Raw genomic sequence first — 56,406 nt, forward strand, 5'->3', positions numbered from 1 at the left:
CCGGTGGCGCTGACCTGGAACGCGCCCAGCACGCAGATGTCGAGGTGCCCTCCGCGCATCATCGCGAAGCTGTCGGCATGGTGAAAATACGCGCCGCCGGGCAGCAGCGTCACCGGCTGCTTGCCGGCGTTGATGAGGTCGTAGTCCTCCAGCCCCGCCGCGGGCGCCGGGCCCATGCCCAGGATGCCGTTCTCGCTTTGCAGGATGACCTCGCGGCCCGCGGGGATGTGGTTGGCCACCAGGGTCGGTTGGCCGATACCCAGGTTGACGTAGGCACCGTCGTGGATGTCTTGCGCCACGCGTTGTGCCAACTCGTCCTTACTACGTTTTTGATAGCTGCTCACGCTGATTCCTTCTGCGCCGGGGGCCATTTTTATGCCGATTTCTTGAAACCACCGGCTTGCGTGGCAGTGCGCTCGATCTTGACCACGTGGGTCACGTAGATGCCGGGCGTGACGACGGCCTCGGGGTCCAGCGCCCCCAGCTCCACCACCTCGTGCACGGTGGCAATGGTGGTCTTGGCGGCAGTGGCCATCACCGGGCCGAAGTTGCGGGCCGACATGCGGTAGGTGAGGTTGCCCCACCGGTCGCCCTGCTCGGCCTTGATCAGCGCCACGTCGCCGTGGATGGGAAATTCGAGCACGTAGTGTTTGCCGTTGATCTCGCGCGTCTCTTTGCTGGCCGCCAGTTCAGTGCCGTAAGCGGTAGGGCAGAAAAAGGCGCCAATGCCCGCACCCGCAGCGCGCAGGCGTTCGGCCAGGTTGCCCTGGGGCACGAGTTCTAGTTCGAGCTTGCCGCTGCGGTACAGGTCGTCGAACACGTAGCTGTCGACCTGGCGCGGAAAGCTGCAGATGATTTTGCGCACCTGGCCCGCCTTGAGCAGCGCGGCCAGGCCCTGGTCGGCATTGCCGGCGTTGTTGTTGACCACCGTGAGGTCGCGCGCGCCCTGGGCGATCAGGCCGTCGATCAGCTCGCCGGGAATGCCGGCCGTGCCAAACCCGCCTATCAACACCGTGGCACCATCCTTCACCCCTTGAAGGGCCTGGGCCACCGACTCCGCCAGCTTGTTGATCATCGAACCGCTTTCATGATGTGCTTGACTCAAGATAGAATATGTTCGCTTATAGAACAACTGTTCGCATAAAGAATTATAGTTGGCATACGTATGAATTCCCAAACCCCTGAAGCCAAAGGCCCCAAACCGAGCGACAGCTATGTGCAGTCGTTTGCCCGCGGGCTAGAGGTGATCCGCTCGTTCAGCGCCGCCCGCCCGCAGCAGACGCTGAGCGAAGTGGCCGCGCAGACCGGCCTCACCCGCGCCGGCGCACGCCGCATCCTGCTCACGCTGCAGACGCTGGGCTATGTGGAGACAGACGGCAAGCTGTTTCGGCTGAGCCCGCGCATCCTGGACCTGGGGTTCGCGTATTTGTCGTCGCTGCCGATCTGGAACCTGGCCGAGCCGGTGATGGAAGACCTGGTGGAAGAGGTGCGCGAGTCTTCATCGGCCGCCGTGCTGGACGGCCTGGACATCGTCTACGTTCTGCGCGTGCCGACCCACAAGATCATGCGCACCAACCTGGGCGTTGGCTCACGCCTGCCAGCGCCATGGACGTCGATGGGCCGGGTGCTGCTGGCCGGGCTGCCGGATGCCGAACTGGAGGCGCGGCTTGACGGACACCCGCTGGAGCGCCTGACCGAACACACGGCCGCCGACCTGCCGACGCTCCTGACCCGCATCCGCCAGGCGCGCGAACAAGGCTGGTGTTTGGTGAACCAGGAGCTGGAAGAAGGCCTGATTTCGATTGCTGCACCGCTGACGGACCGTACAGGGCGCACGGTGGCAGCGCTCAACATCAGCGGGCAGGCCAACCGCACAAGCGCCGAGGTGATGCAGGAGTCGCTGCTGCCCGCATTGCTGCGTGCGGCCAAGGCGATTTCTCGAATGATGGGGGCGCCTGGGGCCTGAACGGCATAAAAGCCTGGCGGGGCAGGAATGGCATTGCCGGCACGAAAGCCGCAAAGCCGAGGAGAAGTTTGGAAATGCACAGGGGCGCGAAGCCCCATGGGATCACTCAGCGCAACGAGCGGCCGGGGCTGAAGCCCCGCTGGCCCTCGCCTTGCGTGGATGCGAGGACCGGGGCATCAACGCCCAACTGCTCGCTGCGGTGAATGGGGTCCGGCTGGGGCAGATCTCCACCCTCTGCCCCAGGACCCAAGAGAAACGGTTAGCGCTTGCGGAAACCCAGCACCAGCACCACGCCGCCCAGCACCATGGCGCCCAGGCTCATCCACTGGGGAATGTTCACGGATTCCTTTTCCTTCACGGTCAACTCCAGAGGGCCCAACTTGGCTTGGGTGGTGTCCTTGGTGAAGCTGAAGCCTCCGGTCAGGAACCCGGCCAGGCCCAGCACCAGCAACAAAGCTCCGACGATTCGCAATGCAGTCATGAAAATTCTCTCCCCAACAGCCGGGTAGTTATAGACGTTGGCAAAGCGGGCCCGGCCCCGTATCTCTGCGCTCTGCCAATGTAGTCGCGCAATGGGCCAGGCCGCGTAGGACGTCGCCGCCGGCCTGCGCCGAAAGCGTGCAAACCCTTGCGGTGATGGGCGCAAACCCTGCGTGCTAACCTCCGAGCCCATGTTCAGCCCCTCCCAAGCCGACGTGCGCCGTTTCTTGTGCGGCGTGCACTCCAAGACCCAGGCCGGCGCCCCCATGGAAGCCATCGAGACGCTGGCCAGCCTGTGGATCGCCGAGCACCCCGAATACCACGGCGACCTTGCCAGCGCCGACGCCGCCGTGGCGCGCAACTACGACGAGACGCCCGGACAGACCAACCCCTTCCTGCACCTGTCGATGCACCTGTCGATCAGCGAGCAGTGCAGCATCGACCAGCCCCGCGGCATTCGCCAGGCGGTAGAACTGCTGACCGCGCGCCTGGACTCGTTGCACGACGCGCACCATGCGGCCATGGATTGCCTGGGTGAAATGCTGTGGGAGAGCCAGCGCGCAGGCCGCCCGCCCGATGGGAATGCCTACATTGCCTGCGTGCAGCGGCGGGCGACGAAGGACTGAGAGGGCCCCGAGGGGCCGGTCCGCAGTCGATCAGGGGCAACCGAGACATACCGCCAAGCTGGACGCCGCGGGCTCCCTTCGGGGCACCGCATCGGCTGTGCACGCTCCGTCGGTCCTCGCAGTCGGTAACGGCGCCACACCTTCGCCGCCGAACCGGCTGGACGCTTGCCGCACCCGCGCCGCCGCAGACACAATAGGACACCCACTGGCCGCGCGCGGCACGCTCCTTGCGTGATTCCCTGCAGTCCGGTACCGGAGCCCCACGGATGCGCGCATTTCAGCTCTCCCTGCGAACGGCCATCGCCGTGCCCTTTGCCGTGCTGTTCGCAGCCACGGTGGCACTGCAGACCATCACGCAGCACCGGCAGATCACTGACCTCATCGACCAGGAAAGCGTGCGCCTGCTCGATGCGATCACCAACACCTCGCGCGGCCGCCTGGCCGAGTTTCTCGAAACACCCTTCCTGATCCAGCGCAGCATTGGCGACGCGATTGCGCGCCACGGGCTTTACCAGCCGGGCAACCTGAAGCCGGTCTACCAGCACCTGCAGAGCATCTTTGCCGAGCTCTACACCGACCAGCAGCAGATCAGCCTGCTCTGCTTTGGCAGCCAGGCCGGCGAATACGCCGGCATCCGCCGCGAGGCCACCGCACCCAACGGCTTTCGCCTGATCCTCAAGGACGGCTCCACCCAGGGCCAGATGAACGTCTACGAAGACGAAACCACCGCCAAGGTGGCCGCCGCCTTCCCCAACTACGACCCGCGTGGGCGGCCCTGGTATGCGCCCGTAGCGCAGTCGGGCAAGGCGCTGTGGTCGCCCATCTACACCACGGCCGGCGAGCGGGGCGACATGACCATCTCGGCCGCGTCGCCCGTGGTCTTGCAAGGCCAACTGCTGGGTGTGATGGAGGCCGACGTGCGGCTCGATAGCCTCAATCGCTTCCTGCGCGACGAGCCGCTGCGCGGCCAGGGATTGATCTTCATCAGCGATGCAGAAGGCCGCATCGTGGCGCACTCGGAGCCCGGTGCGCTGGTCACCGACCGCAAGGACGCGACCGGCCAGCGCGAGCGACTGACTGTGGCGCAGAGCGCCAGCCCACAGATCCGCGCCGCGGTGCCGTACCTGGAGCAGGCGACCACAGTCGAAGGCACGGGTTTTCGGTTTACCCACGAGGGCGAGCACTACTTTGGCCGCGTCACGCCTTACGCCGACGCGCGTGGCATTGAATGGCGCATCGTGGTGCTGCTGGCGGAGTCCGACCTGCTGGGCGACTCGCGCAACGCCAACCGGCGCGCCCTGCTCGCGACGGCCGCCATCGCCGTGCTGGGGTTGCTGCTCGGGTTGTGGGTGATTCAGCGGGCGGCCCGCCCCATCCTCCAAACGGCCGAGGCCGCCAACCGGATCGCACGCGGCGAGTGGAGCGCGGGTATAGGCACGAGCAGCCCGTTGCGGGAAACCACGATCCTGGTGGAGGCCTTCAACCAGATGGCGGACCGGCTCGAGCGCTCGTTCAACCAGATGCGCGAACTGCTCATCTACGACAGCCTCACGCAACTGCTCACGCGCCGCGGTTTGCTGGAGCAAGCCCATTGGAGTGAGCCGCAGCCTGCGGTGCTGGTCCTGGTGGGGCTCGACGGCTTCCGGGCCATCAATGACAACGTCGGCTACGGCACAGGCGACCGGCTGCTGCAGGCAGTGAGCGCACGGCTGCGCGCGCGCTTGCCCGCCCCAGTGGTCATGGCCCGTTTGGGCGGCGACGAATTCGCGCTGCTGCACCTGGGCAGCGAAAATTCCGCGCCCGAAGCAGACATTGCGAAGGTGGTGCTTGCACTGTTCGCCACACCCTTCGCTGCGGGGGCGGACGAGGTCATGGTGCATGCCTCGGTCGGTGTGGTGAGCGGCCAACTGCAGGGCAACGACCTGCCCGAATGGCTGCGCAACGCCAGCATTGCTCTGGGCGAGGCCAAGCGCCGCGGGCTCAACCAGTGTGTGGTGTTCGAGCGCGGCATGGCCGAGCAATCTCTGGAGCGCGCGCGGCTTGCCACCGAGCTGCGGCAGGCTTTGGAGAAAGAACAGTTCCTGGTGCACTACCAGCCGGTGATCGACCTGACCACCGGCCGGGTCAGCGGCGCAGAGGCGCTGCTGCGCTGGTTGAGCCCCGCGCGGGGCCTGGTGCCGCCGGGGGTGTTCATCCCGGTGGCCGAAGAATCGGACCTGATCCTTGCGCTGGGCGACTGGGTGCTGCGCCGCGCGACGCAGGACATCGCGCAGCAGCTGCCGCACCTGCCCGAGGGCTTTGAGGTGCATGTGAACGTGTCGGCGCGGCAGCTCATTCAGTCTGACTTTCCCAGCACGCTGCAGCAGGTGCTGACCACCAGCAGCCTGCCGCCTGCACAGCTGACGCTGGAGCTGACGGAATCGGTGCTGCTCGAAGGCGATGCGGTCACCGGCCAGCGCCTGGCGCGCATCCGTGCATTGGGCGTGAAGATCGCCATCGACGACTTTGGCACCGGCTACTCGTCGCTGGCCTACCTGAGCCGCCTGCCTTTTGACTGCGTGAAGGTGGACCAGAGTTTTGTACGCGACCTGCTGGACTCGACCCAGAACGCGGCCATCGTCACCGCGGTGCTGAACATGGCACAGGGCTTTGGCGTGACCGTGGTGGCCGAGGGCGTGGAGACCGAAGCCACCGCGCGCCGCCTGCGCGAGATGGGCTGCGCCAGCGCCCAGGGATACTGGTTTGGCCGGCCTGCGCCACTGCAGGACATGGACCTTTCGGTGCGTCTGCTGGAAGGGGACGGTACTGGCGCATCGGCAGTGTCTTTGCCGTCGTGATCGCGCTCGGGTCAGACCGTCACTGCTTCACCGGCTCACCGGCTCACCGGATCACACTGCACCGTGCCCCAATGCCAGTGCGTCGCACTGCCTTGCCCATCTGTAGCCATCGCACCGACGTGTCGGGCTGACGAGGCATCCACCACGGACGCAGGCATAAAAAAACCCGCCAGGTCGTAGCGGGTTTTTGTGGCTGTGGCGGGCAGTTTGCTTCACCTCACCGCGGGCCCTCATCCGATCAACGGAAGCGCGATTGGGGCACCACGTGCAGGTCGCCTTCGACACCGCCAATGTAGTTGGACAGTGCCTTCAGTTCCGCGTTGGTGAACTGCTTGGCCACGCCGGCCATGATGGCGTTGCTCCGGCCCAGGTTGGGGTTCTTCTCGGCCTTGTAGGCCTTGAGGGCCACGAACAGGTAGTCAGCGTGCTGGCCTGCGATCTTGGGGTACGAAGGATCGATGGGCTTGGCGAAGTTGTCGCCGTGGCACGAAACGCAGGCGCCCTTCTTGAGCAGCTCCGCCACTTGCACGCTGGGTTCGCGGGCGGGTTTGGCGGGCAGTTCTGCGCTGGTCTTGCCGTGCTGCGCGTAGTAGGCAGACACGTTGGCGATGTCTTTTTCGGTCAGCGACTCGGCAATGCCACGCATGGTGGGGTGCCGGCGCTCGCCCTTTTGGTAGGCCACGAGCGATGCGGCGATGTACTTGGCGCTTTGGCCCGAGATCATGGGCACCTTGTGGATCTCTGGAAAGCTGGCCTGGTAGCCTGGAATGCCGTGGCATCCGATGCACATGGCGATCTTTTGCTTGCCGGCTTCCACGTCGCCTTGGGCTTCCTGGGCATGGGAGACGGCGGTCACGGAAGCGACAGCCAGGGCAAATAGCGTGGTCAGCGTTTTGTTCATTTTGCGCGCACAATCTCGTGGAAGTTCAGTCAGCTCAGGAAGCTGATCAGCCGCAGATTATAGCCAGCGGCTGTCAAGGCCTATTCATCAACGATCCGGTGATTTCCCTCATGAAATTCCAAGGTTCCCAGAACTACGTCGCCACCCAAGACCTGATGCTTGCCGTGAACGCGGCCATCACCCTGCAGCGGCCGCTGCTCATCAAGGGCGAGCCCGGCACCGGCAAGACGATGCTGGCCGAAGAAGTCGCCCAGTCCCTCAACATGCCGCTCCTGCAGTGGCACATCAAGTCGACCACCAAGGCGCAGCAGGGCCTGTATGAATACGACGCCGTGAGCCGCCTGCGCGACAGCCAGCTCAACGATGGCGACAGCTCTGAGCGCGTGAAGAACATCCGCAACTACATCATCCAGGGTGTGCTGTGGCAGGCCTTTACCGCGGACGAGCCCGTGGCGCTGTTGATCGACGAGATCGACAAGGCCGACATTGAATTCCCGAACGACTTGCTGCGCGAGATCGACCGCATGGAGTTCTACTGCTACGAGACGCGCGAGCTCATCAAGGCCAAGCACCGCCCGCTGGTGTTCATCACCTCCAACAACGAAAAAGAACTGCCCGACGCCTTTCTGCGCCGCTGCTTCTTTCACTTCATCAAGTTCCCTGAAGCCGACACCATGCGCCAGATCGTGGGCGTGCACTTCCCCACGCTCAAGAGCGAGTTGCTCAGCGTGGCGATGAAGACGTTTTATGACGTGCGCAACCTGCCGGGCCTCAAGAAGAAGCCCTCGACCAGCGAACTGCTCGACTGGCTCAAGCTGCTGGTGGCCGAGGACATTCCACTCGCCGCGCTGCAAAGTGCCGACAACAAGGTGGCCGTGCCGCCGCTGGTGGGCGCCCTGCTCAAGAACGAACAGGATGTGGGCCTGTTCGAGAAGCTGGTGTTCATGAACCAGCGCAACCGCTGACTCCCGGCAATGGCCCAACCTCCCACCCCTTCGCTGGCAGACGGCGTCGCCGATGCCATTGGTTTTGTCGGCGGCGCCCTGGCCGGTTTCTGGCTTGGTCAATGGCTGGGCTTCGATATCTTTGCGGCCGGCTACGGCAGCAAGACCCTGCTCGGCATTGCGCTGGTGGGCCTCGGGGGCGGGCTGGGCCTGCACGCCGCCAGGCGCTGGCAGACCAGCCGGCGCCGCAAGGCTTCCAACGACTGACGACTGACGCTGACCACTGATCAAGACCATGGCCTTTGTAGAACCCGTCACGCTGCGCGACCGCGGCATCCGCCTGGAGCCCCTGGCGCTGTCCCACGAAGAAGGCCTGGCCGCTGCGGCCGCCGATGGCGAGCTGTGGAAGCTGCGCATCACCTCGGTGCCCGAGCCCCAGGACACCCGCGCATACATCGAAGCGGCCCTGAAGATGCGCGAGGAGGGCAACCGCTTTGCCTTCGCCGTCGTGGACGACGCCACCGGCAAGGTGCTGGGCACCACCAGCTATCACGACATCCTGCCCGCCGTGCGCCGCGTGGAGATTGGCTACACCTGGTACTGCCAGAGCGTGCAGCGAACCCACGTCAACACCACGGCCAAGCTGTTAATGATGGGCCACGCTTTTGACACGCTTGCCTGTCACGTGGTGGGCTGGCGCACCGACAACTTCAACTTCGCTTCGCAAAAAGCGATTGAGCGGCTGGGCGCCAAAAAGGATGGCGTGATCCGCGGCCACGCGCTGCGCCGCGACGGCACCATCCGCGACACCGTGATGTACAGCATGCGCTCAGGCGAATGGCCCGAAGCCAAGGCACAGTTGCTATATCTTTTAGAGCGCCGAACGCTTACGTAGCAAGCGCTGGAGGCCAAAAACATGCTGATCGACTTCTTCTACATCCTGCGCTCGGCCAAGCTGCCGGTGTCCGTGAAGGAATACCTCACGCTGCTTGAAGCGCTGCAGGCCGGCGTGGTCGGCCCCAGATCGGATGACGCGTGGAGACTGGACGACTTCTACAACCTCTCGCGCCTCACGCTGGTCAAGGACGAGAAGCACTACGACAAGTTCGACCGGGCCTTCGGCGCCTACTTCAAGGGTGTCGAGATGGTGGCCGACTTCACCAAGGAGATTCCGGCCGACTGGCTGCGCAAGATCCTGGAGAACGAACTCACGCCCGAGCAAAAAGCCGCCATCGAGAAGATGGGCTGGGACGAGTTGATGGAGACGCTGAAGAAGCGCCTCGAAGAGCAAAAGGAGCGCCACGAGGGCGGCAGCAAATGGATCGGCACCGGCGGCACCAGCCCGTTCGGCCACGGTGGCTACAACCCGCAGGGTGTGCGCATCGGCGGCGCCGGCAAGAACAAGAGCGCCGTGAAGGTGTGGGAGCAGCGCGCCTACAAGGACTACGACGACCAGCAGGAACTGGGCACGCGCAACATCAAGGTGGCGCTGCGCCGCCTGCGCAAGTTTGCGCGCGAGGGCCATGAGCTGGAGCTGGACCTGCCCGACACCATCCGCAGCACGGCGGCCAATGCGGGCTACCTCGATATCAAGATGGTGCCCGAGCGGCACAACAACGTGAAGGTGCTGCTGCTGATGGACGTGGGCGGCACCATGGACGAACACATCCAGCGCGTCGAGGAACTCTTCAGCGCCGTGAAGACGGAGTTCAAGCACCTGGAGTTCTATTACTTCCACAACTGCGTGTACGACTTCATGTGGAAGAACAACCGCCGCCGCTTCGCCGAGAAGTTCGCCACCTGGGACATCATCCGCAAGTACAACCGGGACTACAAACTGATCTTCGTGGGCGACGCGACCATGAGCCCGTACGAGATCCTGCAGCCCGGCGGCAGCGTGGAATACAACAACGAAGAGCCCGGCGCCGAGTGGATTCAGCGCCTCACCCACGCCTTTCCCAAGCACGCGTGGATCAACCCCGAGCCGCAAGGCGTATGGCAGTACCGCCAGAGCATCAGCATCATCCAGCAGCTCATCGGCAACCGGATGTATCCGCTGTCGCTCAGGGGGCTGGAAGAAACCATGCGCCTGTTGTCTAAATAGGCTCCAACTTGCGCCCTGAGGCTTCTCCGCTATGGGCCCAGCGCGCGAAACTGTCTGACATAGCCGGGGTGCTTTTCGGGGCATAGTCGCAAGGCCACTTTTCGGCCGCGCCATACGAGCCGGGTGGCGCTCCGCAGCTCCGCCACCGCCCGCCCCACCACTCCCCTGCCCGCCGTGCTCTTTCGTTCCCTGCGCTCCACCGCCATCTCCCCAACGCCGGCCCTGTGGTCGGCGTTGCTGCTTATTGGCGTGTTGGGGTTGCAGGGCTGCAGCATGCTGCGCCTTGGGAAGGATGACGAGGGTGATGGCAAAAAGTCGGGCGCCACGGCGGTCATTGCAGAGTCCTCGTCACCGTCGTTTGCAGTGGACGTGCGCGCGCCGGACGAAGTACGCGGCACGCTCGAGCGCCACCTGGAGCTGCAGCGCTTTCGCAACCTGCCCGACCTGAATGCCAGCGAGCTGCAGCGCCTGCTGGGCGCGGCCGACGCCAATGCACGCGAGTTGCTGGGCACGATGGGGTACTTTGCGCCCACGATCACGGTCGAGCTGACGGAAACTCCCGAGCGCAAAACCGCGCCGCGCACCGTGGTCGTCACCGTGCAGCCCGGGCCCCAGACCCGCATTGCCAGCACCGACATCGACTTCACGGGCGGCCCCCCAGCGGCCAGCGAGGACACCCAGGCCAGTACCCGCCAGCAACAGCGCGTGCAGCGCGACTGGTCGCTCGCGCCCGGGCAGGCCTTCACCCAGTCCGCCTGGGACTCCGCCAAAACCGATGGCCTGCGCCAGCTGCAGGCCCGCCGCCACCCCACCGCCCGCATCGCCAGCAGCCGCGCCGAGATCGACGCCGACAAGCACGAAGCCAAGCTCAACGTCACCTACGAGCCCGGCCCGGTGTATCGCTTCGGCCCCCTGCGCGTGGAAGGCAGCGAGCGCTATGACCCCGACGGCGCCCGGCGCCTGGCGCGCCTGCCCACGGGCGCTGTCTACGACGAAGCCGAGCTGCTCGACGCCCAGTTGCGGCTGGCCAGCAGCGGCTACTACGACGCGGTGTTCCTCACGCTCGACACCGAGGGCACCGACCCGCAGGCCGCCCCCGTGGTGGCCCAGGTGCGCGAAGCGCCTTTGCAAAAGCTGGTGTTCGGCCCGGGGTTTTCGACCGACAGCGGGGCGCGCCTGTCGCTGGAGCACATTCACAACAAACTGCCCGGCATCGGCTGGCGCGCAGTCAGCAAGCTCTCGATGGACCGCGAGACCAAGCTCGCGAGCACTGAATGGACGGCGCTGCCCGACACCAATGGCTGGCGCTGGTTTGCCGGCGGCCAGCTGCTGCGCGAGGACACGGGCGATTTCGAGACCAACAGCGGGCGGTTGCGCTCGGGCCGCAGCAAAAACACCAAGCGCATCGACCGCAGCTACTTCCTGCAGTACGACTACGCCAACAGCCAGGGGGTGAACGCGCCGCCGTCGGGCACGGCGGTCAGCGTCAACTACGGCTGGACGGGCCGCTACTTCAACAACCTCACGGCGCCCACGCGCGGCCACGGCGTGGCGGTGGAGCTGGGCCTGGGCACCACGCTGCGCCCGGAGCGCGACCCCTTCGTGCGCACGCTGGTGCGCTGGCAAACCTTTGTGCCCGCAGGCCGTGTGCAGGACGACGCCGGCCAGGCCCGCAATGCCCGCATCGCCGTGCGCACCGAAGTAGGTGCGGTGCTGGCGCGCGATGGCGCCCAGTTGCCGGTGACACAGCTCTTTTTGACGGGGGGCGACACCACCGTGCGCGGCTACGGCTACCGCAGCATCGGTGCGCGCACCGACAACGGCAAGCTGTACGGCGGCCGCTACATGGCTGTGGGCAGCGTCGAATGGCAGCGCCCCATCGTCTACAAGGGCGAAATGACCGACTGGGAAAGCACCCTCTTCGTTGACGCGGGCGCTGTGGCAGACCGTGCCGGCGACCTCGACCCACGCGTCGGCGTGGGCGCCGGCGTGCGCTGGCGCAGCCCCGTGGGGCCTCTGCAGGCGGACCTGGCCTACGGCGTAAAGGCCAAGGAACTTCGCCTGCACCTGCGGCTGGGATTCAGCTTCTGATGGCAACTTCGAGCCCAACGCCGCCCCGCGCGCCGTCTTCAGACTTCAGCGCCGGCGCCTCGCCCCAACCACCGCGGCGGCGGCATGTGCACCGTGCAGCGCGCGGCCTGGGTTGGCTGCTGGTCGCGCTGGTGGCGCTGCTCATTGCAGCGGCTGCCGCGCTGTGGTGGTGGTCGGGCAGCAACACCTCGCTGGCCGCGGCGCTGGCGCGTGCTGCACGGCATCTGCCCCCCGACCAGCAACTGGAAAGCCGCGACGTCAGCGGCTCGCTGCGCGGCGGCGGGAGCATTGGCTGGCTGCGCTGGAGCAGCCCCGCGCTGTCCGTCGAAGTGAACGACATCACCCTCGGCTGGCAGCTTGCCCCGCTGCTGCAGCGCAGGCTGGAACTGGGCGAGGTGCACGCTGCGCGTGTTCAGATCACGCCGGTGGCGGATGCCCCCACCAAAGACCCCACCGAGCCGCTCACGCAATTGCGGCTGCCGCTGCAGATTGGGGTGCCGTTTCGTGTGGACGAAATCCAGTGGGCCGGCCCGCCCGCCGTGCAGGTGCTGGGCCTGCAAGGCGACTACCGCTTTGACGGGCGCGAGCACCGCCTGAAGATCGACAACGTGGAGCTGGCCCAAGGCCGCTACACCGCCCGCGCCACGCTGCAGGCAGACACCCCCATGGCGCTGGATGCCACGGTAGACGGTGCCGTGCAGACCGCCGTGCCCGGCGGTGGCGCCGCTCTGCAGCTGGGCGCGCACGCTACGTTGCAAGGCACGCTGGCCACCGCCGCGGCGCAATTGGAGCTCAAGGCGCGCATCAGCCCTGCAACACCGGTCAGTGCAGCCACGCCCACCATCGATCCAGCAAAGCCTGCAACAACCACCACACCTGCCACACGCGCACCCCGCACGGCCACTCAGGCTGCGCCACTGCCGCCCACACAGCCCATGCAGGCCGATGTGGCTGCCACACTCAACCCGTGGGCCACGCAGCCTTTGCAAGCCGCCAGCGCCACGCTGCGCGCGGTCGATCTCGCAGTGCTGTGGCCACAGGCCCCGCGCACCCAGCTGCACGGCACGCTGCAAGCGGGGCCCGCACCGGCGAGCTCATCGGGAGCTGCCGCTGGCACCACGCCCAGCCAGCCCGGCACGGTTCCCGCATCTCCGTCGACGCCCGCCACAGGCTGGGCGCTGCAAGCCCAGTTGCGCAACGACCTTGCCGGCCCATGGGACCAAGGCCGCCTGCCGCTCAGCGCGCTGCAAGCCAACGCCAGCTATGACGGCACGCGCTGGACCGTGCCCACGGCCATCGCGAGCGCCGGCCAGGGCACGGCCACGCTGCAGGGCCACTACACCCCATCCACCCAGGCCGTGGAAGGCCAGGCCGAACTGCGCAACCTGCGCCCCGACGCGCTGCACACCGCACTGGCTGCGAACCCCCTGGCGGGCCGCGTCAGCGCCCAGACACAGGGCGACAAGGTGCGCTTTGATGCAGACATCCGCGCGGCGGGTGCCGCTGCTGCGCCAGCACGTGCCACCAAAGACCGCCCCGCGCTGCTGTCCATCAACAGCCTGGTAGCAAAGGGCCACTGGCAGCCCGGCGCGCAGCCGGGCGGCGGCACGGTGCAGCTTGATCGACTGATGCTCGACGCCCTCCAGGCCCGCGCCGAAGCGACGGATTTGCGCATCGCCTTGACGGGCCCCGCAGCCCAAGGCCAGCTTGCGCTGACCGTGCCGGGCGCCACCGCACGCGCGCAGGGCAGCATCGCCCCGACCACCGGCGCAGGCGATCTGCAGGTGCAGTGGGCTGACACTGAAGTCACTCAACACTGGCTGACCAGCCTGCCCTGGGTCGGCAGCGCGGTGCAGACAGCACTGCAGGGCGCCACGGCCAAGGGTGCGGCATCGATTACCGCGCGCTGGAAAGGCGGCTGGCAGACGGCGGCCCGCCAACTCCAGGCAGCCAGCGCGGGCAACGCCCTGCCCGCCAGCAAGGACGCCTTTGAACTGCAAGCCACGCTTGCGACGCAGCAGCTGGCCCTGTCGCTCCCCCCAGCCAAGGACGCTGGCGCACGCGCCACGGCAGTGCAGCTGCGCGGTGTGAAGGCAGAGCTCTCAGGCAACCTGCTGCAGGCTGCCTTGTCGGCAAATGGCGAAGCCCGCTTGAACGCCAGCCAGGCACAGCAAATGCAGCGCATCACGCTGCAGACCCGCCTCACGGGCGGGCTATCGGCCCCGGCGCAGTGGCAGGCACAGATCGCCGAGTTGCGCCTGCAGGCAGAGGATGCCCAGCGCCCCGGCACCTGGGCTCTGCAGCTGGCCGAGCCACTGACCATCACGGCAAACCGGGCCAGCGGGGGCGCCACAGCACCCGCCAGCCAGCGGGCAGGCACCGGAAACCGCAACACGGCAACACCAACCCGCACGCCAACCCCATCGGCCTCCACGCGCACCACGATCCAGGCGTCCGCAGGGCAGGCCCGCCTGACCGGCCCGCAACCCGGCACTGTGGTGCTGCGCTGGCAGCCCGTGCGCGTCACCACAGGCCCCGCTTTGCAGTTGCAGACGCAGGGCACGCTGCAGGGCCTGCCCATGGCCTGGGTGGATGCGCTGGGCATCGGCAGCACCCCTGCAGCCGCAGGCCGCCCGGTGCAGGCGCTGCTGGCCCGCATGGGCCTGGCCAGCAGCATCGTGCTGGATGGGCAATGGATGCTGGACACCACCAGTGCCCTGCGCGCCAGCGCCAGCCTGCGGCGCGCCAGCGGCGACTTGCGCATCCTGGCGGGCGACCCCACGGCCGTCACCGCAGTGCAGAGCAGCGGCCAGGGCGCCGGCGCAGGTGCCACCACCGTGATCGCCACCGAAGCAACCTCGGCCCCCACAGCCGGAACGCCCGCCGGCGTGCGCCAGGCCGAGGTCTCCGTCGAGCTCGAAGGCGACGCCCTGCGCGCACGGCTTGCGTGGGCCAGCGACCGCGCTGGCGAGATCGACGCCAGCGCCAACACCCGGCTCACGCTCGCGGGCGGCGGTGCTGGCACGGGCACGGACCTCGCAGCCATCACCTGGGCGCCCGATGCCCCATTGGCGGGCACCCTGCGCGCGCGCCTGCCCGACGTGGGTGTGTGGTCGGCCCTGGCGCCGCCCGGCTGGCGCGTGCGCGGCACGCTCGATGCCAGCGCGACGCTGTCGGGCACGCGCGATGCACCCCGCTGGGCGGGCACACTCGGCGCAGACGATCTGGCCGTACGCTCGGTGGTCGATGGCGTGGACCTGCAAGGTGGCCGCCTGCGCGCCACGCTGCGCGGCAACCAGCTCGACATCACCGAGTTCCGCCTGCAAGGCGGGCGCGGCAGCGGAGCGCGCATCGCCGGCTTTAGCGGCAACCGCACTGCGGCACCGCAAGACGGCGGCACGCTCACCGCCACGGGCCGCATCACCTGGGGCCAGGCCGCCAATGGCATGTCGGGCATTGGCATGGCGCTGCAGGCCGAAGCCAAAGCGCTGCAAGTGCTGGTGCGGGCAGACCGGCAGATCAGCGTGTCCGGCCAGCTCCAGGCCCAGCTGCAGCAGGGCCAGATCAGCCTGCGCGGCAAGCTGACCACCGACCGCGCCACCATCATCCTGCCCGACGAAAGCGCGCCCACCCTGGGCTCTGACGTGGTCGTGCGCTCGGCCGCCAAGGACAAGGAAGACCAGGCCAAGGCCCAAGCCGCCGCCCGCGCCAACCAAGTGGCCGCGCAAGCCCAGACCGCCAAGCCCCCCGACATCGCCATCACCCTCAACCTGGGCCGCGACTTTGCACTGAGCGGCCACGGCATCACCACCCGGCTAACTGGCGAGGTCGACATCCGCAGCAGCGCCGTGGCAGGCGCCCCGCCGCGCGTGACGGGCGAAGTCCGCACCGACGAAGGCCGCTACCGCGCCTGGGGCCAGATGCTGGATGTGGAGACCGGCCTCATCCGCTTCAACGGGCCGTACAACAACCCATCGCTCGACATTCTGGCGCTGCGCCCCAACATCAGCGTACGCGCTGGCGTGCAGGTCACCGGCAGCGCACAGGCACCGCGGGTGCGTTTGTATTCCGACCCCGAACTGCCCGACGCCGAAAAGCTCTCGTGGGTCGTGCTGGGCCGCAACGCCGCCGCAGGCGGCGCCGAAGCCGCCGTGATGCAGCAAGCCGCCCTCGCCCTGCTGGGCCGCGGCGGTAACAACAAATCCGGCGCCAACATGGCCAGCCGCGTGGGCCTGGACGAAATCGGCTTTCGCGGCCCGGGCGCCGGCGACGACGCCAGCAGCGCCGCCCTCACGTTCGGCAAGCGGCTGTCCAAGGATCTGTACGTGACCTACGAACGCAGCCTGTCGGGCACCTTGGGCACGCTGTACATCTTCTACGACCTCTCGCGCCGCCTCACCCTGCGCGGCCAAACCGGCGAAAAGAGCGCGGTGGACCTGATCTACACGGTGAAATACGATTGACCAAGTGCCCGAAAGGAGCCTCGCGCGGCGCCACTACAATGCGCGGCTGCCTCTTCGTAGTTCAATGGATAGAACGAGTGCCTCCTAAGCGCTAGATACAGGTTCGATTCCTGTCGAAGGGACCATTGACCGTCTTAGAACTCAATGGCTGAGGCACTTCAATTCAGCTCTGGAGACGTGCCGCGGACATGGAGCGAAAGGGATCGAACTCGAGCTTGCACCTCGTTGCAAAATTTCTGGTAACCCATCGTGCAGCCTAGCCACTGTGCTCTAGAGGTAGAGAACGTTTATACGGGATCGCTCTGAGTTGCCGGTCGTGGAAGTCGGTGAGTCCTGCGCCAGTTCTGCTCCGACTAGTCGGCCAGCGTGGCGTCCACGTGTTGCCCGAGCGCTACGCTCCACGGCGTAGCGGAATCTCGGCGGAGTGCTTGTCCCCCTATCCGGGCCGAATGGCCTGTGTGCCGCCGAGGTTGCGCAGGACCGCGCCATGGCGCACCTTCAGGGTCTCTGCGTATAGCGCTCCAAGGGTAGTGCCAACGCAGACGCGCTCATACTAAACTTGGGAGCCGGTTCGATCGGGCAATGGGTTTTCCACTCCTAGCCTAACTGTGGCAGCCGCAAACGCTACCGCTTGAGTGGCGCCGCCATCCCGCCCGTGCCGCCAGGGGCAATTGGAGAAGTCTGCCCCGTTGGCGCACTGGGTACGGCGGTTGTGCCCGTTGTTCCGGTCGTGCCTTGTGCACCGGGCGTGCTGGGCGTCGTACCGAGCTGCGATGGTATAGGGCTTGGTTGCGCAGTGATCGACTGTTGTTGCGGGGTTGGGGGTTGCTGAGGAGCCCCCACGCGCTGCCCGGCACTTACTCCGGAGGATGTGCCGGCGGCTGTAGGCGTGGTCCTGGGTGCACCGACCTCTGTAGGCTTTTGCGTTGCAGTTGGTGGCGCGGCCGGTGGCGCTGCGTGTGTTTCAGCTGGCGTCTGTGAAGGCGGCACGGACGGCGTCTGCGAAGGGGAGGTGGACGGTTCCGGAAACGAGGTTGTAGGCGCGGGGACGCCTGGAACAACCTGCATCGGAGCGGTCATCTGTGCGGCTACGGATGAGGCAGCCGTTACGGCGGCAACAAGCAGTGTGATGGTGGCAATACGCATGGGAGGTCTCCTGAATATGGGCCAACTTTGCGCTTTGCCGCCGTCATCCAGACGTCAGAAATTTACCCGCCGCGCTGTCCGCCTTGGCCAGTGCCTTTGTGTTCCGCCCCACCTGACCGCAATAGTCTTCCGACTGGATCTAAATCATGTGCAGGATGAAGAACATGGGGTGATTGTGCCCAGACCTTGCACAAGCAGTCGCGTGGGCCGCACGGTGGATGCCAGCAAGTCCTATAGGGCGCCAAACAAGGAGTCAGACCCGCCCGTTAGCGCCTGTTCGACCAAAATTTCCACGAGCTTCTGTCGAGAGTATTCCTCGTCCGTCACCATGGTCTGAACGGTATCCATCGGCGTGCGCCTTACGATAATTTCTGCATCCCTGAAACTGGAATCCGCCGAAGGCAGTCCCCTGGCCAGTCTCTCAATTCGCGCGAAAGCGTCGTCTGGCACGGTATCTGCCACTGCTATATCGATTTTCATTGCGACCTTGATGTTCTCGTAGCTCAGAGTCGACATTAGCACTCTGCCAGAGGCCCCGCGCCACCTTCGGGCGCTCATTGAACCAGGGATCACTCTGATCAACAAAGGGGATTCGGAGCGATGTTGGGTAATTGGTACCTTGTCGACAGGCCGCCAGTTCGTAAAAGCTCAGCTTGTCGGGTGGTGTCTCAACGTTAACCGCCCTTAAGACGGTTTCTTCTGCCCCCTCGCCCCACTCAATGGGGCCTACCGAAGCATCCGTCTCCTCTCTCCCCAAAACCCCGTCAGGCACCCGCTTTCTAGGCGCTACCCCTACACGTTAGTTCTCTAGCTCCCCACCAATGTCGCATCTTGCTTGCCTTGGAATGAACGGACGGCAATGTCGCCCGAGCTGTTCTGGAGATAGTAATGACGACCAATCAGCAGCGAAATCAAAGTCAGAGCAATCAATCTCAGCACGACCAGCAGAACCGCCAGCAGGATCAAAGCAATCCTCAAATCAGCGGAATCAGCAAGGGCAGCAGCAGTAAGGTAGCGACTGATTCAAGCCAGAAATAATAAAGCCCCGGCGCAACATGCGCCCGGGCTTCAAAGCGCTACAGCTCAAGCGCTACGCCATCATTAATTACCGCGTCGCATCCTTGACGACTTCCTTGGCGTCGCCGTAGGTCTTCTGGGTCTTCCCTTCAACCTGCTTGGCAACGCCCTTGGCTTGCTGTTCTGGGCTGTTGATCATCTCGCCGGTCTTTTGCTGGGCCTTGCCAACAACATCCTTCACAGCGCCTTTGACTTGATCGGTGTTCATTGCAAATCCTTTCAGGAGTTAGTGCGCCACAACCGTGCGACGCATGGATTGAATCCTAGGGACGGTGAATCTCGCCAAGCGCCGGAACACATCAGGTACGGTCGTCAGCAACAACCTACAGGGGACACAGCGCCCCGCATCGCCACTGCAGTCGTTGACTCATTAACGTTGAGTCCACGAGGCCCAGCGCACGCAACGTTTCCCGGCCTTGCGCTTACTACTTAGAGATGCAGCGCTATCGGTGTTTGGCTAGATCACGTGCCATAGCGAGGTTGTCCGACAGGGCTGGCACACGCCGCGGCCTACGGTGAAGGATCGTGATGTCGCAACGGGCTCCCTCAAATCTCTCATTGAAGGATCGAAGGGGCCAGCGGCCTCCATCACATCGGCAGCCTGTCGCCTGACCTGATGCCGCTGACCTTCCCACATTGCAAGGAGTATTCGACATGAACCCAACCACCAGCCAGCGCCCCGCCACCGCGCCCGCTTCCAACACCGGGGCGGCACAACAGACTCCGCGCCCTACCAGCGGGCGAGAAAACAGCGGCCTGATGTTCTTCTTCATCGGGGCAGCGCTGCTTGCGTTGCTCCTGGTGCTGTTCTTCAACGTGCTGGGCCCTGAGGGCGCGTCGCGTAGCGGGGTGGGTGATGGCCCCGCGCGTGCCCCCGCCGGGCAAACCACGGGTGGACCGAGCCCGTCGAGCGCCAATACGCAGCCGGCCGCTGAAGCACAAGGAACGAGCGGTGCGGCCACGGGGGGTGCAGCGCCGGCCGCTATCAATGCGCCGCAAGCCCCGGACACCCAGACGCCCCCTGGACGTGAAGGTGTAGGCGCACCAGTGGGCAACACGACCGGCGCTGGCCGAGACAGCACGCAGACCGCGCCCGAGGGGACTACGGGCCGGACGGGGACGACGCCGGCTCGTTGATCGGGGTGCAGAACGTTCTTTATGCTCGGACGGTGACTCAGCACCCAGCACTAGCCCCGGGTGCGGTGACTGGTCACTTTCTAATTGAGGGCCCCTCGCTAGGGGGCCAATGGAGACGTTGAGCTAGCGTAGCGGTCAAACGCACGCAAGGTGAGCGCGCCCGGCCGCAGCGGCCAGGCCCAGCCCGCTGGCGCTACTTGAGCCACTTGCGCTTGGCGCGCGGCTGAACGGTGATATCCACCGCCTGGTGCACGGCGGGCCGGCCGTTGGAAGGGTCGGTCTCGACGACATCTTCCAGGTCGATGTCCTTCACGTCGGCATCGGTGTTCTGTTCAAGGTCTTCCAAGATGGCGCTGACCTTGCGTTCAGCCTCTTCGATTTCGGTTTTGGGCAGCGGGGGGATGCGCATGGAGCTACTCCTGAGGGACAGATTGGATCGAGCCATTTTTGTAGTCGAGCAGACCGCCGCTTGTCATCCTTTGCCGAATCCGCGGCTCAGTAAGCAGCGTTGCTGCATTAATCCCATGGGGCACGGACCCCTTTCAGGCCGCTCAAGCTGCCTGCGGCTCCACGCGCGCAGGGGCTGCAGGCCGCCCCGCAGTCAGTGCGCTGCCCATGGATGCCGCCACGATGCAGGCGATGGCCAGCCATTGCAGCAGGCTCAGGTATTCACCCAGCAGGCCCACGGCCAGCACGGCGGCGACGGCGGGTTCCATGCTGATCATGATGCCGAAGGCTTCTTTAGGCAGGCGCTTCAGGGCCATCATTTCGAGCGAGATGGGGATCGCGCTCGAGATGGCCGCAACGCCCAGACCCACAAGCAGCACGGTGGGCGTGAGCAGCGCGGCGCCAGCGTGCACCACACCCACCGGCACCACGACGATGGCCGCCATGAGCAGGCCGAGCGATACCGAATGCCCCGCGTGCAGATGGCCGGCGCGTTTGCCGAACACGATGTACAGCGCCCAGAACACGGCCGCGGCCAGGGCGTAGAACACGCCCATGGGGTCAAGCGTGCTGCCGTTCAGGCCCAGGGGCAGCAGCATGCCCAGCCCCGCCATGGCCAGCGCCACCCAGACAAAGTCCACCGCGCGGCGGGACGACCAGATGGCCACCGCCAGCGGGCCCGAGAACTCGATGGCCACGGCCAAGCCAAACGGCAGGGTGCGCAGCGACATGTAGAACATCAGGTTCATGGCGCCCAGCGCCGCGCCATAGCAGGCGATGGCCGTGGCGTCGGCCCGCGACAGGCGCCAGCGCCAGGGGCGCCACAGCAGCAGCATCAATACGGCCGACAGGCCCACGCGCACGGCGGTGGTGCCTTGCGCACCCACGGCCGGGAAGAGCACTTGTTTGGCCCACGAGGTGCCAATTCCGAGGGCTGTGACGGAGCCAAGGATGGCCAGGAAGGGAATAAATCGTTGAAACGGGGTCGCGGTCATGCGTAAAAATATAGTTCGACTAGCGCGTGCGTTTGGCTCTTTTTTGAAGCCCGCTGCGCAACTTTCGCTCACAGCCCACCCTGAAGGCCGCCCTGCATGCCTACCAAGCCAGCTACCACCGCCAAGGCACCTACGGCCTCCACCTCCGCATCGCCGCCAATGGCCGCCTTACAGCACCAAGGGCTCGACCGATTTGACCTGGCGATCCTCGACATCCTGCAGACCGACAACACCACGCCGCAGCGCTTGATCGCCAAGGCCGTGAACCTGTCCGCGCCTGCAGTGCAGCGGCGCATCAAGCGGCTGCAGGAGTCGGGCGTGATCCGCGCCAACGTGGCGGTGATCGACCCCGTGAAGGTGGGTATGCCGCTCACCATCGTGCTCGAGATCCATCTGGAGAACGAGCGCCCCGACCGCACGGCCCCGCTGCGCGCGCGCATTGCTGCGGAAGACGCCGTGCAGCAGTGCTACAGCGTGACCGGCGAGGCGGACTATCTGCTGGTGGTCAACGTGGCGTCGATGGCGGATTACGAGGCGCTCACGCGGCGGTTGTTCGACGGGGACGACAACGTGCGGCGGTTTCGCACGTCGGTGTCACTGGCGTGCTTGAAGGCGGGGCTCAAGGTGCCGCTGGGCAGTGGTGACGGTGGCGCGGCCTGAGTAGCAACGCCGGCTGCGGAAATCTGAGCCCTTGTGCGCGCTACACCCCCTGCGCGGACGAGCACCAAGTCACAGCTGAGCCCTTCAGCGATACGCCCACATAAGGCGAGCCAGCGCATCGTCGGTGAGTCCGCTGCGGGCCCCTGCCCCGGCCCTCGACCCCCTAAAGATTGACCGCTACTACTTGCCCTGGGCCAGGTACGCCGCCACCAGCGCATTCGCATGCCCATGGCCCAGGCCGTGGTCTGTCTTGAGCAGGGTGACGTACTCCATGTGCTTGCGCGGGCCCGCCGCGCGCAGCACGTCCATCCAGTGGTTGATGGGCTGGCCGTACTTGGACTCGATGGACGGGAAGTACGAGGCGGGGCCTTTGACGGGGGTGGTGTTGTTGCTTGGCTCAGGCATGGCTTGGGTCCTTGGTGGATGGGCATAGGGGCAGGCGGGGGCCCGACACGTGCCGTGCACCCCTGTTTCTGCGTTTCCTGTTCCTACGACGAACGAAAGGGCTGAGTATCGACAAACCCTTGCCAAATAATTCGGAGGTTTGGCTGCTGTTGGCCGCTCGCCGCCATCCTAGCCTTGGCGGACAGCCGTGCGGCGACACGCGAGACTGTCCTACGGCTGTCAGCGAGTTCAAGCAATCCTCGGAATGCCGGTTACCCCCGACGATTTCCCACCTGCACCACCAATGGGAACAACACATGAAAACGCCAAGTCTGCTCTGGTCCGCGCTCATTGGGGCGGTTGCCAGTGCCCGCTCCATGACACCGATGGCCACGCTGTCGGCAGCGAGGCTGCTGGGCTACGCCACGCCGGGCAGGCTCGCACTGCTGGACCGCCCCTTGTTCAAGTATGGCGCCCTCGCAATGGGCGCCGGGGAACTGGCCGGCGACAAGATGAAGACGGCCCCTGACAGGACGGTGGCCCTGGGCCTGTTAGCGCGGACCATGAGCGCCGGCATCGCCGGTGCGGCACTTGCCCCGCGCGGCCGTGAGCAAGCCGGGGCGCTGGCGGCGGTTGCCACCGCAGTGCCTCTTGCTTACCTCACCTTGGACGCCAGAAAAAGTACCATGAAACACATCGGCCAAACGCGCAGCGGCCTGATCGAGGACGCGTTGATCATCGCTGGCGGTATCGCCGTCGTCGCCCTGGCAGTCAGGCCCAGCAAGCGCCGCTGAGCGTGCGCAGCACGTCAGTCAGGGCACGGTGTAATCCGAGCAATCGGGCGCCGGCGTATCGGGCACGTAAGCACGGGCTTGCGGGGCGAAGCGATACAACCGCTGGTAACTGCATTGGGGGTCGGTCACGGTCACCAGGTCGCGTTGGCGAAGTGGCCGCGCCGCCAGCGAGTCTTTGGACCGCGACACGTGCCCCGGAAACGATGTCGCCTTGCTGCGATAGCGCAGCACCGGCCACCCTGCAGCGGATGCTTGCGTCAGCGCAATGGTCGCGTCGAAGTTGTATTCATCGTGGCAGGCTCCGGCGCGCTGCTTCATGTGGCGCTCGCTGAAACACGCCCGGATCGTCGCGCTGGAACTCTGTGGAACACGCAGAACCTCGAACGGTGATTGGTCGGGCAAAAAGGCGATGAGGTGCAGGGTGGTTGCACTGGCCCCACCGCCCGAATACATGGTGCGCTCCTGCGTTTGCACGCCCACCAGAAGGCCGCCCCCGAAGCGGATGAGCTTTGGCCACAGCTGGACAGAAGCGTCTGCGGAGGGCAGCCCTGCAATCCGATAGGGCGTGTGCGCCGGATCGCCCTGGCCGCCAGGCAGCTGCAGGCTCAACTCCGTGCCACCGGCCGCGTCGGTGGCACACGCCTGGCCTTCGCAGCCAGATTGCGATGGAGCGATGTCCACACAGAGTTTGTCTGGCGTACAACCGAGCGCGGCCCCGTCTTCGGATTGGCTGATCGCCACCGTGTCCATGCGCGGTGGCGCGGCCAGGGAGGGTAGCGACGACACGAGTGCCATCGCTGCAAGGAGTAGGGATTTGCGCATGATCAAAAGCTTAGCAATTTCAACCCGGCGTTGACTTGAACGCAGCTTCGCAGGCGGGTCTGTGCAAGGCACTGGTTGAGGGTGATGACAGCGCAGACATGCGCCATGGCAAGCCGACGACCTGTGTTCAAAGGCAGGGCACGAGGCTTCCGGCAAATCCCACTTCACGCCAACCCCAGCGTCTTCCGCATCTCTTGCCCCGTCAACCGCAGCCGCGGCCCACTGAGAAGCTCGCACATGCGCGCACTGAGCGGCGCCTGCCCACCATGCTGCGCGGCCAGCCGCACCACCGCTCCGCAGATGGCATCGATCTCGGTCACGCGGCCGGCCTCCAGGTCGTCCCACATCGACGAGCGCGCCTTGGCATCGATCTGCAGCATGCGCCGGGCCAGCCGGGTGAACAGCCAGTTGGGCAGGCGCAGCACGTGGGGCAGCAGGCGCGGCGACACGGCCGTGACCTTGGCCGGGGTGATGCCCGCGCGCGCCATGGCCGCCAGGGCCTCGGTCTGCAGCGCGGCGAACACGTGGCGGCAGTCGCGGTCGAGCAGTTCGTCGCGCAGCGGCAGGTTGGACAGCGCATTCACCGGGTTGTTGAGGTTGAGCAGCAGCTTGCCCCACTGCACCGCGCGGATGTCGGGCGGCAGCACGGTGGCCAGGCCGGCGGCGTTGAGCTCGGGCATCAGGCGCTCGGTGACCTCGTCGCGCTGCAATTGCAGAGGCCCTGCCGTCGCGCGGTGCACGTGGGCGCCGTGCAGCACCACGTTGTACGGCACCATGCCCGCCAGCACGCGCAGGCCGGGGGCCAGGGCCGCCAGCTGGGCCACGTTGTCCACGCCGTTTTGCAGCGAGATGACGGGCGTGCCGGGTGGGCAGGCCGCCGCCAGGGCGCGCGCGGCCGATGCGGTGGCGCCGCTTTTGACGCACAGCAGCACCACGCTGCCGGCCCGGGGCACGGCGTCGGCCACCGTGGTGGCGATGCGCAGGGCCGAGGGCGGCACCAGTTGATCGAACCCGTCCAGGTCGGTCACGCGCAGGCCCTGCATTGCGATGGGCTCGAGCGCGCGCGGCCGGCCCACCAGGCACACCGGGTGCCCTTGTGCAGCCAGCCGGCCGCCCACGTAGCAGCCGATGGCGCCCGCGCCGAAAACGATGAAGTTCATGTGATGACGATCCCGGTCAAGCAGTGTGGATGGCTGCATCGGGGCGCAAGCCCCGCCAGCCCAGCAGCCTGCGCATTGTGCGGTGCTGCCGGGCGGGTGGGTGCCGCCGCGGCGACGGCCGTGTAGCCTTTGGTGTGGGGGCCGGCGCGGGTTATTCAGACCACGATTTTTGGTCTTTTAGGCCTCCAGCGCTTGATTGATAAGCACTAACAGCTATACAAATGATAGCAATGCATCTTTGGACTTCAAGCGGGCATCCCGGAAATTGTCAGACGCCTCCTCTCCACTACCGCAGCCCCGGATCACCGCAGCCGCCCTACCCCACCCCGTTCCACTGCACCGTCACCCGCAACCCGCCCAGCCGCGGCGAGGCATCCAGCACCACCGACGCGCCGTGCGCCTGCGCGATGGTCTGCACGATGGCCAGGCCAAGCCCGCTGCCGGGGGCGCCGTCGGCGGTCTCGCGCACAAAGCGCTGCATTACGCGGGCGCGGTGTTCTTCGGGGATGCCGGGGCCGCTGTCTTCTACCGTGAGATGAACGGCGTCGCCGTTGTGGTTCACACGCCGGATCTGCAGGTCCACCCGGCCGCCCGCGGGCGTGTACTTGACGGCATTGTCGAGCAGGTTGCGCGCCAGCATGCGCAGCGCCTCGGCGTTGCCGGGCACCGACGCCGCGTCGGAGTCGATGAGGCCCAGGTCCATCGACCGGGCCTGCGCAGCAGGGGCCACATCGGCCAGCGCCAGTTGCGCCACGGCCTGCAGGTCCACCGGTTCGGCGTGTGCGCCGGGGGCCGCCGCGCCGGCCTCTTGCCGGGCCAGGGTCAACAGCTGCTCCACCAGCCGCGTCGCACGGTCAATGCCTGAAGAAAGGCGTTCGACGGCGGCCGCCCGTGCGGTGTCGTCGCCCGCGCGCTGCAGGCCCTGCAGCTGCAGGCGCAGCGCGGCCAGCGGCGAGCGCAGCTCGTGCGCGGCGTCGGCCACAAAGTGCTGCTGCGCATCGAACGCGCGCTGCACACGTTCGAACAGCAGGTTGAGCTCGCTCACCAAAGGCTGCACTTCATCGGGCAGTTGCGCGTCGTTCACGGGCGAGAGGTCGTCCGCCTGGCGCTGCGCGAGCTGGCGGCGCACCCGCTCCACCGGCGCCAGCGAGCGGCTCACGCCCCACCACACGGCCAGCACCAACAGCGGCGCCATGATGGCCAGCGGCGCCAGCGTGCGCAGCGCCAGCGCACGGGCCATGTCGCGGCGCGCGGCCATGTTCTGCGCCACCTGGATCACCTGCGAGCGCGTCTGCATCGAAAACACGCGGTAGGTGCCGCCGCGCGCCTGCACGTCGGTAAAGCCCAGCACGGCGATCTGCGGCAGCTCGGCGCCCACGGCGGATTCGAAAATGCGCAGGCCCTCGTTGGTCCACACCTGCACGATGAATTCGTGGTTCTCGTCCTCGGGCTCCAGCCCGGGGCCCAGGCCCTGCGCGTCCACCGGCAGGCCCGAGCGCAGCGCCAACGCGGTCTGCTGCATGTGGTAGTCGAACAGGGTGTCGGCCTCGGCCAGCGCGCCGCGGTAGGCCAGTGCGCCCTGCACCGCGCCCGCCAGCAAGATGGCGGCCAGCAGAAAGATCAACAGCCGCGTGCGCAGCGAGCGCGGCAGCAGCGACTGCAGCGTGGTGCGCCAAGAGGTGGCCTGTTTTTCCATCATCGAGCCAGCCTACGGGACTGCGCGCGACCCAACAAATTGGGCGCGATCGAGGCCGGTGCCCCCGTGCAAGGGCCGCCCCGCCGCACTGGGGGCGTCACCCTCCCGCATTGCACAGCAATGCGAGAGAGGGGGAAGGCGCGAAGCGACTCAGGGGGTGTCATCACGTTTTGGGAACGAGATAGCCCACGCCGCGCACGTTGAGCAGCACCTCGGCCCCCAGCTTTTTGCGCAGGCCGTGGATATACACCTCCACGGCATTGCTGCTGACCTCGTCGCCCCAGCCGTAGAGCTTGTCTTCGAGCTGCTGGCGCGACAGCACCATGCCCGGGCGGGCGATCAGAGGCTCCAGCACGGCCCACTCGCGGCCCGACAGCACGACGGGAACGCCCTGCACCGTGGCCTCGCGCGTGGCGGGATTGATGCACACGCCTTTGTGCTCATACACCGGCTCGGCCCGGCCGGAGGCGCGGCGCAGCAGCGCGCGGATGCGGGCGAGCAGCTCGTCGAGGTCATAGGGCTTGAGCACGTAGTCGTCGGCGCCAGCATCAAGCCCCTCGATGCGCTGGGCGACCGCGTCGCGTGCGGTGGCCACCAGCACGGGGGTGCGGTCCTTGCGCGTGCGCAGGTCGCGCAGCACGGCCAGGCCGTCACGTTTGGGCAGGCCCAGGTCCAGCAGCACCAGGTCGTAGGGCTGGGTGCGCAATGCCGTGTCGGCCGCATCGCCATCGCGCGCCCAGTCCACGGCGTAGTGTTCGGCGCGCAGCAAGTCCTGCACGGCTTCGCCAATCATGGGGTCGTCTTCTACAAGCAGCAGGCGCATGGCAGCGGGCCAGAAAGATCAGCGGAGTGGGGACCCCTCGGAGGATAGCGGCAGCGTTGCGTGCGGTGGACGGCGGGGGCAGCGCGGACCGTGCGGGCGGTGGGGATGGTTTGCCCATGGCACTGCTGCGCGGTGAAACCGCCGCCATCGCTGCGGCCGATGTGGGCGTGACAGGGCGGCGCCCCAGCACACGTTGGCACCATCCGGCCCCTTGCTTCTGCCACCGATTCAAGTTGTTGTGGATAATAATCATTTTCATTTGCATTCATCAAATGGCCATCCACCACCACCCCTTCCGGGCGCGCCCTGCACGGCCTGCATTCGCACCATCGGCCCTGTGCCTGGCCAGCCTGCTCGCCTGTGCGGCCACCCACGCGCAAGACGCCAGCAGCACCGCTACAGCGCCGCAGTTGGCCGACGTGACCGTGCGTGCCACGGCGCAAGAAGACGCCGCCGACCTGCAGCTGCGCCGCCCGGTGAGCGCCGGTGCGTTGGGGGACCGCACGGCGCTGCAGACGCCCTATTCCACCCGCGTGGTCACGGCCGAGACGATCGAGCAGACATCGCCCAACAAGGTCGGCGACCTGTTCTTTACCGATGCCTCCGTGTCCGACAACAGCGCCAGCGTAGGCGCCTGGGCCAGCTACCTCACGGTGCGCGGGCTGGACCTGGACTGGCAGAATTCGTTTCGCATCGACGGCCGGCCGTTCATCAGCTATGTGACGACACTGCCCTACGAACACATGGAGCAGGTCGAGTTGCTCAAGGGCGCCACCGGCTTCATGTACGGCTTTGGCAGCCCCGGTGGCATGGTCAATTACGTGACCAAGAAACCGACCGCCAGCACCGAGAGCAGCCTGAGCCTGGGCCTGACCTCCAAAAGCCTGTGGCGCGCCCATGCAGACCTGGGCGGACGCGTGGGCGACGACGGCCGATGGGGCTACCGCCTGAACGCCACCCATGAAAACGGCGAGACCTTCAACGATGGGCGGCTGCGGCGCAATGCGCTGTCGCTGGCGCTCGACGCACGCCTGACGCGCGACCTGACCTGGGAGTTCCAGTCGCTGGTCCAGGACCGCCTGTCGCGCGATGCCGAGCCCACCATCACCACCGCGTCGCTCGTGGGCACGCGCCTGCCGTCGCCCATCGCCAACGACAACGGCCGGCTGGTGGGCCCCGGCAACTATGCGGACAACACCTTCAAGTACCTGTCGACCGGGCTCAAGTACCAACTGGCGCCCGACTGGCAGGTGCGCACCAGCTACAGCCACAGCGGCACGCGCACGCGGCGCAATGAATCGGTGCTGGACTTGCTGGACGCGGCTGGCAACTACCGCAACGACCGCTCGGACTACGGCGAGTCCTACCAGTTCAACCACCTCGATGCCGTGCTGCAGGGTCGGCTGACCCTGGGCGGCATGCAGCACCAGCTGGTGGCCGGCGGCGTGTGGCAGCAGCAGGCCAACGACTATTCCGCCAACGGCTTCTACGGCACGGTGGGCACGGGCAACCTGGGCACGCAGAACACGCTGGGCTACGCCAGCCAGGGCGACTTTGCCAGCCTGGGCCTGTACCGCGCGGCCGAGATCACGCAAAAGGCCGTCTTTGTGAGCGACACCATCGACCTCACGCCCAAATGGTCGGCGCTGGCCGGCCTGCGCTACACGCACTACACGCAGCGCGGTTTTGACGGCACGGGCGCCGAGACCTCGCGCTATGGCAAGTCGGGCGTGATGACGCCCTCGCTGGCGTTGATGTACAAGTTTGCGCCGCAGGCGATGGCCTACGCGAGCTACGTGCAGGCGCTGCAGCCGGGCACCTCGGTGAGCAACACCACCTACACCAACTACGGCGCATTGCTCGACCCGCTCAAGAGCAGGCAGTACGAGCTGGGCGTCAAGACCGAGCAGGCCGGCTGGTCCGCCACCGCGGCGCTGTTCCGCATTGAGAAGAAGGCAGAGTACGTGCAGACCACCGGCGGCGCGAGCACGCTGGTGCAGGACGGCCGCTCGACCTTTCAGGGCGTGGAGTTCGCTGCCACCGCGCGCCTGGGCCGCCAGTGGCGCCTGGGCGGCAGCCTGATGGTGCTGGACAGCGAGTACGGCCGGGGCAACGCCAACGTGGGCAACCGCGTGGTGGGTGCGCCCAACCTGGTGGCCACGGCGCAGCTGGCCTACCGCGTGGCGCAGGTGCCGGGCCTGCAGCTCACGGCCGGGGCCAAGCACACCGGCAACACCCTGCTGCGCGCCACGGGCGACCTGCGCACGCCCGCCTATACGCTGCTGAACCTGGGCGCCACCTACGACACAGTGGTGGGCGGGTACGACACGACGTGGCGCCTGTCCGTCAACAACGCGGCCGACAAAAAATACTGGATGTACCAGTACGCCAACTACGTGAAGGCGGGCGACCCGCGCACTGTGAGCCTGAGCGCGACCGTACGGTTCTGAGGGCACGGCCGACCGCACCACGGGTGCGGCCGATTCGGCGCGCCGCACAGCCTCACCCCAGGCGCACCGGCACAAAGATCTTGTTGCCATCGCGTTCGATCAGCAGCGCCACCGACTTGCCCGCCTTGGCCATGGCGGTGCGCACCTGGTCGATGTTCTTGGCCGGTGCACCGTTGATGGCCAGCAGCACGTCGCCCGGCTGCACACCGGCGGCAGCGGCCGGGCCGCGGGCCTGCTCAATGACCAGGCCCTCGCTCACGCCGACCTCGCGGCGCTCTTCAGCGTCGAGCGGGCGCAATGACAGCCCCAGTTGGCCCTTGCCCACGGCGTCGTCATTGCGCGCCTGCTTGCTCGCCTTGTCGCTGGCATCGCCCAGGGTGGCGGTCAGCTCCACCACCTTGCCCTGGCGCCACACCGAGAGCTTGGCCTGCTGCCCGGGCTGGGCCTGGCCCACCCAGGCGGGCAGGTCGCCGGATGCGACGATGGCGTGGCCGTCGATCTGGCGGATCACGTCGCCGGGCTGCAAGCCTGCCTTCTCGGCCGGGCTGCCCTTGCTCACGCTGGCCACCAGCGCACCCTCGGGTTTGTCGAGCTGGAAGGATTCAGCAAACGCCTGATTCACCTCCTGCACCGCCACACCAAGTTGCGCGTGGCGCACCTTGCCCGTGGCGACGATCTGGTCCTTGATCTTGGCGGCCAGCTCGATAGGGATCGCGAACGACACACCCTGGTAGCCACCCGAGCGGCTGTAGATCTGCGAGTTGATGCCCACGACCTCGCCGCGCGCATTGAACAAAGGCCCGCCCGAGTTGCCGGGGTTCACCGCGACGTCGGTCTGGATGAAGGGCACCAGGCTGTCATCGGGCAGCGAGCGGCCCTTGGCGCTGACCACGCCGGCGGTCACGCTGTTTTCAAAACCGAAGGGCGAGCCGATGGCCAGCACCCATTCGCCCACCTGCAGGTCGCGCGTACTGCCCAGGCGCACCACGGGCAGGTCCTTGGCATCGATCTTGAGCACCGCCACGTCGGTCTTGGGGTCCGAGCCCAGCACCTTGGCGCGGAACTCGCGCCGGTCGGTGAGCTTGACCATGACTTCGCTCGCACCCTTGACCACGTGGGCGTTGGTCAGCACCAGCCCATCGGCGCTGACGATGAAGCCCGAGCCCTGGCCGTGCGTGGGCACGTTGGGCCGGCCCTGCGCGCCACCACCGGGAAAGCCGAACTGGCGGAAGAATTCATAAAACGGATCGTTGGGGTCCATCTGCGGGCCACGGCCTTGGCGGGCGGCGGGCTGGCCTTCATCGTCATCATCATCATCGTTGGCCATGGCGGCCTTGGTGCTGCCGGTCACGCTGATGTTGACCACGGCCGCGCCGTTTTGCGCAGTGATCTGCGCAAAGCTGGGCAGCGCGCCCCCCGACGGTGCCGCAGGGGTCTGCGCCACGATGGGCGTGGACGGCGTGATCGCGCGGGCCTGGTGTCCGCTGATGAGGCCGGCGCCCGTGGCGCCCAAAGCGCCCGCGGCCACCAGGGCCAGGATCAGGCGGCGGGGAGTGGATGCAAGCGTGTGGTTCATGGTGTCTGCCTTCTCAATCGGGGTTGCGATGGAAGGCAGTGTGGGCAGCGACACTTAGACGAAACTTAGGCGGAACCGGGAAGCCCTCAGCGCGTGGTTATCTGTGCAGCATCCTGGTTTTCCATCGCGCGACGCACTACCCGAAGCCTTCGACATCGGCGCTGCCTAAGACTAGTGCCACCGTGCAAGGGCCGCCCCGCCGCACCGGTGGCGTCCCCTGCCCGCATCGCGCAGCGATGCGAGAGCGGGGGAAGGCGCGAAGCGACTCAGGGGGTGTTCCCTAGACAAACATGCCACCCGACGCCTCGATGCGCTGGGCATTGACCCAGCGCGTGGCCGGCTGCAGCAGCGATGCCACCAGCGGGCCGATGTCGTCCGGCAGGCCCACGCGGCCCAGGGCCGTCTGTGCGGCGACATAGGCGTTCAGCTCGGCGTTGTCGCGCACAGCGCCGCCGCCAAAGTCGGTTTCGATGGCGCCGGGCGCGACCACATTCACGCTGATGCCGCGCGGGCCCAGCTCTTTGGCCAGGTAGCGGCTCAGCACCTCGATGGCGCCCTTCATGGCGGCATACGCTGCGTAGCCCGGCAGGGCAAACCGCGCGAGGCCCGACGAGAAGTTCAGGATGCGGCCGCCGTCGTTCATCAGCGGCAACAAGCGCTGCGTGAGAAAGAACACGCCCTTCAGGTGCACGTTGACCAGCGCATCGAACTGCGCCTCGGTGGTTTCGGCGATGGGCGCATGCACGCCCATGCCGGCGTTGTTGACCAGAAAGTCAAAGCGTTCGCGCTGCCATTGGCTGCGCAGCGCCTGCTGCAGTTGCTCAGCGAATCCTTCAAAGCTGGCCACATCGCCCACGTCCAGCGGCAGGGCCACGGCGCGGCGGCCCAGCCGTTCGATGTCGGCCACCACGGCCTGGGCTTCGGCAGCTTGCTGGCGGTAGGTCAGCACCACGTCGATGCCGCTTTGCGCGGCAGCCAACGCGGCGTTGCGACCCAGGCCGCGGCTGCCGCCGGTGATGAGAACGATGGGGGTCGAGGAGGACGTTGTGGAGTTGGCGGAGGAGGTCGCGGAGGGGGTTGTCATGGCAGTGTCCTTTGCAGTGTGGAGAGGCCCGGCCACACCCTGTGGCCGGGACTGGATGTCACTGTATTGGCACGTCAAAACAAGATAAACCATGCAAAATAGAATTCATTGTCTATACATAACCAACAATGAACCCTCTAGACCGCATGCAGATATTTGCCCGGGTGGCCGAGCTAAGCAGCTTTACCCAGGCGGCGCAGGTACTGGGCTTGCCCAAGGCCAGCGCGTCCCTGGCGGTGCAGCAACTGGAGGCGCAACTGGGTACGCGCCTGCTGCACCGCACGACCCGGCGCGTGCAGCTCACGCAGGATGGGCAGGCCTACTTCGAGCGCTGCAAGGACCTGCTGGACGACGTGGACGAGCTGCAGGCAATGTTCCAGCAGCCCGCAGGCACGGCGCTGCGCGGGCGGGTGCGCATCGACATGTCCACCGGCATTGCGCGCCAGCTGGTGCTGCCAGCCCTGCCCGAGCTGCTCGCGCACCACCCGTTGCTGGAGGTGGAGCTGAGCAGCACCGACCGCCGTGTGGACCTGGTGCGCGAGGGCTTTGACTGCGTGATCCGCGTCGGCCCCGTGGCCGAGCCCGGGCTGGTGGCGCGCCCGCTGGGCCTGGTGCGCGTGGCCACCTGCGCGAGCCCCGGCTACCTGGCGAAGAAGGGCACGCCCCACACGCTGGCCGACCTGGCGCAGCACGATCTGGTGCACTACGTGAGCACGCTGGGCACCCGGTCGGCCGGGTTTGAAACGGTGGACGGCGACACCGCGGCGTTCCACCCCATGGCCGGGCGCGTCACCGTCAACAGCGCCGAGGCCTACCTGGGCGCCTGCGCCGCGGGGCTGGGCTTGATCCAGGCGCCGCTGCTGGGCGTGCGCGAGCTGATCGACCGGGGGCTGTTGGTGGAGGTGCTGCCCCACCACCCTGCCCCGCCCATGCCGGTGACGCTGATCTACCCCCACCGGCGCCACCTGCCCCAGCGCGTGCGGGTGGTAATGGACTGGCTGGCGGCGGTGGTGCAGGCGCATCTGCAGAGCGAGGCGAATGCGGCGGGCGTGGACGGATGAAGTCCTGGCACTGCAGCAGGCACGACTGGCCATTTGCTACTAATTTGATAGCTACTAGTGCATGATAAACAAGCGCTGGAGCCCAAAAACACTCAAATTTTTCTCTGCTGCGGGCTGACGGTGTCGGCAACGCCGCTGCGCAACCTCGGCAAGCCGTGGCCCACGAGCCTGCGCGGCAGAAGGCGTCGAAGCGAAACGCGCGAAAACCGAGGATCGTGTGGTGCTACCGAGAAGCCCAGGGTGGGCCCCTGGGCGCAGGAGGTAGGACTGCACAAGGCCGGTTTCTCGCGCGTTGCAGCCGATGCTCCTTCTGCTGCGCAGGCTCCTAGCCCGTGAAGCGGTACACGATGGCGCCCTGTACCACGTCACCGGGCAACCACCAGCGCACCGGAAACGCCGGGTGGTTGGGCGCGTCCGGGTATTCCATGGGCTCCAGGCAAATGCCATCGCCCGGCTGCCAGAGCCAGTGGCCGGCTTCCGCGCCGCGGCCCCGGTCACGCACCGGGTCGGCCTGGAGACCGTGGGCTGCGTACACCTGCACCCCGGGCGCGGTGGTCCAGACCTCCATCGCGCGGCCGGTGGTCGGCTCGCTCAGCAGCGCGGCGGGGCGCAGGCCGGCGGGGGTGGTGGGTGAGGCTGGGGCAGCGGTCTGCGCCCAGCCAGCCTGCGGGTGATGTGGCGCGTCGTCCAGCACCAGATAGTGGTCCAGCCCACCCGCGCGCGCCAGCTGCTCATGGCGCGGGGCCACTGCATCGGCAATGCTCCGCGCTTGGCGAAAGTCAAACGGCGTGGCCTGCACCGGTGCCACCGTGCCGACAGGGCAGACGTCGGCCGCCAGCGGCACATACCGGCTGGCGGGCAACTGCAGCCGGTGGTGGTGCGTGGTGCCTGTGCCGGCCAGGTTGAAGAAGGCGTGGCCCGTGGGGTTGAACACCGTGGGCGCGTCAGCCACCTGGGCCGTCCAGGCCATGTGCAGAGCGTTGTCGACCGTGACGTGCAGGTGCAACTGCAGGCGCACCGTGCCGGGCACGCCGTCGTCGTCGGTGCGAAAGGTATGGCTCAGGGTCAGTGCATCGGGCTTGACCCCGTCCACCGTAAACACCTGGAAACGGCTGCCGCGCGGGCCGCCGTGGTGGTGGTGCGGGCCGCTGTTGGTGGGCAGCGCATGCTGTGCGCCACCCGGCAGGGTGAGCACCCCATTGCGCAGCCGCCCGGCCCAGCGGCCGACGAACGCGCCCATGGACTGTTGGCCGCCCTGGTAGCCCTGCAGGCTGTCGTAGCCCAGCGCCACATCCACCAGGCCGCCCTGCCCGTCCGGCACCGCCACCTGCACCAGGCGGGCGCCATAGTTGCTCACCGCCACCTGCAAGCCGCCCGCGCCGCGCAAGGTGAAAAGATCGGTGCGCTGCCCGTGCAGGTTGCGCTGAAACGCTTCGCGTGAAAGGGAATAAGCCATGGGCGCCAAGTCTATTTGGCGGCGGGTGGCACGGCGGGTGGTGCGGCGGAGTTTTTGGCAGGCGCATCGCGCGTCACCAGCCAGATGCCCACACACACCAGCACCAGGGCCAGCAGGTTCTTCCATTCCCACAGCGCCTCGCCCAGGAAGACCGCCGACAGCGCCGCGCCGAAGATCGGCACCGTGAAGTTGAACACCGTGACCTGGCTCACGCGGTTGTGTTTGAGCAAGATGCTCCATAGCGAGAACGCGGCCGATGACAGCAGCGCCAGGTACACCAGCAGCGCGGTGGAGCCCCACGTGAAGCCCGTGAGCGACCCGCCCAGGCCCCAGCCGATGGCCAGCAGCGCCACGCCGCCCAGGCCCAGTTGCCAGCCTGTCATCACCACCGAATCCATGCGCTGCGAGACCTGTTTGCCGTAGATGCTGGCGGCGGCCAGCACCAGGGCGGCGATCACCACAAAGCCTTCACCCAGCAGCGTGAAGTCCATGTCCAGCGTTCCACGCCCCAGGTTCACCACCATCACGCCCACAAAGCCCACCACGCAGCCCCAGAGCTTGGCGTGGCTCAGGCGGTCGTTGTGATAGACCCAGTGCGCCAGCAGCACGCTGAAAAAGGTGCCAGTGGCATTCATGATGGAACCCTTGACGCCCGTGGTGTGGGCCAGCCCCACGTAGAAGAACACGTACTGCAGCGTGGTCTGCGACAGGCCCAGCACCACCAGCTGGCGCGCACTGCCCGCCCCCAGGTTCACGATGGGCTTGCGCTGCGCCAGCGCCCAGGCCAGCAAGATAAGCCCCGCCCCCAGAAAGCGCCACCCGGCAAACACCAGCTGCGAGGGAATGTCGCTCCTGGCGATGCCGAACCAGGCGTAGCCGGTCTTGATCGCGGGGTAGGAGCTGCCCCAGAGCAGGCAGCACAGCAGCGCCAGCGCCACCAGGACCTTGCGGTCGGAAAATCGGGTGTGACCCATGGGGATTCGTGTCTCTCTAGTGAAACAGCCCGTGCAAGGACGGGCTGTGAAGGTGTCTTGCAGCCCGCAGGTGCGGGCGGCCAGGGCTGAAGAATCAGGTCACCGGCGCGGGGTTAAACAGCACCAAGGCGTTGTGCAGCTTCCAGTGCTCGGCCCAGGTCTTCTTGCGGCCACTGGCCACGTCGAGCAGCAGGTGGAACATCTCCCAGCCCAGGTCCTCGATGGTGGCCTCGCCGTCGGCGATCTTGCCTGCGTTGATGTCCATCAGGTCGTGCCAGCGGCGGGCCAGGTCACTGCGCGTGGCCACCTTGACCACGGGGCATTCGGCCAGGCCGTAGGGCGTGCCCCGGCCGGTGGTGAACACGTGCAAATTCATGCCGGCGGCCAGTTGCAGCGTGCCGCAGATGAAGTCGCTGGCGGGCGTGGCGGCGTACACCAGGCCGCGCTGGTCGCGGCGCAGTTTTTCGCCGGGCGCCAGCACATGCGCAATGGGCGCGGTGCCGCTCTTGATGATGGAGCCCATGGCCTTCTCGGCGATGTTGGACAGGCCACCCGCCTTGTTGCCCGGCGTGGTGTTGGCCGCACGGTCCACTCGGCCGCGGTCCAGGTAGCGGTCGTACCAGCCCAGCTCGCGCACTATTGATTCGGCCACTTCGGGCGTGGCGGCGCGGCTGGTGAGCTGCTCGACCGCGTCGCGCACCTCGGTGTTTTCGCTGAACATCACCGTGGCACCGGCGCGCACCAACAGGTCGGCGCAAAAGCCCACGGCGGGGTTGGCGGTGACGCCCGAGAACGCATCGCTGCCGCCGCACTGCACGCCCAGCACCAGCTCGCTGGCCGGGATGGTCTCGCGGCGGCGGGCGTTCAGCCGCGTGAGGTGAGGTTTGGCGCTTTGCAGGATGTCGTCGAGCATCGACATGAAGCCCACGTGGTGGTCGGCCTGCAGGCACACCGTCTCGGGGCCCAGGGCCGCATCGCGCTCGTCGGTGATGGGGAAGCTGCCCGGGGGCAGCAGGCGGTCGGGCTGCAGCTTTTCGCAGCCCAGGCTCACTACCATGACCTCACCGCCAAAGTTGGGGTTGAGGCTGATGTTGCGCAGCGTGCGGATGGGGATGATCGCGTCGGGCGCGTCGATGGCCACGCCGCAGCCGTAGCTGTGCTCGAGGCCGATCACGTCGTCGACGTTCGGAAACAAAGGCAGCAGCTCGGTCTTGATGCGGTGCACGGCCTGCGCCACCACGCCCGCCACGCACTGCACGGTGGTGGTGATGGCCAGGATGTTGCGCGTGCCCACGGAGCCGTCGGCGTTGCGGTAGCCCTCGAAGGTGTAGCCCGTCAATGGCTCGAGCACCGGCGGCTTCACCGTCGCCATGGGCAGGCCTTCCAGCGCGCGGGCCGCAGGCATCTGCAGCAGGCGCTCGTGCACCCAGCTGCCAGCGGCGATGTCCTTGAGCGCGTAGCCGATGGGCACGTTGTAGCGGCGCACGACATCGCCCTGGGCCATGTCGCTGAGCGCCACCTTGTGGCCCTGCGGCACCTTGTCGCGCAGGGTGATGCCGGCGCCCGGCACGCCCTCGGGCAGCACGGTGCCCACCGGCAGGCCACCGTCGTTCGCCACGATGGCCACGTTGTCCGCGGCGTGCATGCGGATGGTGAGGGGGGCTCGCGTCGTGTCGTTCACTTCAAAATCCACTTCAAGGGTTGTGCACGGCCAGCGTGGGGGCCGGCCGTGCCACGCTCATCCACCCGATTTCAGCACCAGGTCTGGCAGCCACATCGAGAACTGGGGCACGTAGGTCACCAGCATCAGCGCCACGATGAGCGCGCTGTAGAACGGCCAGATGGTCTTCATCACCTCGCCCACACTGATGCCCCCGATGGTGCACCCAATGAACTGCGTGGTGCCCACCGGCGGCGTGTTCAGCCCCAGCGCGCAGTTGATCAGGATCACGATGCCGAACTGTTCGGTACTCATGCCGAACTGCTGGCAGATGGGCAAGAAGATGGGCGTGCAGATGAGGATCGTCGCCGCCATGTCGAGGAAGGTGCCCAGGATGAACAGGATGATGTTCACGCACAGGAAGATCACCCATGGCGAAGTGCTCATAGACTTGAGCGCATCGCCCGTCAGCTCGGCCACGCCGTACAGACCGATGAGGTAGCCGAACATCGACGAGATGCCGATCAGCAGCAGCACGGTGCCGGTGGTCTTGACGGCCTTGGACGCGGCCTTGAGGAACTGCTCGCGCGTGAGCTTCTTGTAGACGAAGACCGAGAGGAACAACGCCCAGATCACAGCCACGGAGGCCGACTCGGTGGCCGTAAACGCCCCCGAAAGAATGCCCGCGATGATGATGACCACCACGGCAAGACCGGGGATGGACGCACGGAACGAGATCCACACGATTTCCCAGCCAGGGAAGGTGCCCGCAGGGTAGCCGCGCTTGACGGCCACGAGGTAGGCAGCCAGCAGGTTGCACACCGTGAGGAGCAGCGCCGGCACGATGCCCGCGAGGATCAGCGCCGCAATGCTCACCTTGCCGCCTGCAGCCAGCGTGAAGATGATCAGGTTGTGCGACGTGGGCATGAGCGCGCCCACCAGCGAGGCGTGGGTGGTCACGTTCACCGCGTAGTCGGCGTGGTAGCCCTCTTTCTTCATCTGCGGGATGAGCACGGCGCCCATCGCAGAGACGTCGGCCACGGGCGAGCCCGAGACGCCGCCGAACAGCGTGCAGGCAAGCACATTGCTCATGCCCAGCCCGCCGCGCACGTGGCCCGCCACGCTCTTGGCAAAGTCGACGATGCGGTCGGCAATGCCGCCGTACATCATGATTTCGCCAGCAAAGATGAAGAACGGAATCGCCAGGAACGAGAACGGGTTCATGCCCGAAATCATTTGCTGAAAGCCCACGGCCAGGGGCAGGCCTTCATACAGGATGGTGGCCAGCGACGAAAGGCCGATGGAAAACGCCACGGGCACGCCCAGCAGCAGCAGCAGCGTGAAGGTCACGCACAGAATGGTCAACGCCATGATGGTGGAATCTTTATTGGAACGTTAGGGTGCTGGGCAACATGCAGGGAATGCTTCGATCGTCCCCGGGGCGCTTCGCATGAGGCGGGCGTGACCCAAGCCAGGGCAGCCGAGCCAGGGCCGCCCCGCCGCGAGGGCTGCGTCCCCCTGCCCGCATGGCGCAGCCATGCGAGAGCGGGGGGAAGCGCCGAAGGCGCTCAGGGGGGTGTACTTCATCTCAGTGCCAGGCGGGCTCGACCTCTGTGCCGCGGACCAGGGCGATGATGTGCTCGAGCGAGAACATCGCCACCAACACGCCGGCCAGCGCGGGGGGCACGTACTTGAACGCTTCGGAAATACCGAGCGTGGGAATCTTGTAGGGCGCCACGGATTCGGCCAGCACGCCGCAGTTCCAGGCCATGACCACGCCGAAGATCAGCACCAGCACGTGGATCACGATTTCAAGCTTGTGGCGCAGCCAGTCGGGCGCGAGCACCAGAAACGATTCCAGGCCGATGTGGCCCGCGTCCCGCACGCCTACCGCCATGCCCAGCATGGTGACGTACAGCACCAGCAGCACCGCGCCACTCTCGGCCCAGGTGGGGGTGTTGTTGAAAACGTAGCGGCCAACGACCTGGTAGAGCACGGCGCAGACGAGCAGGACCAACCCGCCGACGCCCAGCTGGAGGCAGGTGCGCGCGATGAAAGCGCAAAGACGCGTGTACATAAGAAACATTCAGAAGGCAAAAATGGAATGGGCCCCTGCGCACCGCAGTGCGCTGGGGCTCGTGCAAATTACTGCACTGCGTCGATGCGCTTGACCATGTCCTGGAGCTTGGGGTCCTTCAGGAACTTGTCGTAGACGGGCTTCATGGCGGTCTTGAACGCGACCTTGTCGATCTCGACGATCTGCGCGCCGCCGGCCTTCACCGTGGCCAGGGACTTTTCTTCACGCTCGTCCCAGATCTTGCGCATGAAACCCACGGATTCCTTGGCGGCTGCGCGGATGGCCTTTTGCTCGTCGGCGCTCAGGGTGTCCCACACGCGCTTGCTGAACAGCAGGATCTCAGGGGCCATCGAGTGTTCGGTCTTGTTGAAGTACTTGGCGACTTCAAAGTGGCGCGAGCTCTCGTAGCTGGGGTAGTTGTTTTCGGCAGCGTCCACCAGGCCGGTCTTGAGCGCGGTGTAGACCTCGCCAAATGGCATCGGGGTGGCGTTGGCGCCCATGGCTTCGAGCAGCGAGACCCACAGGTCGCTCTGCTGCACGCGCACCTTCAGGCCCTTGACGTCGGCCAGGGTCTTGACGGGCTTCTTCACGGTGTAGATCGAGCGGGCGCCGCTGTCATAGAACGCCAGGCCGACAAAGCCCTGGGATTCGCAGTCCTTCAGGATCTCGTCGCCAATGGCGCCGTCGAGCACCTTGCGCATGTGTTCCTTGTCGCGGAACAGGAAGGGCATGGTGGGCACCATGGTGGCGGGGCAGATGTTGTTCATGGGCGCGACATTGACGCGCGTCATGGCGATGGCGCCCAGCTTGGTCTGCTCGATGGTGTCCTTCTCGATGCCGAGCGAGCCCTTGGCGTACACACGGATGGTGTGCTTGCCGCCGGTGGCCTTGGACAGCGTCTCGCCCATGTGGCGCACGGCCAGCACGGTCGGGTAGTCCTCGGGGTGGATGTCGGACGAGCGGAACTCCGTGGCTTGCGCGGTCAGGCCGCCAAGCAGGATGCTGGCAGCCAAAGCGACACGGCCAAACAGATGGGGGGTTTTCATGGTTGTCTCCTGGTTGAGGTGTTGTGTGTGAATGCGGGAGGAGGAAGGAGCAGCGCGGCTTCAGGTGCTGCGGTAAGGTGTCTCGGCCAGTCCGGCCACGCCCGGGCGGGTGGCAAAGATGGCGCCGCCCAGCGCGACGTCGTCGCCCTGGGGCTGGCCCGGGCGGATCGAGGTGATGAACAGCACATCCAGCCCCGGGCCGCCAAAGCTGCACATCGAGGGCTTGCTGGTGGGCACGGTGATGGAACGGTCCAGGCGGCCATCGGGCGTGAAGCGGTGCACCACGCCTGCGTCGTTGCCGCAGATCCAGTAGCAGCCTTCGGCATCCACCGCGCCGCCGTCGGGACGACCAGGCACATCGCGCATGTCGACAAACAGCGAGCGCTCGCCCAGCGAGCCGTCGTCATGGAGCGGCAGCGTCCAGATCTGCTGCACGCTGGGGTGGCTGTCGCTCAGGTACATGGTTTTGCCATCGGGGCTGAAACCCAGGCCGTTTTGCGTGACCAGGCCCGACACCTGCGGCGCAGACAGCGCATGGGAATCCATGCGGTAGAGCCCGCCGGCGGGCTGCGCCAGCGACATGTCGCGCACCATGGTGCCCGCCCAGAAGCGGCCCTGGCGGTCGCAGCGGCCGTCGTTAAAACGCATGCCGGGCTGCGGGTGGTCCACACCCGCCAGCCGCGTGGCGGCCAGCGCGCCCGAATCATCGAGACGCAGGTGGAACACGCCCGTGTCCATACCGGCGATCAAGCCGCCGGCCGAATGCAGCGCGATGCAGGCGGGCCGTTCGCTGGTCTCCCAGCTTCGCACTTGCTGGTCTGCGTAAGTCCAGCGGTGCAGCTTGCGGCCTTCGATGTCGACCCAATACAGTGCCTGCTCGGCAGGGCTCCATACGGGACTTTCGCCCACCTGATCGCGGTGGTCGGGCAGCAGCAGGTCCACTTGTTGGGTCATCTGCGCGCTCATTCGAAAGGACCGGTGCGCACAAAGGGGCCACCCTGAAAGATCACGGCGGGGTCGGTCAGGTCGGGGTGCGGGTCAGCCGCCTCGACCTTGGCGCGGAAGGGCTCGGAGCTGTCTTGTGGGCGGTAGCCGATGTGGCGGGCCAGCGTGTTGTCCCACCAGGTGGTCGTGTTGTCGCCCATGCCGTAGATGATGCTGTGGCCGACAACGGGTGCGGTCAGGCTGGCGACGACCAGGCGCTCCAGGTCGTCGTAGCTCATCCAAGTGGCCAGCATGCGGCGGTTGCGCGGCTCGGGGAACGACGAGCCGATGCGCAGGCACACGGTCTCGATGCCGTAGCGGTCGAAGTAAAAACGGGACAGGTCTTCGCCGAACGCCTTGGACAGGCCGTACAGGCCGTCGGGCCGGGCCGGGTCCTTGAGGCCCACCACTTCGTCCTGGCGATAGAAGCCGGTCACGTGGTTGGAGCTGGCAAACACCACACGCTTGACGCCCTGCTTGCGGGCGGCTTCGTACAGGTTGTATGCGCCAACGATGTTGGCTTGCAGGATCAGGTCCCAGGGTTGTTCGGTGGACACGCCACCCAGATGGATCACGGCATCCACGCCCTCGAGCAGGGTGTGCACCGCGCTCGCGTCTTCCAGGCGCACGGGCCGCACTTCCTCGCCTGCGGCCTCAGCGCCCAGGTCGGCGATGTCGGAAAGGCGCAACGTCGTGCAGTACGCCTTCAGTCGCGATCGCAGTTCCTGGCCCAGCCCCCCTGCAGCACCGGTCAGGAGCAGGCGTTGAAAACGAATGGGCGTCGGATGGCAAGGCATGGCGGTTACAAAAGCAGAGGTTCTTGGTACAGTGGCAACAGTCTTGCTGCACGTCATCAGTTGTCGTACAACAGAGAAAGAGCAATGTACCGCTTCTGCCCCAAGAGGCCACATAGGGATAACACCGAGACATGAACACCGATACCGAGCTTCGCCGCAAGCCCCGCACCCTGGCCCTGGAGCTGGTCGAATCCCTGGGTGACCGCATCCGCGCCGGCCGTCTGGCGCTGGGTGACAAGCTGCCGACCGAAGCCGCCATCATGACGGAGTTCAACGTGAGCCGCACCGTGGTGCGCGAGGCGATTTCCAAGCTCCAGGCCTCGGGATTGGTCGAGACGCGGCACGGTATCGGCACCTTTGTGCTCGGGCTCGGCCAGGCCCCGGGATTCAAGATCACGCCCGAACAGTTCAGCACGTTACGCGACGTGATTGCGGTGCTGGAACTGCGCATCGGCGTGGAAACCGAGGCCGCCGCCCTGGCTGCCCAGCGCCGGTCTGAAGAAAACCTCAAAGCCATGCGCGAGGCGCTGGACGCCGTGGCCACCGCGGTGGACGCGGGCCGCGATGCGGTGGCGGCGGACTTCCAGTTTCACCTCGAGATCGCACGCGCCACGCACAACAGCCACTTCGCAGAACTGATGGGCACGCTGGGCAGCATGATCATTCCGCGGGCCCGGCTGGAATCGATAGAAGGCGTGAGCGATGAGCGCCGCCAGTACCTGCGCCGCGTCAACGGCGAACACGAAAGCATCTACGACGCCATCGCCGCCCAGGACCCGGACGGCGCCCGCGCGGCCATGCGCACCCACCTGGCCAACAGCCGCGAACGCCGCCGCCGCGCCCAGGCCGAAGCCAGCTGATCCACTCACCGGGGCCGTCCGTTCGCGACGGCGTCCTGGCGGCGTCTCCCCCGTTGAGGCAAGGGCTTGACCAACGCAGATAAGTAGTAACCCGAGGCGCCTAGTTACATCTCTTGTTGTACGATGACATACAACATGCCTGCTCAGCCGGAGGCGGCCTACCCGGCTGCCGCAGTGCGTCTTCTCACCTTTGAAGCCCGCCCCACCGTCTGCTGACAAGCGCCCCAGCACTGGCTGCGCCGCGTTCCTGCGCGGCGTCGGCCCTGCACACCAAGACCATTGCTTCAAAAGAAATTACGAGGAGACAACACGTGAACAAGACTTTTCTGCGCGCCTCTGTCCTGGGCGGCACCACCACCGCCCTGCTGGCATTTGCGCCCCTGGCCCAAGCCCAGTCCAGCGTGACGCTGTTCACCCTGGTGGACGCCAACGTGAGCCACTACAGCGCCGGCTCCAAGTCGGGCGCGGGCAGCCAGACGGCGATGAACGACGGGACGACCAACGGCCTGAACGGCTCGCGCTGGGGCGTTCGCACCACCGAAGACCTGGGCGGCGGCCTCAAGGCGGGCGTGCTGCTGGAAAACGGCTTTAACGTTGACAACGGCACCTCGGGCCAGGGCGGGCGCGCGTTCGGCCGCCAGGCCTTTGTGTGGCTGTCTTCGGCCAGCGTGGGCGAGCTGCGCCTGGGCCGCCAGTACATCCTGGAAGACTCGGTGATGGGACTGAGCAACCCGTTCACCAACGCACTGACGCTGAACCCCGGCACGGGCGTGACCAACGCCGGCAAGGCCCTGCCCCTGTGGCTCAACGCACCCCGCGCCGACAACGTGATCCAGGTGCAGACGGTGAACTACAGCGGCTTTCAGGCCGCAGCACAGGTGGCGCCGGGCGAGAAGACGGCCGACCGCTTCTACGGCGTGAAATTGAGCTACAGCCAGGGCGCGCTCAACACCGCGCTGTCGTACGAATGGAACCGCTCGCGCACCACGGGCGACAACGTGAACAAGTCCCTCACCGTGGCGGCCAACTACAACTTCGGCCCCGTCAAGGTGCTGGGCGGCGTGCAGCGCAACCGCGACCTTGTCACCACCTCGGTCAACGGCGCCTTCACCGGCAACAACCTCACCGTGACGGGCGACAGCACGTTTGCCATGGACCGCAGCGACGGCACCACCATCGGCGTGGAAGTGCCCGTGACCCAGTGGGTGCTGCTGGGCGCCAACTACACCCGCGTGAAATACGCCAACGCCGCAGGCCAGAACAGCACCCTGGGCAAGATCGCCTTTGGCGCGCGCTACGCCTTGTCCAAAAACACCTTCCTGTACGCTTCGGTGTCGCAAGCCACCGGCGACCTGAAGGACTACATCAGCCAGAAGGGCGTGACGCAGGTCGGCCTGCGGACGGCGTTCTAGTGTGGTGTTGCATGCTTGAAGGCACATTTGAAACCGATGGATTTTTGGTCAGGGCAAGGCGCAAACCACAGCGATACCCGCAGGTATCGCGAGGATTTGCAACGCAGCCATGGCCGAAAAGGCGCGGTTTCAAGTGCCAGATAGCGTGCAAGACCACACCAACTTCCCGCCCGTGCCCGGCGCTGCCGGGCACGTTGTCATTTTTCTCACTCACACCACCATAGCCATGCATGCAAATCTGATTGGCGGCACCTGGACCGAAGGCGCCCGCACCTACCAAAACACCAACCCCTCGGACACGCGCGACGTGATCGGCGACTACGCCGTCGCCAGCCGTGAGCAAACCCTGGAAGCCGTGTCGGCGGCGCATGCGGCTTTCCCCGCGTGGAGCCTGTCCACGCCCCAGCAGCGTTTTGACATCCTGGACGCAGTGGGCAACGAGATCATTGCGCGCAAGGCCGAGCTGGGCGACCTGCTCGCCCGCGAAGAAGGCAAGACCCTGCCCGAGGCGATCGGCGAAGTGGGCCGCGCGGCCGCCATCTTCAAGTTCTTTGCGGGCGAGGCTTTGCGCCCCGGCGGCGAGCTGATCCCGTCGGTGCGCCCGGGTGTGGGCATCGAGATCACGCGCGAGCCCCTGGGCGTGATCGGCATCATCACGCCGTGGAACTTCCCCATCGCCATCCCGGCATGGAAGATCGCACCCGCGCTGGCCTACGGCAACTGCGTGGTGTTCAAGCCCGCCGAAGTGGTGCCGGGCTCCGCCTGGGCGCTGGCCGACATCCTGCACCGCGCGGGCCTCCCAGCCGGCGTGTTCAACCTGGTGATGGGCCGCGGCGCTGAAGTGGGCCAGGTGTTGCTCGAAGACGAGCGCATTGCCGGCGTGAGCTTCACCGGATCGGTGGGCACGGGCCAGCGCGTGGCGGCGGCCTGCGTGCCGCGCGGCGCCAAAGTGCAATTGGAAATGGGCGGCAAGAACCCCTTTGTGGTGCTCGATGACGCTGACCTGGCCGTGGCCGTGGGCGCCGCCGTCAACAGCGGTTTCTTCTCGACCGGCCAGCGCTGCACCGCCAGCAGCCGCGTGATCGTGACCGAAGGCATCCACGACCGCTTCGTGGCCGCCGTGATCGAGAAGATGAAAACCCTGAAGGTCGACGACGCCCGCAAGGCCGGCACCGACATCGGCCCCGTGGTGGACGACCGCCAGCTGGCGCAAGACCTGGAATACGTCGGCATCGGCCAGCAGGAAGGCGCCAAGCTCGCCTTTGGCGGCGAAGCCCTGGAAAAGAACGCCGATGGCGCGCCCGGCTACTACATGCGCCCCGCCCTGTTCACCGAAACCACACCCGGCATGCGCATCAACCGCGAAGAAATCTTTGGCCCCGTGGTCAGCGTGCAGCGCGTGAAGAACTACGACGAAGCGCTGGCCCTGGCCAACGACACGCAGTTTGGCCTGGCCAGCGGCATCGCCACCACCAGCCTCAAGCACGCCACCCACTTCAAGCGCAACGCGCAAGCCGGCATGGTGATGGTGAACCTGCCCACGGCCGGCGTGGACTACCACGTGCCGTTTGGCGGCCGCAAGAGCAGCAGCTACGGCCCGCGCGAGCAGGGACGTTACGCCGCCGAGTTCTACACGACGGTGAAGACGGCGTACACGCAGGCATAAAGCCAGCACGAGCGCCCGAACCGGGGCGCGCACCACCGGTGCGCGGTGAAAATATGGTCAGAATGGCTGCTAGCGCTTATCTATAAAGCGCTAACAGCTATTTTTTTGATAGCATTCCAATCTGAAGACATCCTGCTGCTCACGTGGTCACTGGGCAGTGATTGGCTGGAAGCAGCCTAGCTTTGGAGAGCTTCGGCGAAGTACACCACGCGAAGAGATAGTCCCGCCACTGGAGAAAATCAAGTGACAAAGCCCTGGTTCGCTGCGGTAGCAGTCCTGCTTTTTTCTAGCAGCGCGGTACAAGCGGCTGAAGGCCTAGCCCCATCCACCCTCACCCAAGTCGAAGTAACCAGCTCCGAGCTGGCGGTGGCCTTGCGCGACATTAAGAAGACGCTGTCCGCCCCCCGAACTCCGCTTGCTTTCGACAATGGCGCCACCGCGAGCAACTGCGCACAGTATTCAAACTTGTTGCCCGCAAGTTCGCCCGACGAGTCCGTGCGCAATGCCGAAATCCGAGCCGAATACTTGGTGTGCGACGCGGTTCGCTTGATTTCTAGCGACCCGTTTTTAGTGGGCAATCGCCTATTGCCCGCCCACGCGGCCAAAGCTCTTTTCGAGCGCTTGGATCTGCGCTCTTTCCCGTCCTCGCTGCGCAACCGCGCCGACAGTCAAAGCCACACGCTGAAGGCCCTGTTGGCGCCTGGCACGGTAAAAATGACCAGAAACACTGTGGAGATAGAAACGAGCGAGCAGTTCTTCAGTCTGCAAATTGTTGGCGTGGTCCGCCGCCCAGTCGCAGGGGGCAGGATGAAAACACGCCCGGATGAATGGATTGTTTGGATCGGTGATGAGATCAAGGACGGCAACTACAAGTCTTATCGCACCTTGATCGTGACCCCGCCGAGTCGGTCGTCCGGCGGGGCATACACGGGGTCAATCTACCCTGCTCCGTAAGCCACGATGCCTGTACTGCCAAGCCGCAGGCTCCACGTTGAGGGCAAGAGAAACTGGAGTGCACCGAATATCAATAGCGCACCCCCTTTGCCCTGACCCCTTACCGCTACAGCGTTAGGCCGATACGCTACTGCGCCCCCGGGGCGCATGTGCGTGCCGCGCGAGCTAATTCCTGCTGCGCAACGTCCGGCTCAACAAAATCACCGGCACCAGCCCCACCGCCACCAGCGCCAGCGACGGCAGTGCCGCCTCGCCCAGGCGCTCGTCGCGCGCCAGCTGGTAGGCCACGACGGCGAGGGTGTCGCTGTTGAAGGGCCGCAGCACCATGGTGGCGGGCAGCTCTTTCATCACATCGACAAACACCAGCAGCGCCGCAGCGGCCGTGGAGCGCTTGAGCAGCGGCCAGTGCACGCGTGCCAGCAGCCGCGTGCTGCCGGCGCCGAGCATGCGGGCCGACGCGTCGAGGCTGGGCGGAATGCGGGCGTAGCCGCTTTGCATGGACTGCAGCGCCACCGCGCAAAAGCGCACCAGGTAGGCCCACACAATGCCGAACGCCGTGGCCGTGACGAGCGCGCCGACGCCCCACTGCGGCACCGCGGCTTGCAGCCAGCCCACGGGCAGCAGCAGGCCGACCACAATCACGGCGCCGGGCACGGCGTAGCCCACGCTGGCCAGCTGCACCACGCCGCGGGTGATGCGGTCGCTTTGGCGGCGCACGGCAAAGGCCAGGGCCAGCGCCACGGCCACGGCCAGGCCGGCGGTGATGGCGCCAAGCCGCACGCTGTTCCAGGCCCAGTCGGCAAACCGTTCCCACGGCAACACGGACCAGTCAGCCGCCAGTGGCCGCAGCATGAAGAGCACCGGCGCCACAAATCCCATCACCACCGGCAGCAGGCAAATGGCCCATGCGGCCCCGCAACGTGCGCCGCGCAGCCGCACCGGCTGGGCTTCGGCCGAGCCCGCCCGGCCGCCGCCGGCTGCAAATCGCATGCGCTTTTGTGCGCGGTGTTCCATGTGCAGCAGCAGCATCACCAGGACCAGAAGGATGGTGGCCAGCTGCGCCGCGGCCAGCCGGTTGTCCATGGACAGCCAGGCCTTGTAGATGCCGGTGGTGAAGGTCTGGATGCCGAAGTAGCTGGAGACACCAAAGTCCGCCAGCGTCTCCATCAGCACCAGGGCTACGCCGGCCGCCACCGCCGGGCGCGCCAGCGGCAGCGCCACCGTGCGGATGCGGCGGGGCAGCGGCGCGCCCAGCAGCCGCGCGGCTTCCATCAGGTGCGCCGCGCGCTCGCCCAGCGCGGTGCGCGCGAGCAGATAGACATACGGGTAGAGCGAAAAGATGAACACCCACACCGCGCCGCCCAGGCTGCGCACCTCGGGCAGCAGCCGGCCTTCCAGGCCAAAGGTGTTGCGCAGGCCCACTTGCAGCGGCCCGCTGAACTGCAGGAAGTCGGTGTACGCATAGGCCGTGACATAGGCCGGCATGGCCAGTGGCAGCAGCAGCAGCCATTCGAAGGTGCGGCGACCGGGAAAGTCGAACAGCGTGACCACCGCTGCCGCGCCCGTGCCCACGACGGCCGCGCCCACTGCCACCAGCATGCTGAGCCACAGCGTGGTCCAGATGTAGCCTGGCAGCACGGTGGCGGCCATTTCGCGCAGGATGGCACCGGACTGCGCGTTGCCCTGGCCCCACGGCAACCACGACGCCAGCACCGCCAGCACGGGCAGCACAAGGAATCCGGCCAACAGGATCAGCGGAATGGAACGAAAGGCGAAGGAAGTGCGGCGCAAGGTGAGAGCGTGTGAGGCACGGTGGGTGGCGTGCCCGGGACAACGGGGGAAAGGCTTGGCAACCGGGCTCGGACGCCACGAAAGGGAAACAGAGCCTGCGACCCGCAGCGACGAGGCCGGCGGTTCCCTCGTCGCAAAGTCACAAACAACCGCCAGCGAATGCAAATACGAATTCTAAGCATTCGTGGCAACACCTAAAATGGCGCCATGTTTCTTGAGGTCTCCCAACTCGACGTGCGCTATGCCGGCCGCGCGCAAGCCGCCGTGCAAGGTGTCACGCTCAGCCTCAATGCGGGCGATATCGGGGTGCTAATCGGCCCCTCGGGCTGCGGCAAGACCACGCTGCTGCGCGCAGTGGCGGGGCTGGAGCCCGTGTCGGGCGGCCAAATCCGCCTGATGCAGCAGGTGGTGGGCAGCGCCACGTTGAGCGTGCCACCCGAGCTGCGCCGCATCGGCATGGTGTTTCAGGACTACGCGCTGTTTCCGCACCTCTCGGTGGGCCGCAATGTGGCGTTTGGCATCCACCAGCTGCCGCGCGCCGAGCAGGCCGCGCGCGTGGCCGAGGTGCTGAAGCTGGTGGGCCTGGAAGGCAGCGAGCACCGCCATCCGCACGAGCTCTCCGGTGGACAGCAGCAGCGCGTGGCGCTGGCCCGTGCGCTGGCCCCGCGCCCGCAGCTCATGCTGCTGGACGAACCTTTTTCCAACCTGGACGTGGACCTGCGCGAGCGCCTGGCCCACGAAGTGCGCGCCATCCTGAAGGCGGCGGGCGCGACGGCGCTGTTCGTGACTCATGACCAGCTCGAGGCCTTTGCGATTGGCGACGTGATCGGGGTGATGCACGAAGGCCACCTCCACCAGTGGGACGACGCGTACACCCTGTACCACCGCCCCGCCACGCGGTTTGTGGCCGACTTTATTGGCCATGGCGTGTTTGCGCCGGCCACGCTACTGCAGCGCGGCACCAATGTCGTGGCGCAGACGCCGTTGGGCGACCTGACCGACCTGGAGGAGTGCCCGCTGCCCGCCAGCTACCCCGGCGGTGAATGCGACGTGCTGCTGCGCGCCGACGACATCGTCCACGACGACCAGGCGCCAGTGCAGGCGCAGATCGTGCGCAAGTCGTTCCGCGGCTCGGAGTTTTTGTACACCCTGCGCCTGGCCAGCGGCCACACGGTGGTGGCCCACGTGCCCAGCCACCACGACCACGCGCTGGGCGAGTGGATCGGCATCCGTGCAGAAGTCGACCATGTGGTGACCTTTCCGCGGGAGTGAAGAGCGGAATTTAGGGCCTAAATGGCCCCTAGCGCTTATTTAATAAGCATTTATAGCTATTGTTTTTATAGCAATCCGCTTCCCGCACGCCTGACGACGCTGCAGCGCTGCGCGGGCTCCCCTCATCAATCCAGAAATCGTGCAGCCGTCTCAGGCGAAGGCACCATGCAGACCTCAGACCGGCCCCAGATCCGGTAGCGGTTGCGCGCCATCCAGCGGTAAAGCGCATTGCGCAGCGGTGCCGGCACCAGCCACGCCGCCCAGGCCAGCCGCCACGGCCAACCCAGTTGGTGGAGCACGCGAAGAATGGCTGCAGTGTGCTGCCAGCTGCGGTCCCCATCCACCAACAGCAGCGTCTGCAGCCCATCCACCGGCAGCCCCGCACTGGCCAACAGGCGCTGGCCCGTGTGCCCCTGCATGGATGCAAAGCGAAAGCGCCCCACGCGGTCGTAACGCAGCAGAAACCGCACCCAGCGGTTGCAAAGCAGGCACTGCGCGTCGAACACGACAATCATGCGGGCGACCCCACCGCAGCCGGAACCACCAGGTGCCCGCGGTAATGAACCACCCGCCCCACCCAGGGCACCGTGGCCTGCACATGAAAGTGCAGTGTGTCGCCCTGCCCCGACTCCTCGGCCACCACCTTGGGCCGCAGCCACGCCGGGCACGCAATGCCCAGAAAGTGCAGCTGCGCCAGGCGCATGACCAAGCGGCCTTGCGACTCCTCGAGCACAAAACCCAGGCGCGCAGCCCCCAGGTGCTCGACCACCTGACCGCCCGATTCGCGCAGGGTGGAGCGCATGGCCCGCGTGGGGAAATGGCGTGTCCAGACCTCGGCGTCCGGGGTGGCGTTCAGTTCAAAAACGATGTCGCCGTGCGCCGAGCGCTGCGGTGCACCCAGCGCCCAGGCGAGTACACGGGCCAACGCGCCAGAGGGGGCCTCAACCACCACCTGCCCGTGCAGCCGGTGCAAACCCGAGAGGCTGTGAAAACGCGCCAGCGCAGGCGCCAGTCGAGCAAACGCCGGGCCCATGGCGCGTGGGTACAGGGGCAGTGGAGCAGAAGCTGGCATAGGGGGAAATGAAGACAACAAATGGCAGGGCAGCCCGGCGCCGTATGGAGGCTCCGCAACGAAGGAGGTGGCCTGGGCGCTTGCAGTCTAGGACCTCTGAAGACCATTTTTCGGATCGTCTCACTGTGCGTCGACGGGTGCGTGACGCGGCAGGCTCACACCAGCTATCCCCACTCGCAAAAAAGCCGGCGGGTGCCGGCTTGTCGGGTGGGTTGGGCGAGGCCGCAAGCGCCGCCAGGCAGCCATTCGATCAGGACTTGCCCTTGCGCTGCAGCCCTTCCAGCCCACTGAGGTCCACCTGCGACATATAGCCCTGCAGCTCCTTGATGCTGGCCTTGTCGCCTTCGATGCTGACCACCAGGCCGTTCTTCAGGATGGTCTTGAACTCGGCATGGCTGCCGTCTTTTTCATAGCGGGTGTGCAGCGTACGGCCGCCCTCTTGCCAGGTCTTCTCGGCGCTCGTCTGGTCTTCCTTCTCGCCCTGGGCCATGCCCATGGACATTGCGGCCATCTGGCCCAGGCCGCCGATGTCGACGATCTCCAGGCGCACCTGTTTGCCATCGCTGCCGTACTGCGCGCTGGCCTGGCTGGTAGGCAGGCCCAGGGCCGCGCCGTCCTGCACGTCAAAACCGGTGCGGGGCAGGCCTGCCAATTTTTCGGGCAGCGCCGCCTTGAGCGACTGCGCAGCGATGGCCTGACCGGCCCCCACGGCACCACCCAGCACGCTGGCAGCCGCCGCGGCGGCCTGGCCCCTGGCGGCAGCGATGGCGGCGGGGTCCTGGCTCTTTTGCGCCGCTTCCATCTTGCGGGCGGCTTCTTCCATCTTCTTGCCCGCAGCTTCCAGCCCTGTGGTGTCGATGGACACCGTGCCGCCCGGTGTGTTCATGGTGATGGCGGGGCCTGCGGTTCCACCCATCAGCGACCCACTGCGGGGCATGAAGATGGAGCTGACGGCGCCGATGATCACGCCCACCACAATCGCCGCCACGATAACCACCGCCGTGTAGACCCCCGATTTCTCCGGCAGGTTCTTCATGAGCACCGGCAGGCCGGTGTAGAGCAGGTAGATGGAGTACAGCGCCGCCACCAGGCCCAGCACCGCCAGGGCAGGCAGCAGGCTGAAGACGCCCCCCAACAACGCGGCGGTGCTGGCATACACCGCCACCTTGAGCGCCTGGATGGGGTTCTTCTGGCCGCCGAAGGTGGGGGCCAGCGCATCGATGATGAGGCCCAGCACAAAGATGCCCACCAGGCTCAGCACGTACGACACCACCATGTTCACGAGGCCGGCCACCAACGGCACGCGGATAGTGACGCCGAAGCCGCCAAAGCCGATCAGCGACATGCCGATAAAACCGCAGACGGCCGGGATGGCCGCCAGGACCATGGCATAGCGGGTGAACAAGGTGGCGGCATCGGTGGCCTCGGACTCGATGGCAACCCAGGTCTCCTTGGGTTGCAGAAGAATGGCCTTGGCGCGTTCGATCAGATTCATGGTGCCCTCCCGGCAGTGAAAAGGCCTGCAGGGGCTGCAGGCCAAAAATGGCGGACGATACGGGAAAAGGCGTGGATTGGGCGGCGGCCCCGCGGCCCACGCAGCCGCATCTGTGGAATATGCCCGCTTTTGCACCCTGAAGCCATCGCTGAACCGCCCGGGGTGGCAGTAGGCGGGCACGCCGCAGAGCCGCAGGGCCGCAAACCCGCGGCGCTGGCCTGAGGGCTGCTCAGCCCGTGCGGCGCAGACCGTCGACCGTGTCGTGCAGGTGCTGCGTCCAGGCGCGGCGGTCGCGCCCCTGGGCCTGCTGGATTTCGCCGTAGTGCACCACGGCTTCGATGGCTGGCGCGCTGAGCGTGCGCCAGATGGAGCCGACCAGCGTCTCGTCGCCGATGTAGCTCGGCGCAAAACTCGTGGCGCCGGTGGCGCTGTCAACAAACCGCAGGCCCACCGGTTGCACGGGCGCCTGGGCGGCCACCGCGGCCTGGATCAGGTTGGCATGAAACGGCAGCATCGCGCGGCCGTCGCCCGTGGTGCCCTCGGGAAAAACCGCCAGCACCTCGCCCCGCTCCAATGATTCCTGCATGGACTTGACCATGCGCAGCGCGTCGCGGCGCGAGCTGCGCTCGATGTACAACGTGCCCGCCGCGGTGGCCATGGTGCCGATGATCGGCCAGCCCTGCACATCGGACTTGGACACAAAGCGGCAGTGGCGCGCCGCGTGCATCACCGGGATGTCGAGCCACGAAATATGGTTGGCCACCAGCATCACCGGCCCGCTCACGGGCGGCTGGCCCACGATGCGCAGGCTGATGCCGGCACACGCCAGCAACTGCACCGACCAGGCCTGGACATGCGCATGCTGCTGGTCCGCAGGCAGCGCCGGGAAACGCAGCGCCACGATCCACAACCCCTTGGCGATGTGGCCCAGCATCCGCAGCAGGCGCCAGAAGGCGCGCGAGTGCCTCATTTCATTGCCCCATAGACAGGTCTGACACCGCTATCGCCCATGCCGCATGCAACCGGCACGCCCCAGGGCGAGTGCCACCGTGGAACCAGCTTTTCCGGGCCACGGGTGGCGTCCCCCTGGGGGCTGAGAGGCCGCGGCTCCATGCCTGCCTGCGCAGGCGTGGACTGCATCGAAGAGCTGCCGCCTCTGGCGGGCAGCACCGAGCGGGCTGCGGTACAGGGGTCCTGCTTCACCCAAACGCGACCTGCCCACCCACCAGCGTCATGCGCACGCGGCCCGGAAGCTCGTAGCCCGAGAACGGCGTGTGTTTGCCCTGGCTGCGCAGCACATCGGCATGCACCGTCCAGGCGGCAGTGGGGTCGAAAATGCACAGGTCGCCCACGCCGCCTTCCACGATCTGGCCCACGCTGGCCTGCAGCGTGCCCAGGGCGGAGCCCAGCACGCGGGCCGGTTCGGACGTGACCACGGCCAGCGCGCGCTGCAGCGGCACGCCGCTGTCTTGCGACCACTTGAGCGCCAGCGACAGCAGCAGCTCCAGGCCGGTGGCGCCGGGCTCGGCTTCGGCGAACGGCAGGGTCTTGGCGTCTTCGTCGACCGGGGTGTGGTCGGACACCAGCGCATCGATGGTGCCGTCGAGCAAGGCGGCGTTCAGCGCGTCGCGATCGCGCTGCTGGCGCAGCGGCGGCGACAGGCGCGCGCGGCTGTCGAAGAAGCCGATGTCCACGTCGGTGAGGTGCAGCGAGTTGATGCTCACATCGGCCGTCACCTTGAGGCCTTCGGCCTTGGCACGGCGCAGCAGCTCCACGCCGGCTGCGCTGCTGATGCGGCATAGGTGCACATGGGCGCCCGTGGTCTTGAGCAGCTCGAAGATGGTGTGCAGCGCGATGGTCTCGGCCGCCACGGGCACACCCGAGAGGCCCAGGCGCGTGGCCAGCGGGCCGCTGGCGGCCACGCCCTTGCCCAGATGCATCTCCTGCGGGCGCAGCCACACGGTGTAGCCATACGTGGCGGCGTACTGCAACGCGCGCTGCAGCACCTGCGTGCTGGCCAGCGGCACCTCGGCCTGGCCAAAGCCCACGCAGCCTGATTCGGTCAGCTCGGCCATTTCGGTCAGCACTTCGCCCGCCAGATTGCGGGTGAGCGCGCCCAGCGGGAACAACCGCGACTGGTGCAGCTTCTCGGCGCGGAACTTGAGCATCTCCACCAGCCCCGGCTCGTCGAGCACGGGGTCGGTATCGGGCGGGCACACCAGGCTGGTCACGCCCCCGGCCACGGCAGCGGCCATCTCGGATTCGAGCATGCCTTCGTGCTCATACCCCGGCTCGCGCAATCGCGCCGCCAGGTCCACCAGCCCGGGCAGCACGATGCAGCCCGCCGCATCGATCACCCGGTTGGGCGCGAAGTCCGGCGGCACGCGGTTCACCCCGACGATGCGGCCTGCGGCCAGCGCGATGTCGCAGGTCTGATCAAGCCCCGAGGCGGGGTCGATCACACGGCCGTTCTGGATCAGTATCTTCATGATTTCAAGCCAAATAGGCCCCTAGCGCTTGATATACAAGCGCCAACAGCTATAAAAAACGTAGCAGCACCAATTCTCATTTCGCCTAGACGACAGCACCGCAGCTGCGCCCCCGCCAGCGCCCCCGTGGAACCGGCTTTGCCGGGCCACCGGGGGCGTCCCCCTTGGGGCTGAGCGCCTGCGGCTCCGAGCCTGCCTGCGCAGGCTTGGACAGGCCGAAGAGGCCGTGACTCCGGCACGGCCCCCTTGACGCACGGCTCAGGGGGTTAAGCCTCATTTCCGGCAACGATGGACATCACCGCCATGCGCACCGCAATGCCAAAGGTCACCTGCGGCAGGATCACGCTCTGCTTGCCGTCCACCACGGCGGAGTCGATCTCCACGCCGCGGTTGATGGGCCCCGGGTGCATCACGATGGCATCGGGCTTGGCCAGCTGCAAGCGCTCCTGCGTGAGGCCGAAGCTTTTGAAGTATTCCTGGCTGGACGGCAACAGCGCGCCGCTCATGCGCTCGTTCTGCAGGCGCAGCGTGATGATCACGTCGGCGTCCTTGATGCCTTCTTCGAGCGTGTGGCACACGCGCACGCCCATCTGCGACATGTCGGACGGCACCAGCGTGCGCGGGCCCACCACGCGCACCTCGGGGCAGCCCAGGGTGGTCAGGCCGTGGATGTCCGA

At 66.6% G+C, this 56,406-nt stretch carries 50 protein-coding genes and 1 tRNA gene (2 of these 51 running past the window's edge); 21 read left to right on the plus strand and 30 right to left on the minus strand.

Translation table 11 applies throughout. The features are described from left to right. Positions 1–344, minus strand: the 5' portion of a protein-coding gene (locus ACSQ3Q_RS19345) for a 3-oxoacid CoA-transferase subunit B (protein WP_436135956.1). The gene continues 307 nt to the left of window position 1, outside the view; only the first 344 of its 651 coding nucleotides appear in the window; it begins with the start codon at positions 342–344; its stop codon lies beyond the left edge, outside the window. A 29-nt stretch (positions 345–373) separates the two neighbouring features. After that, positions 374–1,075 carry a 3-oxoacid CoA-transferase subunit A gene (locus tag ACSQ3Q_RS19350; protein WP_436135957.1) on the minus strand — a complete coding sequence of 234 codons (702 nt, stop codon included), beginning with the start codon at positions 1,073–1,075 and terminating at the stop codon, positions 374–376. A 90-nt stretch (positions 1,076–1,165) separates the two neighbouring features. On the opposite strand from ACSQ3Q_RS19350, the gene ACSQ3Q_RS19355 reads away from it, so the two are divergent. After that, positions 1,166–1,966 carry an IclR family transcriptional regulator domain-containing protein gene (locus ACSQ3Q_RS19355; protein WP_436135958.1) on the plus strand — a complete coding sequence of 267 codons (801 nt, stop codon included), beginning with the start codon at positions 1,166–1,168 and terminating at the stop codon, positions 1,964–1,966. 259 nt (positions 1,967–2,225) lie between these two features. Here the strand turns inward: ACSQ3Q_RS19355 and ACSQ3Q_RS19360 are convergent, their stop codons facing one another. Further along, positions 2,226–2,447, minus strand: coding sequence for a hypothetical protein (locus tag ACSQ3Q_RS19360; protein ID WP_436135959.1), 222 nt, complete (start codon positions 2,445–2,447; stop codon positions 2,226–2,228). A 190-nt stretch (positions 2,448–2,637) separates the two neighbouring features. Here ACSQ3Q_RS19360 and ACSQ3Q_RS19365 point away from each other — a divergent pair, with 190 nt between their 5' ends. Continuing rightward, on the plus strand, positions 2,638–3,072 hold the full coding sequence (locus ACSQ3Q_RS19365) for a DUF1841 family protein (RefSeq protein ID WP_436135960.1): 435 nt from the start codon (positions 2,638–2,640) through the stop codon (positions 3,070–3,072). Positions 3,073–3,338: 266 nt separating this feature from the next. Further along, positions 3,339–5,909, plus strand: a complete 2,571-nt coding sequence (locus ACSQ3Q_RS19370; RefSeq protein WP_436135961.1) for a bifunctional diguanylate cyclase/phosphodiesterase — start codon at positions 3,339–3,341, stop codon at positions 5,907–5,909. A gap of 238 nt (positions 5,910–6,147) precedes the next feature. Here the strand turns inward: ACSQ3Q_RS19370 and ACSQ3Q_RS19375 are convergent, their stop codons facing one another. Beyond that, positions 6,148–6,810, minus strand: coding sequence for a c-type cytochrome (locus tag ACSQ3Q_RS19375; RefSeq protein ID WP_436135962.1), 663 nt, complete (start codon positions 6,808–6,810; stop codon positions 6,148–6,150). A 110-nt stretch (positions 6,811–6,920) separates the two neighbouring features. Here ACSQ3Q_RS19375 and ACSQ3Q_RS19380 point away from each other — a divergent pair, with 110 nt between their 5' ends. The 7 genes from ACSQ3Q_RS19380 (at position 6,921) to ACSQ3Q_RS19410 (ending at position 16,537) form a co-directional block, all read left to right on the plus strand. Further along, positions 6,921–7,775, plus strand: coding sequence for an AAA family ATPase (locus tag ACSQ3Q_RS19380; RefSeq protein ID WP_436135963.1), 855 nt, complete (start codon positions 6,921–6,923; stop codon positions 7,773–7,775). Between the two features lie 9 nt (positions 7,776–7,784). Continuing rightward, positions 7,785–8,021 (plus strand): hypothetical protein, encoded by a 237-nt coding sequence (locus ACSQ3Q_RS19385; RefSeq protein WP_436135964.1) that lies wholly within the window; start codon positions 7,785–7,787, stop codon positions 8,019–8,021. A 28-nt stretch (positions 8,022–8,049) separates the two neighbouring features. Then, positions 8,050–8,649, plus strand: a complete 600-nt coding sequence (locus ACSQ3Q_RS19390) for a GNAT family N-acetyltransferase (RefSeq protein ID WP_436135965.1) — start codon at positions 8,050–8,052, stop codon at positions 8,647–8,649. A gap of 21 nt (positions 8,650–8,670) precedes the next feature. Next, positions 8,671–9,858, plus strand: coding sequence for a vWA domain-containing protein (locus ACSQ3Q_RS19395; RefSeq protein WP_436135966.1), 1,188 nt, complete (start codon positions 8,671–8,673; stop codon positions 9,856–9,858). Positions 9,859–10,032: 174 nt separating this feature from the next. Then, positions 10,033–11,949, plus strand: a complete 1,917-nt coding sequence (locus ACSQ3Q_RS19400; RefSeq protein WP_436135967.1) for an autotransporter assembly complex protein TamA — start codon at positions 10,033–10,035, stop codon at positions 11,947–11,949. Then, complete coding sequence (locus ACSQ3Q_RS19405) at positions 11,949–16,412, plus strand: translocation/assembly module TamB domain-containing protein (protein ID WP_436135968.1); 4,464 nt, start codon at positions 11,949–11,951, stop codon at positions 16,410–16,412. Before ACSQ3Q_RS19400 ends, ACSQ3Q_RS19405 begins: the two co-directional genes overlap by 1 nt. 50 nt (positions 16,413–16,462) lie before the next feature. Continuing rightward, positions 16,463–16,537, plus strand: a tRNA-Arg gene (locus ACSQ3Q_RS19410). Positions 16,538–17,789: 1,252 nt separating this feature from the next. On the opposite strand, the gene ACSQ3Q_RS19415 is transcribed toward ACSQ3Q_RS19410, so the two are convergent. Further along, a complete protein-coding gene (locus tag ACSQ3Q_RS19415) occupies positions 17,790–18,074 on the minus strand; it encodes a hypothetical protein (RefSeq protein WP_436135969.1) in 285 nt (94 codons plus the stop codon). 372 nt (positions 18,075–18,446) lie between these two features. Here ACSQ3Q_RS19415 and ACSQ3Q_RS19420 point away from each other — a divergent pair, with 372 nt between their 5' ends. Beyond that, complete coding sequence (locus tag ACSQ3Q_RS19420) at positions 18,447–18,596, plus strand: hypothetical protein (protein ID WP_436135970.1); 150 nt, start codon at positions 18,447–18,449, stop codon at positions 18,594–18,596. A 67-nt stretch (positions 18,597–18,663) separates the two neighbouring features. On the opposite strand, the gene ACSQ3Q_RS19425 is transcribed toward ACSQ3Q_RS19420, so the two are convergent. Beyond that, a complete protein-coding gene (locus ACSQ3Q_RS19425) occupies positions 18,664–18,843 on the minus strand; it encodes a CsbD family protein (RefSeq protein WP_436135971.1) in 180 nt (59 codons plus the stop codon). A 446-nt stretch (positions 18,844–19,289) separates the two neighbouring features. Here ACSQ3Q_RS19425 and ACSQ3Q_RS19430 point away from each other — a divergent pair, with 446 nt between their 5' ends. Further along, complete coding sequence (locus ACSQ3Q_RS19430) at positions 19,290–19,772, plus strand: hypothetical protein (protein ID WP_436135972.1); 483 nt, start codon at positions 19,290–19,292, stop codon at positions 19,770–19,772. A 193-nt stretch (positions 19,773–19,965) separates the two neighbouring features. On the opposite strand, the gene ACSQ3Q_RS19435 is transcribed toward ACSQ3Q_RS19430, so the two are convergent. Then, positions 19,966–20,181, minus strand: coding sequence for a hypothetical protein (locus ACSQ3Q_RS19435; RefSeq protein WP_436135973.1), 216 nt, complete (start codon positions 20,179–20,181; stop codon positions 19,966–19,968). Positions 20,182–20,323: 142 nt separating this feature from the next. Beyond that, positions 20,324–21,214, minus strand: coding sequence for an EamA family transporter (locus tag ACSQ3Q_RS19440; RefSeq protein ID WP_436135974.1), 891 nt, complete (start codon positions 21,212–21,214; stop codon positions 20,324–20,326). 159 nt (positions 21,215–21,373) lie between these two features. Between ACSQ3Q_RS19440 and ACSQ3Q_RS19445 the strand changes: the two genes are divergently transcribed. Next, positions 21,374–21,874 (plus strand): Lrp/AsnC family transcriptional regulator, encoded by a 501-nt coding sequence (locus ACSQ3Q_RS19445; protein WP_436137035.1) that lies wholly within the window; start codon positions 21,374–21,376, stop codon positions 21,872–21,874. A 180-nt stretch (positions 21,875–22,054) separates the two neighbouring features. On the opposite strand, the gene ACSQ3Q_RS19450 is transcribed toward ACSQ3Q_RS19445, so the two are convergent. After that, on the minus strand, positions 22,055–22,279 hold the full coding sequence (locus ACSQ3Q_RS19450) for a DUF4287 domain-containing protein (protein WP_436135975.1): 225 nt from the start codon (positions 22,277–22,279) through the stop codon (positions 22,055–22,057). Positions 22,280–22,575: 296 nt separating this feature from the next. On the opposite strand from ACSQ3Q_RS19450, the gene ACSQ3Q_RS19455 reads away from it, so the two are divergent. After that, complete coding sequence (locus ACSQ3Q_RS19455) at positions 22,576–23,052, plus strand: hypothetical protein (RefSeq protein ID WP_436135976.1); 477 nt, start codon at positions 22,576–22,578, stop codon at positions 23,050–23,052. An 18-nt stretch (positions 23,053–23,070) separates the two neighbouring features. On the opposite strand, the gene ACSQ3Q_RS19460 is transcribed toward ACSQ3Q_RS19455, so the two are convergent. The 4 genes from ACSQ3Q_RS19460 to ACSQ3Q_RS19475 all read right to left on the minus strand — a co-directional run bounded on the left by ACSQ3Q_RS19460 (position 23,071) and on the right by ACSQ3Q_RS19475 (position 27,553). Next, positions 23,071–23,874 (minus strand): hypothetical protein, encoded by an 804-nt coding sequence (locus ACSQ3Q_RS19460; protein WP_436135977.1) that lies wholly within the window; start codon positions 23,872–23,874, stop codon positions 23,071–23,073. Positions 23,875–24,038: 164 nt separating this feature from the next. After that, complete coding sequence (locus tag ACSQ3Q_RS19465; RefSeq protein WP_436135978.1) at positions 24,039–25,034, minus strand: 2-dehydropantoate 2-reductase; 996 nt, start codon at positions 25,032–25,034, stop codon at positions 24,039–24,041. A 316-nt stretch (positions 25,035–25,350) separates the two neighbouring features. Next, positions 25,351–26,730 (minus strand): ATP-binding protein, encoded by a 1,380-nt coding sequence (locus ACSQ3Q_RS19470; protein ID WP_436135979.1) that lies wholly within the window; start codon positions 26,728–26,730, stop codon positions 25,351–25,353. Positions 26,731–26,893: 163 nt separating this feature from the next. Next, on the minus strand, positions 26,894–27,553 hold the full coding sequence (locus ACSQ3Q_RS19475) for a response regulator transcription factor (RefSeq protein WP_436135980.1): 660 nt from the start codon (positions 27,551–27,553) through the stop codon (positions 26,894–26,896). A 272-nt stretch (positions 27,554–27,825) separates the two neighbouring features. Here ACSQ3Q_RS19475 and ACSQ3Q_RS19480 point away from each other — a divergent pair, with 272 nt between their 5' ends. Further along, entirely contained in the window at positions 27,826–30,003 is a 2,178-nt protein-coding gene (locus ACSQ3Q_RS19480) for a TonB-dependent siderophore receptor (protein ID WP_436135981.1), read from the plus strand. A gap of 52 nt (positions 30,004–30,055) precedes the next feature. Here the strand turns inward: ACSQ3Q_RS19480 and ACSQ3Q_RS19485 are convergent, their stop codons facing one another. Together ACSQ3Q_RS19485 and ACSQ3Q_RS19490 are read right to left on the minus strand one after the other, a co-directional pair. After that, the gene (locus tag ACSQ3Q_RS19485) at positions 30,056–31,579 is read right to left on the minus strand and encodes a Do family serine endopeptidase (RefSeq protein ID WP_436135982.1); all 1,524 of its coding nucleotides are present in this window, start codon (positions 31,577–31,579) and stop codon (positions 30,056–30,058) included. 280 nt (positions 31,580–31,859) lie between these two features. Then, on the minus strand, positions 31,860–32,663 hold the full coding sequence (locus ACSQ3Q_RS19490; protein ID WP_436135983.1) for an SDR family NAD(P)-dependent oxidoreductase: 804 nt from the start codon (positions 32,661–32,663) through the stop codon (positions 31,860–31,862). Between the two features lie 128 nt (positions 32,664–32,791). On the opposite strand from ACSQ3Q_RS19490, the gene ACSQ3Q_RS19495 reads away from it, so the two are divergent. Then, positions 32,792–33,724: a LysR family transcriptional regulator gene (locus tag ACSQ3Q_RS19495; protein ID WP_436135984.1), complete on the plus strand. Its 933-nt coding sequence runs from the start codon at positions 32,792–32,794 to the stop codon at positions 33,722–33,724. A gap of 325 nt (positions 33,725–34,049) precedes the next feature. Here ACSQ3Q_RS19495 and ACSQ3Q_RS19500 read toward each other — a convergent pair whose 3' ends face one another. From ACSQ3Q_RS19500 to ACSQ3Q_RS19535, 8 genes are all read right to left on the minus strand, one after another. Further along, complete coding sequence (locus ACSQ3Q_RS19500) at positions 34,050–35,180, minus strand: aldose epimerase family protein (RefSeq protein ID WP_436135985.1); 1,131 nt, start codon at positions 35,178–35,180, stop codon at positions 34,050–34,052. A gap of 11 nt (positions 35,181–35,191) precedes the next feature. Continuing rightward, positions 35,192–36,154, minus strand: a complete 963-nt coding sequence (locus ACSQ3Q_RS19505) for a DMT family transporter (RefSeq protein WP_436135986.1) — start codon at positions 36,152–36,154, stop codon at positions 35,192–35,194. 94 nt (positions 36,155–36,248) lie between these two features. Continuing rightward, on the minus strand, positions 36,249–37,799 hold the full coding sequence (gene garD, locus ACSQ3Q_RS19510; RefSeq protein ID WP_436137036.1) for a galactarate dehydratase: 1,551 nt from the start codon (positions 37,797–37,799) through the stop codon (positions 36,249–36,251). 93 nt (positions 37,800–37,892) lie between these two features. Then, positions 37,893–39,185: a TRAP transporter large permease gene (locus ACSQ3Q_RS19515; RefSeq protein ID WP_436135987.1), complete on the minus strand. Its 1,293-nt coding sequence runs from the start codon at positions 39,183–39,185 to the stop codon at positions 37,893–37,895. Between the two features lie 217 nt (positions 39,186–39,402). Continuing rightward, on the minus strand, positions 39,403–39,891 hold the full coding sequence (locus ACSQ3Q_RS19520) for a TRAP transporter small permease (protein ID WP_436135988.1): 489 nt from the start codon (positions 39,889–39,891) through the stop codon (positions 39,403–39,405). A gap of 68 nt (positions 39,892–39,959) precedes the next feature. Next, complete coding sequence (locus ACSQ3Q_RS19525) at positions 39,960–40,937, minus strand: TRAP transporter substrate-binding protein (protein WP_436135989.1); 978 nt, start codon at positions 40,935–40,937, stop codon at positions 39,960–39,962. Positions 40,938–40,997: 60 nt separating this feature from the next. Next, positions 40,998–41,891, minus strand: a complete 894-nt coding sequence (locus ACSQ3Q_RS19530; protein ID WP_436135990.1) for an SMP-30/gluconolactonase/LRE family protein — start codon at positions 41,889–41,891, stop codon at positions 40,998–41,000. Between the two features lie 8 nt (positions 41,892–41,899). Continuing rightward, positions 41,900–42,718, minus strand: a complete 819-nt coding sequence (locus ACSQ3Q_RS19535; protein WP_436135991.1) for an NAD-dependent epimerase/dehydratase family protein — start codon at positions 42,716–42,718, stop codon at positions 41,900–41,902. Between the two features lie 131 nt (positions 42,719–42,849). Between ACSQ3Q_RS19535 and ACSQ3Q_RS19540 the strand changes: the two genes are divergently transcribed. The 4 genes from ACSQ3Q_RS19540 to ACSQ3Q_RS19555 all read left to right on the plus strand — a co-directional run bounded on the left by ACSQ3Q_RS19540 (position 42,850) and on the right by ACSQ3Q_RS19555 (position 47,610). After that, positions 42,850–43,578 (plus strand): FadR/GntR family transcriptional regulator, encoded by a 729-nt coding sequence (locus ACSQ3Q_RS19540; protein WP_436135992.1) that lies wholly within the window; start codon positions 42,850–42,852, stop codon positions 43,576–43,578. 311 nt (positions 43,579–43,889) lie between these two features. After that, entirely contained in the window at positions 43,890–44,990 is a 1,101-nt protein-coding gene (locus tag ACSQ3Q_RS19545) for a porin (RefSeq protein ID WP_436135993.1), read from the plus strand. Between the two features lie 226 nt (positions 44,991–45,216). Further along, the gene (locus ACSQ3Q_RS19550) at positions 45,217–46,656 is read left to right on the plus strand and encodes an aldehyde dehydrogenase family protein (RefSeq protein ID WP_436135994.1); all 1,440 of its coding nucleotides are present in this window, start codon (positions 45,217–45,219) and stop codon (positions 46,654–46,656) included. Positions 46,657–46,899: 243 nt separating this feature from the next. Beyond that, positions 46,900–47,610 (plus strand): hypothetical protein, encoded by a 711-nt coding sequence (locus ACSQ3Q_RS19555; protein ID WP_436135995.1) that lies wholly within the window; start codon positions 46,900–46,902, stop codon positions 47,608–47,610. Positions 47,611–47,775: 165 nt separating this feature from the next. Here ACSQ3Q_RS19555 and ACSQ3Q_RS19560 read toward each other — a convergent pair whose 3' ends face one another. Beyond that, entirely contained in the window at positions 47,776–49,401 is a 1,626-nt protein-coding gene (locus ACSQ3Q_RS19560) for an ABC transporter permease (RefSeq protein ID WP_436135996.1), read from the minus strand. Positions 49,402–49,608: 207 nt separating this feature from the next. Between ACSQ3Q_RS19560 and ACSQ3Q_RS19565 the strand changes: the two genes are divergently transcribed. After that, on the plus strand, positions 49,609–50,673 hold the full coding sequence (locus ACSQ3Q_RS19565; protein ID WP_436135997.1) for an ABC transporter ATP-binding protein: 1,065 nt from the start codon (positions 49,609–49,611) through the stop codon (positions 50,671–50,673). 125 nt (positions 50,674–50,798) lie between these two features. On the opposite strand, the gene ACSQ3Q_RS19570 is transcribed toward ACSQ3Q_RS19565, so the two are convergent. The 6 genes from ACSQ3Q_RS19570 to ACSQ3Q_RS19595 form a co-directional block, all read right to left on the minus strand. Then, the gene (locus ACSQ3Q_RS19570) at positions 50,799–51,188 is read right to left on the minus strand and encodes a thiol-disulfide oxidoreductase DCC family protein (RefSeq protein WP_436135998.1); all 390 of its coding nucleotides are present in this window, start codon (positions 51,186–51,188) and stop codon (positions 50,799–50,801) included. After that, positions 51,185–51,745: a DUF4166 domain-containing protein gene (locus ACSQ3Q_RS19575; RefSeq protein WP_436135999.1), complete on the minus strand. Its 561-nt coding sequence runs from the start codon at positions 51,743–51,745 to the stop codon at positions 51,185–51,187. The genes ACSQ3Q_RS19570 and ACSQ3Q_RS19575 overlap by 4 nt, the downstream gene beginning before the upstream one ends. Before the next feature lie 250 nt (positions 51,746–51,995). Then, on the minus strand, positions 51,996–53,240 hold the full coding sequence (locus ACSQ3Q_RS19580) for a Yip1 family protein (protein WP_436136000.1): 1,245 nt from the start codon (positions 53,238–53,240) through the stop codon (positions 51,996–51,998). 229 nt (positions 53,241–53,469) lie between these two features. Beyond that, positions 53,470–54,210, minus strand: a complete 741-nt coding sequence (locus ACSQ3Q_RS19585; RefSeq protein WP_436136001.1) for a lysophospholipid acyltransferase family protein — start codon at positions 54,208–54,210, stop codon at positions 53,470–53,472. Positions 54,211–54,439: 229 nt separating this feature from the next. After that, on the minus strand, positions 54,440–55,729 hold the full coding sequence (locus tag ACSQ3Q_RS19590; protein WP_436136002.1) for a dihydroorotase: 1,290 nt from the start codon (positions 55,727–55,729) through the stop codon (positions 54,440–54,442). Positions 55,730–55,995: 266 nt separating this feature from the next. Beyond that, positions 55,996–56,406 carry the 3' portion of an aspartate carbamoyltransferase catalytic subunit gene (locus ACSQ3Q_RS19595; RefSeq protein ID WP_436136003.1) on the minus strand. Its footprint extends 552 nt past the window's final position, so only the last 411 of its 963 coding nucleotides appear in the window; its start codon lies beyond the right edge, outside the window; its stop codon occupies positions 55,996–55,998.

Origin of the sequence: Acidovorax sp. LjRoot129 (assembly GCF_964253765.1) — a bacterium.
Lineage (GTDB): Bacteria > Pseudomonadota > Gammaproteobacteria > Burkholderiales > Burkholderiaceae_C > Acidovorax.

Coding starts and splice junctions, on each gene's coding strand:
- ACSQ3Q_RS19350 (WP_436135957.1), bottom strand. CDS start 1,075: ATGATCAACAAGCTGGCGGAGTCGGTGGCCCAGGCCCTTCAAGGGGTG.
- ACSQ3Q_RS19355 (WP_436135958.1), top strand. CDS start 1,166: ATGAATTCCCAAACCCCTGAAGCCAAAGGCCCCAAACCGAGCGACAGC.
- ACSQ3Q_RS19360 (WP_436135959.1), bottom strand. CDS start 2,447: ATGACTGCATTGCGAATCGTCGGAGCTTTGTTGCTGGTGCTGGGCCTG.
- ACSQ3Q_RS19365 (WP_436135960.1), top strand. CDS start 2,638: ATGTTCAGCCCCTCCCAAGCCGACGTGCGCCGTTTCTTGTGCGGCGTG.
- ACSQ3Q_RS19370 (WP_436135961.1), top strand. CDS start 3,339: ATGCGCGCATTTCAGCTCTCCCTGCGAACGGCCATCGCCGTGCCCTTT.
- ACSQ3Q_RS19375 (WP_436135962.1), bottom strand. CDS start 6,810: ATGAACAAAACGCTGACCACGCTATTTGCCCTGGCTGTCGCTTCCGTG.
- ACSQ3Q_RS19380 (WP_436135963.1), top strand. CDS start 6,921: ATGAAATTCCAAGGTTCCCAGAACTACGTCGCCACCCAAGACCTGATG.
- ACSQ3Q_RS19385 (WP_436135964.1), top strand. CDS start 7,785: ATGGCCCAACCTCCCACCCCTTCGCTGGCAGACGGCGTCGCCGATGCC.
- ACSQ3Q_RS19390 (WP_436135965.1), top strand. CDS start 8,050: ATGGCCTTTGTAGAACCCGTCACGCTGCGCGACCGCGGCATCCGCCTG.
- ACSQ3Q_RS19395 (WP_436135966.1), top strand. CDS start 8,671: ATGCTGATCGACTTCTTCTACATCCTGCGCTCGGCCAAGCTGCCGGTG.
- ACSQ3Q_RS19405 (WP_436135968.1), top strand. CDS start 11,949: ATGGCAACTTCGAGCCCAACGCCGCCCCGCGCGCCGTCTTCAGACTTC.
- ACSQ3Q_RS19415 (WP_436135969.1), bottom strand. CDS start 18,074: ATGTCGACTCTGAGCTACGAGAACATCAAGGTCGCAATGAAAATCGAT.
- ACSQ3Q_RS19420 (WP_436135970.1), top strand. CDS start 18,447: ATGACGACCAATCAGCAGCGAAATCAAAGTCAGAGCAATCAATCTCAG.
- ACSQ3Q_RS19425 (WP_436135971.1), bottom strand. CDS start 18,843: ATGAACACCGATCAAGTCAAAGGCGCTGTGAAGGATGTTGTTGGCAAG.
- ACSQ3Q_RS19430 (WP_436135972.1), top strand. CDS start 19,290: ATGAACCCAACCACCAGCCAGCGCCCCGCCACCGCGCCCGCTTCCAAC.
- ACSQ3Q_RS19435 (WP_436135973.1), bottom strand. CDS start 20,181: ATGCGCATCCCCCCGCTGCCCAAAACCGAAATCGAAGAGGCTGAACGC.
- ACSQ3Q_RS19440 (WP_436135974.1), bottom strand. CDS start 21,214: ATGACCGCGACCCCGTTTCAACGATTTATTCCCTTCCTGGCCATCCTT.
- ACSQ3Q_RS19445 (WP_436137035.1), top strand. CDS start 21,374: ATGGCCGCCTTACAGCACCAAGGGCTCGACCGATTTGACCTGGCGATC.
- ACSQ3Q_RS19450 (WP_436135975.1), bottom strand. CDS start 22,279: ATGCCTGAGCCAAGCAACAACACCACCCCCGTCAAAGGCCCCGCCTCG.
- ACSQ3Q_RS19455 (WP_436135976.1), top strand. CDS start 22,576: ATGAAAACGCCAAGTCTGCTCTGGTCCGCGCTCATTGGGGCGGTTGCC.
- ACSQ3Q_RS19460 (WP_436135977.1), bottom strand. CDS start 23,874: ATGCGCAAATCCCTACTCCTTGCAGCGATGGCACTCGTGTCGTCGCTA.
- ACSQ3Q_RS19465 (WP_436135978.1), bottom strand. CDS start 25,034: ATGAACTTCATCGTTTTCGGCGCGGGCGCCATCGGCTGCTACGTGGGC.
- ACSQ3Q_RS19470 (WP_436135979.1), bottom strand. CDS start 26,730: ATGGAAAAACAGGCCACCTCTTGGCGCACCACGCTGCAGTCGCTGCTG.
- ACSQ3Q_RS19475 (WP_436135980.1), bottom strand. CDS start 27,553: ATGCGCCTGCTGCTTGTAGAAGACGACCCCATGATTGGCGAAGCCGTG.
- ACSQ3Q_RS19480 (WP_436135981.1), top strand. CDS start 27,826: ATGGCCATCCACCACCACCCCTTCCGGGCGCGCCCTGCACGGCCTGCA.
- ACSQ3Q_RS19485 (WP_436135982.1), bottom strand. CDS start 31,579: ATGAACCACACGCTTGCATCCACTCCCCGCCGCCTGATCCTGGCCCTG.
- ACSQ3Q_RS19490 (WP_436135983.1), bottom strand. CDS start 32,663: ATGACAACCCCCTCCGCGACCTCCTCCGCCAACTCCACAACGTCCTCC.
- ACSQ3Q_RS19495 (WP_436135984.1), top strand. CDS start 32,792: ATGAACCCTCTAGACCGCATGCAGATATTTGCCCGGGTGGCCGAGCTA.
- ACSQ3Q_RS19500 (WP_436135985.1), bottom strand. CDS start 35,180: ATGGCTTATTCCCTTTCACGCGAAGCGTTTCAGCGCAACCTGCACGGG.
- ACSQ3Q_RS19505 (WP_436135986.1), bottom strand. CDS start 36,154: ATGGGTCACACCCGATTTTCCGACCGCAAGGTCCTGGTGGCGCTGGCG.
- garD (WP_436137036.1), bottom strand. CDS start 37,799: ATGCACGCCGCGGACAACGTGGCCATCGTGGCGAACGACGGTGGCCTG.
- ACSQ3Q_RS19515 (WP_436135987.1), bottom strand. CDS start 39,185: ATGGCGTTGACCATTCTGTGCGTGACCTTCACGCTGCTGCTGCTGCTG.
- ACSQ3Q_RS19520 (WP_436135988.1), bottom strand. CDS start 39,891: ATGTACACGCGTCTTTGCGCTTTCATCGCGCGCACCTGCCTCCAGCTG.
- ACSQ3Q_RS19525 (WP_436135989.1), bottom strand. CDS start 40,937: ATGAAAACCCCCCATCTGTTTGGCCGTGTCGCTTTGGCTGCCAGCATC.
- ACSQ3Q_RS19530 (WP_436135990.1), bottom strand. CDS start 41,891: ATGACCCAACAAGTGGACCTGCTGCTGCCCGACCACCGCGATCAGGTG.
- ACSQ3Q_RS19535 (WP_436135991.1), bottom strand. CDS start 42,718: ATGCCTTGCCATCCGACGCCCATTCGTTTTCAACGCCTGCTCCTGACC.
- ACSQ3Q_RS19540 (WP_436135992.1), top strand. CDS start 42,850: ATGAACACCGATACCGAGCTTCGCCGCAAGCCCCGCACCCTGGCCCTG.
- ACSQ3Q_RS19550 (WP_436135994.1), top strand. CDS start 45,217: ATGCATGCAAATCTGATTGGCGGCACCTGGACCGAAGGCGCCCGCACC.
- ACSQ3Q_RS19565 (WP_436135997.1), top strand. CDS start 49,609: ATGTTTCTTGAGGTCTCCCAACTCGACGTGCGCTATGCCGGCCGCGCG.
- ACSQ3Q_RS19570 (WP_436135998.1), bottom strand. CDS start 51,188: ATGATTGTCGTGTTCGACGCGCAGTGCCTGCTTTGCAACCGCTGGGTG.
- ACSQ3Q_RS19575 (WP_436135999.1), bottom strand. CDS start 51,745: ATGCCAGCTTCTGCTCCACTGCCCCTGTACCCACGCGCCATGGGCCCG.
- ACSQ3Q_RS19580 (WP_436136000.1), bottom strand. CDS start 53,240: ATGAATCTGATCGAACGCGCCAAGGCCATTCTTCTGCAACCCAAGGAG.
- ACSQ3Q_RS19585 (WP_436136001.1), bottom strand. CDS start 54,210: ATGAGGCACTCGCGCGCCTTCTGGCGCCTGCTGCGGATGCTGGGCCAC.
- ACSQ3Q_RS19590 (WP_436136002.1), bottom strand. CDS start 55,729: ATGAAGATACTGATCCAGAACGGCCGTGTGATCGACCCCGCCTCGGGG.